This is a genomic window from Morganella sp. BCCO 40_0007 (assembly GCF_032989665.1).
Classification (GTDB): Bacteria; Pseudomonadota; Gammaproteobacteria; order Enterobacterales; family Enterobacteriaceae; genus Morganella; species Morganella sibonii.
In genome coordinates this window covers 1-57,152 of record NZ_JAVBIN010000011.1, presented here as the reverse complement: position 1 = coordinate 57,152, position 57,152 = coordinate 1, and the positions used below count along the sequence as shown (strand labels likewise).

61 protein-coding genes and 10 tRNA genes (1 of these 71 running past the window's edge) are annotated in these 57,152 nt (G+C 47.4%); 23 read left to right on the top strand and 48 right to left on the bottom strand.

Going from position 1 to position 57,152, the window contains the following annotated elements:
• Nucleotides 1–410 carry the 5' portion of a cold-shock protein gene (locus R5268_RS14160; RefSeq protein WP_182108004.1) on the bottom strand. The gene continues 67 nt to the left of window position 1, outside the view, so only the first 410 of its 477 coding nucleotides appear in the window; its start codon is at nt 408–410; its stop codon lies off the left edge, out of view.
• 188 nt (nt 411–598) lie between these two features.
• Between R5268_RS14160 and R5268_RS14155 the strand changes: the two genes are divergently transcribed.
• On the top strand, nt 599–964 hold the full coding sequence (locus R5268_RS14155) for a hypothetical protein (protein WP_218454292.1): 366 nt from the start codon (nt 599–601) through the stop codon (nt 962–964).
• Here R5268_RS14155 and R5268_RS14150 read toward each other — a convergent pair.
• Together R5268_RS14150 and R5268_RS14145 are read right to left on the bottom strand one after the other, a co-directional pair.
• Complete coding sequence (locus tag R5268_RS14150) at nt 939–1,370, bottom strand: hypothetical protein (RefSeq protein WP_107678791.1); 432 nt, start codon at nt 1,368–1,370, stop codon at nt 939–941. The two genes, R5268_RS14155 and R5268_RS14150, sit on opposite strands and share 26 nt — an antisense overlap.
• A gap of 14 nt (nt 1,371–1,384) precedes the next feature.
• Nucleotides 1,385–2,137, bottom strand: coding sequence for a TSUP family transporter (locus R5268_RS14145; RefSeq protein WP_230061010.1), 753 nt, complete (start codon nt 2,135–2,137; stop codon nt 1,385–1,387).
• Between the two features lie 125 nt (nt 2,138–2,262).
• On the opposite strand from R5268_RS14145, the gene R5268_RS14140 reads away from it, so the two are divergent.
• From R5268_RS14140 to R5268_RS14115, 6 genes are all read left to right on the top strand, one after another.
• Entirely contained in the window at nt 2,263–2,940 is a 678-nt protein-coding gene (locus tag R5268_RS14140) for a DUF1345 domain-containing protein (protein ID WP_166708189.1), read from the top strand.
• A 12-nt stretch (nt 2,941–2,952) separates the two neighbouring features.
• Nucleotides 2,953–3,504 (top strand): DedA family protein, encoded by a 552-nt coding sequence (locus R5268_RS14135; RefSeq protein WP_317419703.1) that lies wholly within the window; start codon nt 2,953–2,955, stop codon nt 3,502–3,504.
• A 475-nt stretch (nt 3,505–3,979) separates the two neighbouring features.
• Entirely contained in the window at nt 3,980–4,294 is a 315-nt protein-coding gene (locus tag R5268_RS14130; RefSeq protein ID WP_317419704.1) for a hypothetical protein, read from the top strand.
• A gap of 33 nt (nt 4,295–4,327) precedes the next feature.
• The gene (locus R5268_RS14125) at nt 4,328–5,314 is read left to right on the top strand and encodes a ribosome-inactivating family protein (RefSeq protein WP_317419705.1); all 987 of its coding nucleotides are present in this window, start codon (nt 4,328–4,330) and stop codon (nt 5,312–5,314) included.
• A 28-nt stretch (nt 5,315–5,342) separates the two neighbouring features.
• Nucleotides 5,343–5,687 (top strand): hypothetical protein, encoded by a 345-nt coding sequence (locus R5268_RS14120; RefSeq protein ID WP_218454297.1) that lies wholly within the window; start codon nt 5,343–5,345, stop codon nt 5,685–5,687.
• Nucleotides 5,688–5,712: 25 nt separating this feature from the next.
• Entirely contained in the window at nt 5,713–6,027 is a 315-nt protein-coding gene (locus R5268_RS14115; RefSeq protein ID WP_317419706.1) for a hypothetical protein, read from the top strand.
• Nucleotides 6,028–6,052: 25 nt separating this feature from the next.
• Here the strand turns inward: R5268_RS14115 and R5268_RS14110 are convergent, their stop codons facing one another.
• The 3 genes from R5268_RS14110 to R5268_RS14100 all read right to left on the bottom strand — a co-directional run bounded on the left by R5268_RS14110 (nt 6,053) and on the right by R5268_RS14100 (nt 8,222).
• Nucleotides 6,053–6,787 (bottom strand): class I SAM-dependent methyltransferase, encoded by a 735-nt coding sequence (locus R5268_RS14110; RefSeq protein ID WP_317419707.1) that lies wholly within the window; start codon nt 6,785–6,787, stop codon nt 6,053–6,055.
• A 127-nt stretch (nt 6,788–6,914) separates the two neighbouring features.
• Nucleotides 6,915–7,127, bottom strand: coding sequence for an RNA chaperone/antiterminator CspA (gene cspA / locus R5268_RS14105; protein WP_046894884.1), 213 nt, complete (start codon nt 7,125–7,127; stop codon nt 6,915–6,917).
• A 252-nt stretch (nt 7,128–7,379) separates the two neighbouring features.
• Entirely contained in the window at nt 7,380–8,222 is an 843-nt protein-coding gene (locus tag R5268_RS14100) for a nickel/cobalt efflux transporter (protein ID WP_317419708.1), read from the bottom strand.
• A gap of 142 nt (nt 8,223–8,364) precedes the next feature.
• Between R5268_RS14100 and rcnR the strand changes: the two genes are divergently transcribed.
• Complete coding sequence (gene rcnR, locus R5268_RS14095) at nt 8,365–8,637, top strand: Ni(II)/Co(II)-binding transcriptional repressor RcnR (protein WP_004238006.1); 273 nt, start codon at nt 8,365–8,367, stop codon at nt 8,635–8,637.
• A 57-nt stretch (nt 8,638–8,694) separates the two neighbouring features.
• Here the strand turns inward: rcnR and R5268_RS14090 are convergent, their stop codons facing one another.
• Entirely contained in the window at nt 8,695–9,351 is a 657-nt protein-coding gene (locus R5268_RS14090; protein WP_317419709.1) for a hypothetical protein, read from the bottom strand.
• A 407-nt stretch (nt 9,352–9,758) separates the two neighbouring features.
• Between R5268_RS14090 and ydeE the strand changes: the two genes are divergently transcribed.
• From ydeE to R5268_RS14070, 4 genes are all read left to right on the top strand, one after another.
• A complete protein-coding gene (gene ydeE / locus R5268_RS14085) occupies nt 9,759–10,940 on the top strand; it encodes an efflux MFS transporter YdeE (protein WP_218454301.1) in 1,182 nt (393 codons plus the stop codon).
• Nucleotides 10,941–11,114: 174 nt separating this feature from the next.
• Nucleotides 11,115–12,152: a methyltransferase gene (locus R5268_RS14080; protein WP_317419710.1), complete on the top strand. Its 1,038-nt coding sequence runs from the start codon at nt 11,115–11,117 to the stop codon at nt 12,150–12,152.
• Nucleotides 12,153–12,234: 82 nt separating this feature from the next.
• Nucleotides 12,235–13,581: a B12-binding domain-containing radical SAM protein gene (locus R5268_RS14075; protein WP_247719094.1), complete on the top strand. Its 1,347-nt coding sequence runs from the start codon at nt 12,235–12,237 to the stop codon at nt 13,579–13,581.
• Nucleotides 13,581–14,510 (top strand): fatty acid desaturase family protein, encoded by a 930-nt coding sequence (locus tag R5268_RS14070; protein WP_317419711.1) that lies wholly within the window; start codon nt 13,581–13,583, stop codon nt 14,508–14,510. Before R5268_RS14075 ends, R5268_RS14070 begins: the two co-directional genes overlap by 1 nt.
• A gap of 156 nt (nt 14,511–14,666) precedes the next feature.
• Here R5268_RS14070 and R5268_RS14065 read toward each other — a convergent pair whose 3' ends face one another.
• Genes R5268_RS14065 through R5268_RS14025 form a run of 9 tightly spaced genes read right to left on the bottom strand, consistent with a single transcriptional unit; the run spans nt 14,667 to nt 24,561 of the window.
• A complete protein-coding gene (locus tag R5268_RS14065; protein ID WP_317419712.1) occupies nt 14,667–15,284 on the bottom strand; it encodes a YybH family protein in 618 nt (205 codons plus the stop codon).
• 2 nt (nt 15,285–15,286) lie between these two features.
• On the bottom strand, nt 15,287–15,895 hold the full coding sequence (locus R5268_RS14060; protein WP_218454306.1) for a phosphatase PAP2 family protein: 609 nt from the start codon (nt 15,893–15,895) through the stop codon (nt 15,287–15,289).
• 9 nt (nt 15,896–15,904) lie between these two features.
• Entirely contained in the window at nt 15,905–17,248 is a 1,344-nt protein-coding gene (locus tag R5268_RS14055) for a B12-binding domain-containing radical SAM protein (protein WP_218426408.1), read from the bottom strand.
• On the bottom strand, nt 17,245–18,546 hold the full coding sequence (locus tag R5268_RS14050) for a B12-binding domain-containing radical SAM protein (protein WP_317419713.1): 1,302 nt from the start codon (nt 18,544–18,546) through the stop codon (nt 17,245–17,247). The genes R5268_RS14055 and R5268_RS14050 overlap by 4 nt, the downstream gene beginning before the upstream one ends.
• Nucleotides 18,543–19,571, bottom strand: coding sequence for an N-acetyltransferase (locus tag R5268_RS14045; RefSeq protein ID WP_107678806.1), 1,029 nt, complete (start codon nt 19,569–19,571; stop codon nt 18,543–18,545). Before R5268_RS14045 ends, R5268_RS14050 begins: the two co-directional genes overlap by 4 nt.
• Nucleotides 19,568–20,914, bottom strand: a complete 1,347-nt coding sequence (locus R5268_RS14040; RefSeq protein WP_107678807.1) for a B12-binding domain-containing radical SAM protein — start codon at nt 20,912–20,914, stop codon at nt 19,568–19,570. Before R5268_RS14040 ends, R5268_RS14045 begins: the two co-directional genes overlap by 4 nt.
• Nucleotides 20,914–22,311, bottom strand: a complete 1,398-nt coding sequence (locus R5268_RS14035) for a B12-binding domain-containing radical SAM protein (RefSeq protein ID WP_052956713.1) — start codon at nt 22,309–22,311, stop codon at nt 20,914–20,916. The genes R5268_RS14040 and R5268_RS14035 overlap by 1 nt, the downstream gene beginning before the upstream one ends.
• The gene (locus tag R5268_RS14030) at nt 22,308–23,849 is read right to left on the bottom strand and encodes a GH3 auxin-responsive promoter family protein (protein ID WP_317419714.1); all 1,542 of its coding nucleotides are present in this window, start codon (nt 23,847–23,849) and stop codon (nt 22,308–22,310) included. The genes R5268_RS14035 and R5268_RS14030 overlap by 4 nt, the downstream gene beginning before the upstream one ends.
• The gene (locus R5268_RS14025) at nt 23,842–24,561 is read right to left on the bottom strand and encodes a hypothetical protein (RefSeq protein WP_182107258.1); all 720 of its coding nucleotides are present in this window, start codon (nt 24,559–24,561) and stop codon (nt 23,842–23,844) included. The genes R5268_RS14030 and R5268_RS14025 overlap by 8 nt, the downstream gene beginning before the upstream one ends.
• Before the next feature lie 468 nt (nt 24,562–25,029).
• Between R5268_RS14025 and R5268_RS14020 the strand changes: the two genes are divergently transcribed.
• Nucleotides 25,030–26,460 carry a hypothetical protein gene (locus R5268_RS14020; protein WP_317419715.1) on the top strand — a complete coding sequence of 477 codons (1,431 nt, stop codon included), beginning with the start codon at nt 25,030–25,032 and terminating at the stop codon, nt 26,458–26,460.
• A 99-nt stretch (nt 26,461–26,559) separates the two neighbouring features.
• Here R5268_RS14020 and cas6f read toward each other — a convergent pair whose 3' ends face one another.
• The 7 genes from cas6f to R5268_RS13985 form a co-directional block, all read right to left on the bottom strand.
• Nucleotides 26,560–27,117: a type I-F CRISPR-associated endoribonuclease Cas6/Csy4 gene (cas6f, locus tag R5268_RS14015; RefSeq protein WP_218454310.1), complete on the bottom strand. Its 558-nt coding sequence runs from the start codon at nt 27,115–27,117 to the stop codon at nt 26,560–26,562.
• Nucleotides 27,118–27,121: 4 nt separating this feature from the next.
• The gene (gene csy3, locus R5268_RS14010; RefSeq protein ID WP_218454311.1) at nt 27,122–28,141 is read right to left on the bottom strand and encodes a type I-F CRISPR-associated protein Csy3; all 1,020 of its coding nucleotides are present in this window, start codon (nt 28,139–28,141) and stop codon (nt 27,122–27,124) included.
• Nucleotides 28,142–28,154: 13 nt separating this feature from the next.
• Complete coding sequence (locus R5268_RS14005; RefSeq protein ID WP_218455634.1) at nt 28,155–28,973, bottom strand: type I-F CRISPR-associated protein Csy2; 819 nt, start codon at nt 28,971–28,973, stop codon at nt 28,155–28,157.
• A complete protein-coding gene (locus R5268_RS14000) occupies nt 28,963–29,694 on the bottom strand; it encodes a type I-F CRISPR-associated protein Csy1 (RefSeq protein ID WP_218454312.1) in 732 nt (243 codons plus the stop codon). The genes R5268_RS14005 and R5268_RS14000 overlap by 11 nt, the downstream gene beginning before the upstream one ends.
• 250 nt (nt 29,695–29,944) lie before the next feature.
• The gene (locus R5268_RS13995) at nt 29,945–30,313 is read right to left on the bottom strand and encodes a DUF305 domain-containing protein (protein WP_218454313.1); all 369 of its coding nucleotides are present in this window, start codon (nt 30,311–30,313) and stop codon (nt 29,945–29,947) included.
• Between the two features lie 147 nt (nt 30,314–30,460).
• Nucleotides 30,461–30,628 (bottom strand): hypothetical protein, encoded by a 168-nt coding sequence (locus tag R5268_RS13990; protein WP_218454314.1) that lies wholly within the window; start codon nt 30,626–30,628, stop codon nt 30,461–30,463.
• A 187-nt stretch (nt 30,629–30,815) separates the two neighbouring features.
• Nucleotides 30,816–31,199 (bottom strand): hypothetical protein, encoded by a 384-nt coding sequence (locus tag R5268_RS13985; protein ID WP_247719096.1) that lies wholly within the window; start codon nt 31,197–31,199, stop codon nt 30,816–30,818.
• A gap of 470 nt (nt 31,200–31,669) precedes the next feature.
• On the opposite strand from R5268_RS13985, the gene R5268_RS19480 reads away from it, so the two are divergent.
• Entirely contained in the window at nt 31,670–32,020 is a 351-nt protein-coding gene (locus R5268_RS19480) for a DUF6693 family protein (protein ID WP_410795838.1), read from the top strand.
• A gap of 635 nt (nt 32,021–32,655) precedes the next feature.
• Nucleotides 32,656–33,732, top strand: a complete 1,077-nt coding sequence (locus tag R5268_RS13980) for a glycosyltransferase (RefSeq protein ID WP_317419716.1) — start codon at nt 32,656–32,658, stop codon at nt 33,730–33,732.
• 57 nt (nt 33,733–33,789) lie between these two features.
• On the opposite strand, the gene R5268_RS13975 is transcribed toward R5268_RS13980, so the two are convergent.
• Entirely contained in the window at nt 33,790–34,083 is a 294-nt protein-coding gene (locus tag R5268_RS13975) for a hypothetical protein (RefSeq protein WP_317419717.1), read from the bottom strand.
• A gap of 129 nt (nt 34,084–34,212) precedes the next feature.
• Here R5268_RS13975 and R5268_RS13970 point away from each other — a divergent pair, with 129 nt between their 5' ends.
• Nucleotides 34,213–36,186 (top strand): acyltransferase family protein, encoded by a 1,974-nt coding sequence (locus R5268_RS13970; RefSeq protein WP_218454317.1) that lies wholly within the window; start codon nt 34,213–34,215, stop codon nt 36,184–36,186.
• 434 nt (nt 36,187–36,620) lie between these two features.
• Here R5268_RS13970 and R5268_RS13965 read toward each other — a convergent pair whose 3' ends face one another.
• The 10 genes from R5268_RS13965 to tdcB form a co-directional block, all read right to left on the bottom strand.
• Nucleotides 36,621–36,749 (bottom strand): hypothetical protein, encoded by a 129-nt coding sequence (locus R5268_RS13965; protein ID WP_282101110.1) that lies wholly within the window; start codon nt 36,747–36,749, stop codon nt 36,621–36,623.
• A gap of 470 nt (nt 36,750–37,219) precedes the next feature.
• Nucleotides 37,220–37,306: transfer RNA gene (locus tag R5268_RS13960), tRNA-Leu, on the bottom strand.
• A gap of 6 nt (nt 37,307–37,312) precedes the next feature.
• A tRNA-Cys gene (locus tag R5268_RS13955) sits at nt 37,313–37,386 on the bottom strand.
• Nucleotide 37,387: 1 nt separating this feature from the next.
• Nucleotides 37,388–37,463: transfer RNA gene (locus tag R5268_RS13950), tRNA-Gly, on the bottom strand.
• Between the two features lie 142 nt (nt 37,464–37,605).
• Nucleotides 37,606–38,154, bottom strand: coding sequence for a CDP-diacylglycerol--glycerol-3-phosphate 3-phosphatidyltransferase (gene pgsA, locus R5268_RS13945; RefSeq protein ID WP_182107238.1), 549 nt, complete (start codon nt 38,152–38,154; stop codon nt 37,606–37,608).
• A gap of 207 nt (nt 38,155–38,361) precedes the next feature.
• Nucleotides 38,362–40,209 carry an excinuclease ABC subunit UvrC gene (gene uvrC, locus R5268_RS13940; protein WP_317419718.1) on the bottom strand — a complete coding sequence of 616 codons (1,848 nt, stop codon included), beginning with the start codon at nt 40,207–40,209 and terminating at the stop codon, nt 38,362–38,364.
• Nucleotides 40,210–40,246: 37 nt separating this feature from the next.
• On the bottom strand, nt 40,247–40,936 hold the full coding sequence (locus R5268_RS13935) for a response regulator (RefSeq protein WP_182107234.1): 690 nt from the start codon (nt 40,934–40,936) through the stop codon (nt 40,247–40,249).
• A gap of 207 nt (nt 40,937–41,143) precedes the next feature.
• Complete coding sequence (locus R5268_RS13930; protein ID WP_046894821.1) at nt 41,144–41,764, bottom strand: nitroreductase family protein; 621 nt, start codon at nt 41,762–41,764, stop codon at nt 41,144–41,146.
• 146 nt (nt 41,765–41,910) lie between these two features.
• Nucleotides 41,911–43,239: a threonine/serine transporter TdcC gene (tdcC, locus tag R5268_RS13925; protein ID WP_166708215.1), complete on the bottom strand. Its 1,329-nt coding sequence runs from the start codon at nt 43,237–43,239 to the stop codon at nt 41,911–41,913.
• Nucleotides 43,240–43,271: 32 nt separating this feature from the next.
• A complete protein-coding gene (tdcB, locus tag R5268_RS13920) occupies nt 43,272–44,258 on the bottom strand; it encodes a bifunctional threonine ammonia-lyase/L-serine ammonia-lyase TdcB (RefSeq protein WP_107678818.1) in 987 nt (328 codons plus the stop codon).
• A gap of 1,330 nt (nt 44,259–45,588) precedes the next feature.
• On the opposite strand from tdcB, the gene fabG reads away from it, so the two are divergent.
• Nucleotides 45,589–46,344 carry a 3-oxoacyl-ACP reductase FabG gene (fabG, locus tag R5268_RS13915; protein ID WP_107678819.1) on the top strand — a complete coding sequence of 252 codons (756 nt, stop codon included), beginning with the start codon at nt 45,589–45,591 and terminating at the stop codon, nt 46,342–46,344.
• Between the two features lie 51 nt (nt 46,345–46,395).
• Here fabG and efeB read toward each other — a convergent pair whose 3' ends face one another.
• The 5 genes from efeB to R5268_RS13890 all read right to left on the bottom strand — a co-directional run bounded on the left by efeB (nt 46,396) and on the right by R5268_RS13890 (nt 50,409).
• The gene (gene efeB / locus R5268_RS13910; RefSeq protein ID WP_317419719.1) at nt 46,396–47,685 is read right to left on the bottom strand and encodes an iron uptake transporter deferrochelatase/peroxidase subunit; all 1,290 of its coding nucleotides are present in this window, start codon (nt 47,683–47,685) and stop codon (nt 46,396–46,398) included.
• Entirely contained in the window at nt 47,682–48,581 is a 900-nt protein-coding gene (locus R5268_RS13905) for an EfeM/EfeO family lipoprotein (RefSeq protein WP_317419720.1), read from the bottom strand. The genes efeB and R5268_RS13905 overlap by 4 nt, the downstream gene beginning before the upstream one ends.
• Nucleotides 48,571–49,410 (bottom strand): FTR1 family protein, encoded by an 840-nt coding sequence (locus R5268_RS13900; RefSeq protein WP_317419721.1) that lies wholly within the window; start codon nt 49,408–49,410, stop codon nt 48,571–48,573. The genes R5268_RS13905 and R5268_RS13900 overlap by 11 nt, the downstream gene beginning before the upstream one ends.
• A gap of 23 nt (nt 49,411–49,433) precedes the next feature.
• A complete protein-coding gene (locus R5268_RS13895) occupies nt 49,434–49,754 on the bottom strand; it encodes a cupredoxin domain-containing protein (RefSeq protein ID WP_080948052.1) in 321 nt (106 codons plus the stop codon).
• A 100-nt stretch (nt 49,755–49,854) separates the two neighbouring features.
• Complete coding sequence (locus tag R5268_RS13890; RefSeq protein ID WP_046894814.1) at nt 49,855–50,409, bottom strand: iron transporter; 555 nt, start codon at nt 50,407–50,409, stop codon at nt 49,855–49,857.
• A gap of 240 nt (nt 50,410–50,649) precedes the next feature.
• Here R5268_RS13890 and R5268_RS13885 point away from each other — a divergent pair, with 240 nt between their 5' ends.
• Entirely contained in the window at nt 50,650–51,261 is a 612-nt protein-coding gene (locus R5268_RS13885; protein WP_317419722.1) for a DJ-1/PfpI family protein, read from the top strand.
• Between the two features lie 65 nt (nt 51,262–51,326).
• Nucleotides 51,327–51,578 carry a hypothetical protein gene (locus R5268_RS13880; RefSeq protein ID WP_052927514.1) on the top strand — a complete coding sequence of 84 codons (252 nt, stop codon included), beginning with the start codon at nt 51,327–51,329 and terminating at the stop codon, nt 51,576–51,578.
• 4 nt (nt 51,579–51,582) lie between these two features.
• Here the strand turns inward: R5268_RS13880 and R5268_RS13875 are convergent, their stop codons facing one another.
• Together R5268_RS13875 and sra are read right to left on the bottom strand one after the other, a co-directional pair.
• Complete coding sequence (locus R5268_RS13875) at nt 51,583–52,101, bottom strand: YgjV family protein (protein WP_107678823.1); 519 nt, start codon at nt 52,099–52,101, stop codon at nt 51,583–51,585.
• A 161-nt stretch (nt 52,102–52,262) separates the two neighbouring features.
• Nucleotides 52,263–52,490, bottom strand: a complete 228-nt coding sequence (gene sra, locus R5268_RS13870) for a stationary-phase-induced ribosome-associated protein (RefSeq protein WP_015422863.1) — start codon at nt 52,488–52,490, stop codon at nt 52,263–52,265.
• A 161-nt stretch (nt 52,491–52,651) separates the two neighbouring features.
• Between sra and R5268_RS13865 the strand changes: the two genes are divergently transcribed.
• Nucleotides 52,652–53,116 (top strand): HIT family protein, encoded by a 465-nt coding sequence (locus tag R5268_RS13865; RefSeq protein WP_046894811.1) that lies wholly within the window; start codon nt 52,652–52,654, stop codon nt 53,114–53,116.
• A gap of 69 nt (nt 53,117–53,185) precedes the next feature.
• On the opposite strand, the gene R5268_RS13860 is transcribed toward R5268_RS13865, so the two are convergent.
• From R5268_RS13860 to R5268_RS13830, 7 genes are all read right to left on the bottom strand, one after another.
• Nucleotides 53,186–54,292, bottom strand: a complete 1,107-nt coding sequence (locus tag R5268_RS13860; RefSeq protein ID WP_317419723.1) for a hypothetical protein — start codon at nt 54,290–54,292, stop codon at nt 53,186–53,188.
• Nucleotides 54,293–54,550: 258 nt separating this feature from the next.
• A tRNA-Lys gene (locus R5268_RS13855) sits at nt 54,551–54,626 on the bottom strand.
• 25 nt (nt 54,627–54,651) lie between these two features.
• Nucleotides 54,652–54,727 (bottom strand) — tRNA-Lys (locus tag R5268_RS13850).
• Between the two features lie 32 nt (nt 54,728–54,759).
• Nucleotides 54,760–54,835: transfer RNA gene (locus R5268_RS13845), tRNA-Val, on the bottom strand.
• Nucleotides 54,836–54,872: 37 nt separating this feature from the next.
• Nucleotides 54,873–54,948 (bottom strand) — tRNA-Val (locus tag R5268_RS13840).
• Nucleotides 54,949–55,003: 55 nt separating this feature from the next.
• Nucleotides 55,004–55,079 (bottom strand) — tRNA-Val (locus tag R5268_RS13835).
• A 40-nt stretch (nt 55,080–55,119) separates the two neighbouring features.
• The gene (locus R5268_RS13830) at nt 55,120–55,269 is read right to left on the bottom strand and encodes a hypothetical protein (protein WP_181257640.1); all 150 of its coding nucleotides are present in this window, start codon (nt 55,267–55,269) and stop codon (nt 55,120–55,122) included.
• Nucleotides 55,270–55,415: 146 nt separating this feature from the next.
• On the opposite strand from R5268_RS13830, the gene gltX reads away from it, so the two are divergent.
• From gltX to R5268_RS13815, 3 genes are all read left to right on the top strand, one after another.
• Entirely contained in the window at nt 55,416–56,831 is a 1,416-nt protein-coding gene (gene gltX, locus R5268_RS13825; protein WP_317420510.1) for a glutamate--tRNA ligase, read from the top strand.
• 129 nt (nt 56,832–56,960) lie between these two features.
• A tRNA-Ala gene (locus tag R5268_RS13820) sits at nt 56,961–57,036 on the top strand.
• Between the two features lie 40 nt (nt 57,037–57,076).
• A tRNA-Ala gene (locus tag R5268_RS13815) sits at nt 57,077–57,152 on the top strand.

Genomic DNA, 57,152 nt, shown 5'->3' with positions numbered 1-57,152 from the left:
CCGTGCTGTGTGGTGATCGCCAGTTTTTTCAGTGTGCGTGTTTCAGCCGGCACGTCGGATTTTGGTTTGATACTGTTCATCAGTATCCCTACAGACAGTACCATATTATCTTTATCAATCCCGGTATTTGCTTCTTCTTCGCTGTAGACCACGAAAGATTTAATGGCTGTCAGCTTGATACGCTCTCCGGCAATGAAAATGTATTTACTTTCCGGTACCACTTTTACCGCATAGGCTGACAGCCCTTTGTTATTGGTCGTAGGCTCAAATGTCACAGCGGCATTTTTCTTAATCAGGTCAGGATTGGCGACCTTAACCACATGAAAATAACGGTTATCACCGTTTTCATCTTTGATAAACCCAAAACCCTTATCTTCAAACCACGTTGTGATTGTTCCGTTCATCGCCATTACCACCTGCTTAATCAATTATCTGCTGAGTTATTACAGCGCGCAGTATAGAACACAATGCCTGCGCAGACCACGCCTTTGGTCTGAGCTGTCATTATGATGCTTACCGGGGTATCAATGGATAAAAAAGCCGATTGTGGCAATATATTCCGTAACTGACACTGACGTTCTACTCTGCGGAGATCATTTTGCTGCGATATACCCTGCTTTTTCTTTTGATAACAATATCTGCCGCACAGGCGAAAATTGATATTACTGCGATCGGGCAGTGCAAATACAGCGGGCAGTTAACCCCCGAAGAGATTGCCGGGAATCCCGGCAACGGAGAAATACATCTTATTTACCGGACAGATACGGCCGGAAAAGCCTATACGGTAAAAATAACCAAAAACACCTGTGATGATAAATGTACCGCACGGGATGCCATACGGGTGCTGCGGAAAATAAGATGTCCGCCTGCACCACCCCGCTATAACCGCAAAATGATTATTAAATTTTACAGTGATACAGAAAAACAACCGGATAAATTTACGCCCGGCAATCTGATGGTTTGATATTTATCTGCATAACCCGGGTTCCGTCCGAAAAATAGTTATGCTGCAGCCCGGCGGGAAATGCCAGCTGCCATAACCGCATGATCGCTGAATCCTGACAATATTTTCCTGTCAGGATGCCCTGCATTTTATTTATCGCCTGCTCTTCTCTGAACAATTCCGGCGGCAATCCGGTAACCTGATAATTCAGGATAATCACGTTATTCTCACGGGTGACTTCCGTCAGAAGGGTATAAACATCAAACCGGATCGGCAGCAGCTGACTTTCATTTTTAATGATCATCGCCTGAAGTGCATCGTATTCTCCGGCCGTTTTTTTACCTGCTGCTGTATCTGCCTGTGCAGAACTGAAAAGAAAGAGAGAAAAAAATAACATCCCTGCTTTGATAATGACATTATCCATCATTGTCCTGTTCCCTGTTAAAAATACATATCAAATAACATTTTGGTACTGATCCCGGCAGAAACCAGAATAATCATCGGTTTTATCACTTTCAGTCCGGAACTCAGCACAACCCCGGCTCCCAGCCGCGCCCCGATAGCCTGTCCGGCAAACATCAGCAGTCCCAGCGACCACATCATTTTACCCCCGGCGATAAAAAAGATAACGGATGAAGTATTGGAGGCCAGGTTCAGAAAATTAGAGTGAATCTGTGCTTTATCGATCCTGTATCCTAACAGCAGCATATAACTGATGGTATAGAATGTCCCTGCACCGGCTCCTAAAAATCCGTCATAAAACCCGACACCACCGCCGCAGATAAATGAAAACAGAAAAAAGGAAACACGCTGTTTTTCTTTGGATTTAGTGATATCAGGGGCAAAAATAAAGTACAGCGTGACCCCGATAATTAATCCCGGCAGTAATTTTTTCAGAAAAGTCGGATCAATAAACTGCACAAAAATTGTTCCCGCCGCGGCACCAAAAAAAGTGGTAATAAACACCCATTTATTATTTTTCAGATCAATCCGCCCCTGACGTAAAAAATAAATTCCGGATGTTAATGAACTGCCCAATGCCTGCATCTTATTTGTTGCCAGTGCGTTAGCAGGGGGTAATCCGGAGATCAGCAGCGCCGTAATAGAAAGAAAACCACCGCCGCCGGACACCACATTGATAAATCCGGCAGCCACGGCAACAAAAAACATGACAATAAGAAATGTTATGCTCATGGAAAGACACTTTAAATTATAGGGATAATCAGTATATAAAAAGCACACATCTGAAAAAGTGATACCGCCCCTGCTGCCGGATATTTGGTATAATAACTCGTCATCATACTAAACAGGGTACTAATATGTTGCGCTACGGTATTCGCATTACTCATATTTTTCGTCATGCTTTTCACTCGCGTCCGCGTTTTATTATCTCCCTGCTGGTTGCATTTGTAACATTTTTTGCACTGTTACCCATGCAAAGTGCACTGATGTGCCTGATCCTCAGCTGGAATGCATTTTCCTGGATATATCTGTTATTTCTCTTTGAACGGATCATCAATAAAAAAGTAAAAGATATCCGTAAGCTGACCAAAATTGAGGATGAAAGTGCCCGTATGGTGATGTTTTTCCTGCTTGCCGGGTGTTGTGTCAGTTTACTGGTGCTCTTTTTTGCTCTCGGCGGACACGGTAATCTGACCGGCAATGATAAAGCCGTTCAGTATATTTTGACGGCATCCACATTAGTTTCTTCCTGGCTGTTATTACCGGCCGGATTTACCATGCACTACGCACATCTTTATTACAATAATCCGCAGCAGGATACCCCGTGGTTATTATTTCCGGACAAACCCGCTGAACCGGGCTACTCTGATTTTATGTATTTTTCATTTACGATTGCTGTCGCTTCACAAACAGCAGATGTGGAAATCGCCTCTTCACCGATGCGCCGTGCTGTGTTAATGCAATCCATTGTCTCCTTTATTTTTAATATGGCGATATTGGGATTATGCATTAATATTTCCGCCGGTTTATTTTAAACGGAACAGCTGATGGATACATTGCTGTCGCACTGGATTTCAGAATACGGCTATTGGGCAACCTTTTTCGGTACAATGATCGAAGGGGAAACCGCCGCATTTTTATCCGGCATCGCAGCACACCATCAGTTATTATCCTACCCGAAAGTGATGCTGGCTGCCGCACTGGGCGGGATTATCAGTGACAATCTTCTGTTCATGATCGGCTATTTTGCCGGAAACCGGATATTGCCCCGTATTCATAAACACGCAGACAAAATAACCCGCCTGCAACGGATTATTCACCGCCGAGAAAATCTGGTCATTATCGGAGTCCGTTTTGCTTACGGATTAAGAACGATCGGCCCCGTAATTATCGGTGCCGCAGGTATTAACCCGCTGAAATTTTTTGTGCTGAATATTTTCGGCGGGGCAATATGGGGAAGTGTTATTGTGTCTGCCGGATATTTTATCAGCGCCGCAATCCTTGCCCTGCCGTTGCATACTTACCTGGCCTGGTTCCTTATCCTCGCGGCAGTTGCCGGTCTGTTTGTACTGATAAAAAAATATAAATTAAAATTATAAAACGCTCCCAATAAATATTGTTATTTATTTTTAAAAAATCCCGGTCATACTGATAAAATATTATCAGTATTATAAACCTCATATCTTATAAATTAACGAGAGGGATTTATGTCCATAAAAAAAATATTAATATATGCATGTTTTATTTTACTACCTGTACAGTACATTTCAGCTGAAGAGTCTGACAATACTATCTGCAATGTATTTGTAACAAAAATGATGCGTGGCAATGAGCACCGGATAACACTGGAGCAGCTTGATTCTAATACGAACAAAAGGAAACCACTCGGCCCTCACCTTTCATTTACCCTTCCGCCAACTACCACAGTATTTAATTTCATTAAATTTGCTTATTTGTATAATAAACCACTATGCGTTAAATATATCTCCAGAGTCAACGATCAAATAACAACTAACACGATACTGAGTATACACGACTATTCACAATAATTTTTAAAAATCGAAAGGGATCTATATGAGAAAACTATCTTTTATTTCAATAACAATTTTTTTATTCCTGTTTTCGCAGCTAAGTTTTGCTAAGACATTCACTGACAGATGTGGTGCATATATAAAGGAAACATATGTTGATCAAAACTCTGACTATCGATTTAAATTAGTTGATAAAGGAGGAAATAATTTTGACGGAAGTCAGGATTGGAGCTTTTCAGCTACAGACCTTATTATCATTGAAATGCTTAATAGTGCACATTTATCTCAGACACCTTTATGCATAAATTACTCAACCAGTCGCTGGTTTTGGACAATATACTCTGTCAGTATGCAATGATATATTTTAACAATACCCAACAGGAATACCACCATGAAAAAAATAATGGCTATAATTATATTTTGCTTTTATTTTCATGCTTATGCAGAGCTCAACATCACGCCAATAAATGATGACTTTGATTACAGTAACAATCTTAAATATAATGAATCAATCCGAAAGCTCAGATCCGAATTGAGTGACCACAGTTCAGGATATGGCAAAAATGTTTATATATCTGAAAAAGAAAACAAACTGTACAGAATAAAAATACATTCAGATGAAAAAAAATCCACCTTCATTAGTCTGGTATATAATGCCAGAAATGCTTACCTTCTCGGATTCATTACCAATAAAAAGAAAGAAAAGAATGGAAAAGAGGAAATAGAAGAAAAATACTATCGATTTAAAGAAGATACATTAATTGATGTTAAAGATCTTACTACATACACACTTAATTTTTCAGGAAATTATTCAGACCTAGAGAAAAATTCACCAAGCAGAGAATCAATAAAAATCAATCATAATTCGTTAAAAAATGCAATAATCACACTGAATAATCATCATGAAAATAATGGTAATAATACAAACAATGAATCCGAATTAAAAAAATCATTACTTCAGTTAATTTTATTCACTTCAGAGTCCATAAGATTTCCCGCCATCATGGAATGGAACAGTAATCATCTTAAATCTGTTAATCCGGATGTCTCAATGTTTGGCACGGAATATAAAAAACTCACTAATGATTGGGGTATGATAAGCAAGGAATTTAAAAAATTATATGCCATGCCGGGAAGTGGAATCTTTAAATATTCATACCGAGCGGGTAATATGCAGAACGAACCTCAACCCTACAGAAGTGTTAACATTCATGAGCTTTGTCTTTACGCACTTTATATTCCTGATAAAAAAACACGCAGCAGTGATCATTCAATTGACGACCATAAATTTTATAGCCTTAGTATTTTAGGTGAAAAAACGTTCTTCCCTGAAAATCAATTTATGTATATTAACTATGCTTTGACATATACCCATTAAACTATCATTTATTATTGAGAAATTCAAAATGAAAATAAAAGTTTTTTTATTTTGCATATTAACTTCAATTTTTATAAATCCAGCATATTCCAATGAACGGGCAGAGGATAAAACAAAATGCAGACTGAGTATAAAAGGACACATTCAAACTGGTAGTTATTATAAAATCACCCTATTTATATATGATGAAAAAAATGATTACGAATACTTATTCGGAAAACATGCTGGTTTTTTATTACCATTAAATAGTCATTCATACAACTACATTAAAACCGCATATATCCTGAATAAAAAACTATGTGTGCAATATTATGAAAAAAATAATGAATATATTATCACCAGAATGTTTGATGATTACTTAATAAATAATTAATACTTACATGCAGGATATACAGAAAATGAAAAAAAAATTTAACAGTATCATTTTTATCTTATTTTCAGCTGTTACGTTTACTGCAAACTCTGAGGTCTTTACAGATAAATGTGGCTATTATGTTCATAGTACGGCAATAGATAATGATGGATATTATCGGTTTCAGTTGAGAGATATACATCAAAATTTATATCCCGCAAGTAATCTGTGGAGTTTTTCAGCCCGCCTTCCTCCTATTATCGAATTACTGAATATTGCTCATATTTCACAAACACCGGTTTGTATAAGCTATCGCTCTTACAAAAATTATTGGGATATTTTTCAGGTAAGTATGCAATAGCCGGAGTAAATCTGCCCGTCTGCCGTTATTCCGGCTTGCGGGCACTAAGCAGAAAGATCATCGGCCGTTCTTTTTCTTCATCCAGTGCCGGATTGGCGGCAATTTGTTCTGCTGATGGTCCCCACTCATTTATCCCGCGGATTTCAAACCCGGCGGCAATCAGCATATTTATCCAGGTGGATAATTTCCGGTGCTGTTTTTCCACCCCGTCAGCAAACCAGTTGCTGAGCCTGACGCCTTCCTGCTGATACTGATTGACCGGCCAGGCTTTATTACCGGCACTGTCAGTACACCAGTTTTGAATAACGGGAGCTGTATAAATCGGGTGTTCTGCGGAGAAAACCAGATTACCGCCAGGGACCAGAGCCTGATACAGCGCAGCAAAGAGTGCAGGGATATCGTGCACATAATGCAGCGCCAAAGAGCTGTAAATCACATCACTTTGTGTGGCAGGTAATGATAATGTCTCAAGATCAGCCCGCAGGTAGGTAATCTCCGAATCAGAGGTCATCGACGCCGCTTTGGCCAGCATTTTCTCTGACAGATCAAAACCGGTTACCCGGGCTGCTCCCTCTGCTCTTGCCCAGCGGCAGAACCACCCATACCCGCAGCCCAAGTCGATAACCGATTTTCCGGTCAGCGACGGCAGCAATTCCTGCATAGCAGCCCATTCCGGTGCACCATCCAGCCCTTCTGCGGAACGTGGCAGCGTGGCATAACCGGCAAAAAAATCCGGATCATCATAAATATTTTGAGACATAAATTACCCCTTAAATTATGAGCAAATTATATTCATATTTTTCTTATTTCCGCCACTGTCTGTTTTCCGGACATAAAAAAACCTCACCGGAGTGAGGTTTTTAAAATCTGTGCCTGAGCAGCAGTGATTACAGTGCAACCACGTTAGCCGCAGCCGGGCCTTTCATACCATTTTCGATGGTGAAAGAAACCTGCTGGCCTTCTGCCAGAGATTTGAAGTTGTCGCTCTGGATTGCAGAGAAGTGAACAAACACGTCTTTGCTGCCGTCAGCAGGAGTGATAAAGCCAAAACCTTTATCATCGTTAAACCATTTTACGGTACCAGTAATTGTTGCAGACATATTGAATTTCCTTTAATAAATTTTTGTTGCCGTAGGGCATATAAGCGGTTTGATTACGTTTTTACTTATGGGAACTATCAGAAGGAATTCGCTATGAAGTGGTATCTTGGATAACGCTTGACGGAGAACAACTTAAAATCGGACTGACATAAATAGGTCTGTACTTCCAAACCAATGCCGATATTAAGCCATATATTTTGTTATCCGGCAAGCTCTTTTTTATTTATCTCAAAATACAGCACAGCAATGATATCACTCTGCCAGCCCCATATAGCCGTGAATCCCCATGTAAAGCCCGACCAGTGCAATCAGCGCCGCTGAGAAATACGGTGCTTTTTGGGCAATATCGCTCAGCCCCTGCCAGCGGCGGCTGACCTGGCGTAAGCCCACAGCAGTCACCACACCGACGGTAACCAGTGTCAGTGCCAGCCCGATACTGAAACTGAGCACCATAGTTGCCCCCAGAGTAAAAGCTTTCAGCTGAAGACAAATCAGCAGAACCGTAATCGCCGCCGGGCACGGAATTAACCCTCCGGTCAGCCCGAACAGTAATACCTGGCTGTTTGTGGCTTTACCGCCGGTAAAACGGGTTTTGATTTCATGCGCATGCGCTCTGGCGTGTGCATCCTGATATTCATCATCATGATGGTTGTCGTGATGATGGTCATGATCGTGATGATGGTCGTGGTCGTGATGGTCGTGGTCGTGATGATGATGCGTATGATTTTCCTGCTGCATTTCCGTCAGCCAGTTTTTTTCACCGCGATATGTCCGCATAAACATCCAGAATGCGGTTGCCAGGATAATCACCGCTGATACCATCTGCAACCATGGCTCCACCACTTCCGGTGTAAAACGGGTACTGATATACATCCCGCCGAGAGCAATCAGCCAGACAATCAGCGTATGTGATAACGTCGCTGCCAGGCCGAGCATCACTGCCTGTCTGACCGTCCCTTTTACCGCAATAATAAAAGCCGCCATCATGGTTTTTGAGTGGCCCGGCTCCAGGCCGTGCAACGCGCCCAGCGCAATCGCGCCGGGAATAAAAAGCCAGGCATTACCCTGCTGTAACAGAGCGGAAAAATCAGTCATGACGTGTATTCCCTGTTTTCATAATGAAGAAAGCATAACCGCAGTATACTCCCCCCCAGTATAATTACACTACCTCTTTGTACCAAGGAGATGCTACTATTTTGCCAGTCACTTTCTTTTCACCTTATTTCACGGGGTTGCCATGTCACATACCATCAGGGACAGACAGAAACTTCAGAACCGCGCCAGTAAAATTCAGGGGCAAGTCAACTCACTGAAAAAAATGCTTGATGAACCACACGAGTGCTCCGCCGTACTGCAACAAATTGCGGCTATCCGGGGTGCGGTAAACGGGTTAATGCGGGAAGTAATTAAAGGCCATCTGATTGAACACGTGGTCCATGAGGAAGATGAGGAAAAGCGTCAGGGTGACCTGGATATTGTCCTGAAGGTGCTGGATTCTTATATTAAGTAATACGGGAAAATAACGGTGATGTGTAACAGTCATCACCGCCGGCAAATTAACCATCATTTAATAGTTAAATTCTTTTATCACTTTTTTCCCTGCATCAAAAATAACCCTCAGATTTATATCCTGATACTGCCCGTTATGACTGTATTTTTTAATTTTCAGCAAACAGATAAGCGGGTCTTTTTCATTTTTTTCTGTGGTTAATTTAGTTTTTTCACCATCTTTAATAGTTGTTTTTATAATATAATCAGGAATATAACGTTTTTTGTCTGCCATGGCACGAGCTGCCGGAAGCGAATATTTTACCTTTTCTGAACTATCCGGATTCAGCCTGCTCTTCAGTGACGGGATCATCTGTATATTCAGTACTGAACTGCCGCTGCGGACTATCCTGGTCGTACCGTTACGTGTCAGAAAAGCGGCCTGCCCGTCCGGTTCAGTCACAACACCACTGACCAGAAGGAGATCCAGCGGGGCAAATAATGCTGATCCCTGCGGTAACACATACATCGCCTGATAATGTCCTCTGATATCATAAAGATGATAAGTTTGATTCATCCCGTACAAATAACCGATACACAGCCCGGCAGATATATCAATCACCGGTTTTACACCTTCCGGTAAATCAGCTTCCGCCGGTATTGCAAAAAATTCCCCGTCGCTGAGCGGAGAGTTAAAATCGCTGTATTGACCGGATATTTCATCAAAACCCCGCATTGATATCCCCTTGTTAAAATATTGACTCCTGACTCAATGCCGGAAACAAAACAAATTTTTTTCTGCCTTAAATAAAGACAACAACACTATCTGCCGGTACCCGGTGACACATTTTTAATGTTTTTTCCGGTATAAAAATACCGCTGTCATCCGCAGAAAATAATAGCGTATAAAAAACCCGGGTATTACTAACCAGGACTATTCTTTATAAAGCGGAGACAGAAGATAAAAAAACTGACAGAACTTCGCGGACAGTTTAACGCCGGTCAATATGGTTTCAGACGGGTTGCGAAAAAGACCGGTGCACACTGTGCTGCCACGACCTGAAGGCACTGTACAGCGCCGGATTTGCATGATATTGATTACGTGAATATTACAATTAAAATAAAAACACTGAGAATGTCACCATGCAAGCCGCCACCCGTTCCACTATTGCTCTGCTCGCTTCCTCATTTTTAATTACTATCGGACGGGGTGCCACTATCCCGTTTATGGCGATTTATCTCAGCCGTCAGTATGGCATGGCGGTAGATCAGGTGGGGGTTGCGCTGACGGTTGCCCTGACAACCGGAGTACTGTTCAGCCTTGGCTTTGGCATTATTGCCGATAAATTTGATAAAAAGCGTTATATGCTGATGGCAATTGTGGTTTATATCGCCGGTTTTATTGCCATTCCGCTGACACACAATATCGCACTGGTCGTCGTCTTCTTTTCACTGATTAACTGCGCTTATTCTGTATTTGCCACAGTGCTGAAAGCCTATTTCGCCGATACACTGCCGCCCGCACGTAAAACCAAAGTTTTTTCCCTGAACTATACCTTCGTCAATATGGGCTGGACTGTCGGCCCGCCAATCGGTACCGGACTGCTGATGTACAGCGCCGATCTGCCGTTCTGGCTGGCAGCCTGTACCGCCTCATTTCCGATATTCTTTATTCAGCGCTTTGTCCGCAGTGTGCCGCCTTCCGCCTCCGGCAGCAACAGCACTGCCTGGCAGCCTTCTGTGATGCTGCATGATAAAGCGCTGCTCTGGTTCACGCTGTCTGCCTTTATGGGCTCACTGGTGTTCGGTTCGTTTTCCGCCTGTATTTCCCAGTATGTTCTGACAGTGGCTGATTCCACGCTGGCTGAAAAGGTGATCGGTGTGGTTCTGCCGGTCAATGCTGCCGTTGTGGTTTCACTGCAATACATGGTCGGCCGCCGGATCAGCACGGAAAACCTGCAAAAACTGATGACACTCGGTACTCTCTTTTTTATGGGCGGACTCGCCGGATTTATGATGTCAGGCAGTAATCTTGTCTTCTGGGGATTAGCTGCTTTTGTCTTTACCCTCGGCGAACTGATTTATGCGCCGGGAGAATATATGCTGATCGACAACATTGCTCCCGACGGCATGAAATCCAGTTACTTTTCCGCACAATCCCTCGGCTGGCTCGGCGGTGCCTTTAACCCGCTGCTCACCGGCGGTGTACTGACACACTTTCCGCCAAACACCCTGTGGCTGCTGCTGATCGGGGTTTCGGCCTGCGCCTGGTTATGCATGATGCGGGGTCTGCGGATCAGCAGAAACAGATTCATTCACAACTGAATAGTTGATTCACTTATCATTAATTAATAATACTTCATATTCCGATACGGTAATTTCCTGCTGCTGAGCTATCCTCCCTCTATTGTTTAGTTTCACTTAACATAGAGAGTGCTGTATGCCTCAGCAGGCACTCTGACCAGTCCTGTTATTTCATGTCTGAAAGGAGTTACCGCTATGTCTTATACTGAACCGGATTTGATGAGTCCGGCGGAAGAGCAATCCGTCATCCGTATCCTGAATGTCACCCTCGGGCTGGCGCTGCCCGGTTGTCTGCGGGTTGCGGCAGAGCTGAATATTGCCGACCATCTGGCTGACGGCCCGCTCTCTGTCGCTGTACTGGCAGAACGCACCGGCTCGGACCCGGATAATCTGCGCCGTATACTGCGGATGCTGGCGCTGAGCGGTATTTTCACCGGCACAGGTAATGATGATTACCGGCTTTCTCCTGATGCGGAATTTCTCCGCAGGGATCACCCCTGTTCACAGCGGGATGCGGTACTGACACTGACAGATAATACATACTGGTCAACCATCGGTCAGCTTAATGAATCGGTCCGGGGTGAACTGAACTTTAAAAAATTGTTCGGCAAAACCTTCTATGAATATCAGGCCACCAAGCCCAACCGTGACGACAGCTATAATTTCCCGTCCGGGATGTCCGCCCTGTCGGAGATGGAAAACTATTTTGTGACCCGTGCTTATAACTTCCCGTCAGCGTGTCATATCGCCGATATCGGTGGCGGTGAAGGTTCTCTGCTGCTGCGGATTTTGCGCAGTGACCCGACACTGACCGCCACCCTGTTTGACAGCCCGCATGTGGTATCAGATAAATATCTGTCTCAGCTGGGAGATGATTCCCGCTGGTCGCTGAACGGCGGTGATTTCTTTAAATCCGTACCGCCGGCGGATATGTATCTGCTGAAAAAAGTCATTTTTAATCAGGATGATACCAATGCCCTCGCCGTACTGAAAAACTGCCGCAAAGCTATGAAGCCGGACAGTAAACTGCTGATTATCGAATCCATTGTGCATCCGGAAACCAACCCGTCAGCCCATTACGGTATGGGGATACTTTGTATGGCTATTCTGCCCGGTGGCGGTGAACGCACAATTCCGGAATTTGAAGCACTGCTGGCTGAAGCCGGACTGAAAATAAACCGTCTCATCCCGACAGAATGCTATATCTCTGTCCTTGAGGTCGTTACGGCCTGATCTTTGATCCGGCACAGTGCGTCCCGGTGCGTGCTGTGCCATTGTGAAAGGCCATATGTCATCTGCGGAGCAGGAAGCACCGGTGAAAATATTACTGATTTTGCCGTTTGACAGGACATACCGTTACCGGAAAAGTGCATTTTCCGTGGCAATCAGCTATGCCCCGCTGACACTTATCACCCTCGCCGCTCTGGTTCCCCCGCACCTGAATGCACAACTGACCCTCTGTGATGAAGGCGTTTCCCCGCCCGTCACCAGCGGACATTTTGATCTCGTGGTGGTCACCGCCACGGCCTCCTCCTCTCCCCGGGCTTATGCGCTGTGCAACTACTGGCGCGAACGCGGGGCAAGAACCGCGATGGGTGGCGCACATACCACATTGCAGCCCGATGAAGCGGCACAGTATGCGGATACCGTACTGATCGGTGCCGGTGAATATATCTGGCCGCAGTTTTTACAGGATATGGCTGACGGGCATCCGCAGCCGCGCTATCAGCACCGGCCGGAACGCGGCTTTCTGCCGGGGCCGGTACCGCGCCGTGATCTGCTGCCACCCCGCGCCTATATGAATATCGCCACCATTATTGCTGACCGGGGCTGTCCGCTCGCCTGTGAATTCTGTTCTGTGCAACATCAGTGGGGGCGAAAAGGCACGGCACGTCCGGTTGCAGAGGTCATTGATGAAATAAAGCAAAGCGGCAAACGCCGCTGGATATTTCTCGACCCAAACCTGTATGCCAACCGGCAGTACAGCCTGGAACTGTTCCGTGCACTGATTCCGCTGAAAATCCGCTGGTCAGGACTGGCGACGCTGAACGTGACGGACGATGACGAGGTATTCCGTGCGCTGCGTGACAGCGGCTGTGAGGGGCTGCTTATCGGGCTGGAAAACCTCAGTCAGCAAACCATGACGGCCACCGGAAAGAATTGTAACCAGGTCAGTGAATACCGTCGTCAGATCCGGCGGCTGCGCGATAACCGGATTGCCGCGCTCGGCTGTTTTGTGCTCGGATTTGATGAAGATACACCGGAAAGCATCCGTGACACGATACGGCAGATCCCCGGCCTCGGACTGGATCTGGTGCGTTTTTCCGTCCTCACACCACTGCCGGGTACACGTCTGTGGCAGAGGATGGCGGAAAAAAACCGGTTAATCACGCAGGATCTGAGCCTGTATGACAACGAACATGTGGTTTTTCAGCCGCAAAATATGTCACCGGAAACCCTGCAATCCCTGCTGCACGAAGCCTGGCGGGAAACATACCGCCTGACGGCCATTCTGCGCCGGGTATTCCGCCGTCCGGGCAGCCGTTTTATCCGCCTGGCGGCCAATCTGGGTTTCCGGCTGTATGCCCGCCGGTTACGCCATGAAAAAACCGGGTTATTCAACCCGGCAGTAGTGACAGATAACACAAGGAAAACAGACTGATGCGTCTTTTACTCAATAGTATTCTGCTGGTTTTTTCGATGACCGCAGCAGCGGCCTGTTTATGGGGAGTCAGTCATCTCGCCTGGTATTATGCCCTGCCCGCGCTGGTCGGTTTTATGCTGATCAACAATATACCGTTTGCCATTCTGCATGAAGCGGTACATGGCGTGGCCGCCCGCTCTGCCGCCGGTAACCGGGCTATCGGGATTATTGCCGCATGGGCATTTCCGACCTCCTTTACCCTGCAACGCCGCGCACACCTGAATCACCATAAAAATAACCGGACAGATAAAGAGCTGTATGATTATTATCTGCCGGGTCAGCCGCGCTGGCTGCGTAATATCTGGATGTACGGCGGAAATCTGCTCGGACTGTACTATTTTTGTGTGCTGCTGGGTAATCTGATCTGGTTTATTGCACCGGGCGTCTACCGCTCCCGGGTGTTTGTCACCAAAATCGCACCGGCGCTGGGATTCGGCTCACAAGTCCCGGAACTGGCAAAACTGCCGCCGCTGACCATCTGGAGTGAACTGCTCGGTGCATTTCTCTGGCAGGCATTGCTGTTTTGGGTGCTGGACTTAAGTGTGAGCGGTTATCTGCTCTGCCTGTGGGCCTTTGCGCTGCACTGGTCAGCACTGCAATATGCGGATCACGCCTGGAGTCCCCGCGATGTGATGAACGGTGCGTGGAACCTGAAGGTACTGCCGGTTTCCCGCTGGCTGGCGCTGAATTATCACTGCCATCTCGCTCACCACCAGCACCCGCAGGCACCGTGGTATGAACTGCCGTCGCTGGTGGATGACCAGCCGCGTCCGACTTTCTGGCGTGTCTATTTCACTATGTGGCGCTATGGCGTGCGGCCTGCACCACAGATGGGAGCACCGGCAGATCTGGATTTTGTATTTCCGCCGGAAGAAAAAAGACGGTGATTTCTGTCAGTCCGTGAAACGTCTGATAACGGGCAAAACGAAAAGTCGCTGTAAATACATCCCTGTACGCTCAGGCGCGTCATCCATGACGCGCATGCTTTTCGTTTATCTGCCCGTTACCCGACGACTCACATAACCTTATGATTTATTAAATCATTATTTCTTTTCGGTTTCTGCCGCCGGTTTTACCGTACTTTTACGGCGGAACAACACAATACCGGCCAGCAGACCAATCACCAGACCGCCCGCACCGTACATCATGCCCTGTAAGGCGTTACGGGTTTCATTCAGCAGCGGGTTATCCGTGAAATCGGTGCCGATATGAATAGTGCGGATTTTCCAGGCACCGTCCTCAAGCGCAACCGTCGCGGTCCAGCGGGTCGGAAAATCATAGGTCCGGCCATCGCTGAGCTGATATTTTTCCATCCCTTTACCATAGGCGACACCCCAGGTTTTATCCGGGGATAATTCAGTCACCACATCGGCGTTAAAACTGATATTCAGTTTTTTCAGAAACTTATCCGGCCCGAACCAGGATTCAAAATACGGTTTTATCGCCGCTTTGCCGGAGATAAACTCCTGGGTGATCGGGGTGGCACGCAGGTTTTCACTCATCACCGGCAGCATTTTGTCATAATCGCCGCTGTTGATCGCTGCTTCCACCGTACCAATGACCTGCCGCAGTTCATCGTGGATAGCGCCGTCTTCTTCGCCCGGCTGTGCGTAAACCGAAAAACTGAAAATCATTAATGCACTGATAATTATCCTTTTCATCACTATTTCCTCATCATATAGGTAACCGTTACCGCCAACAGCAGGCCGGTGACCACATCCGCCACATGGTGCTGGTGAACCAGCAGCACAGACAGCACAATCAGTATCAGCCATAACAGAAAAAACAGCGTCAGCCCGCGTCCGGTATGCCGGATAACGGCCAGCACCGCAGCACATGACCAGGCGACATGCAGGGACGGCACCAGATTATGCGGGTGATCCAGTGCGAACAGTGTCGTGTACATCGTCTGATACAGCGGAGATTCCGGCACCTGCCGCACAAAACCGAGCTGCGCCGGAAACAGAAAAAAGATCACGCCGCCCAGCAGAGTCATCACAATAAACGTGAGTGCAAGCTGCCGGTGCTCACGTCGCGGCAGAAACAAAACCGGCATCAGAATAATCAGGTAAAACGAGCAGTACACCCAGATAAAACCGGGCACAAACGGGATATGCAGCTCAGCCGGAAACCACAGGGAATACAGGCTTGCACGTCCGGCAGTATACGCATTCATCAGCGGATAAACCGTGAAAAACACCACACTGACAGGAATACACCACAGCAGATAGCTGATCACACGGCGGGGAAAAGAATCCGGGATGGTATTCATTCACCCTCCTTATTTCAGACCAAAACGCATCCGGTGTTTTTTATGCACCTCTTTGCGGAATAACAGGGTATAACGCCAGAATGTGGCCATGCGCGATAAGGATTGCAGGGTCAGCCGCAGGTCAGAAAAACGCCGGATAATCGATGGTACACTGTTAAAACGGCTGCGCGCCGCGTGGCACAGTTCAGTCAGGGTTTCCGGGCTCATCCGGGCCGGCTGAAATGCCGCCTGATTAAAGCGGTATTCCGGATGCAGCCACCATTTTCCGTCAAACAACAGACGGTTTTCCTGCGCCAGCTGCTGATACAGCGGTGTGCCGGGATACGGCATCAGGATGTTATAGGCAGCAAACGCAAAGCGGTTTTTCAGTGCAAACTCCACCGTATCTTCCACGGTCTCTGCTGTATCATGATCATATCCCAGGGTGAACGCCGCCCAGGTCTGCAATCCGAAGTCCCGTAATACTGAAATTTCCTCACGATACTGTGAAAATGTCCGCATATTCGGCGATTTTCGCGCATCGCGCAGACTGTCCGGGTTGATGGATTCAAACCCCATCACATTGCCCCAGCAGCCGCTCTGCTGTAACAGCGACATCAGACGGCGGTTGCGGGTCATATCCAGGCTCGCCTGGCTTATCCAGCGGACATTCAGCGGAGTCAGTGCGCTGCACAGCTCACTCAGTTCCCGGTGATCAGAGGCGATATTGTCATCGACAAAAAAGATAAATTTCGGTTTTTGCGTTTCAATCTCCCGCACCACTTCATCGATCCGGCGGATATAGTGCTGACGCCCGAAATAGCGACTGACAGCACAGAAACGACAGGCAAAACGGCAGCCGCGGGTAAACTGCATCAGGCTGATCGGTAAATACCCTTTTCCGCGGAAGATATCACGGCGCGGCAGACAGCCGCACAAATTGTGATCGACCTGACCGACCCCGGCCGGAGCATCATAACGCGGCTTCAGACGGCCTTTCTCCGCATCGCGGATCATCTCTGTCCAGCGGGTTTCCGCATCACCGGTAAAAACGCTGTCGCAGTGCTGTGCCACTTCCTCCGGCAGCAATGTGGCATGGATCCCCCCCATCACCACCCGGACATCACGGGCACGGTATTCCGCCGCAATCTCATAGGCGCGGCGGGCAGTGAAGGTTTCCACAGTGATAGCGACCAGATCCGCCGGTTCATCATACGGGATAGCTTCCATCCGGTCGTCATACAGTACCACGTCCACGTCAGGCGGGGTCAGACCGGCAAGCACACCGAGCATCAGCGGCTCCATCCGCCCTTCATCCACATAAAGGCTGTGTTCCTGACGGCCGATATTCGGTTTAATCAGTATCAGTTTCACTCTTTTCCTCCCGGGCGTTTTCCCTGCTTGCGGGCAATATCCCGGTGCGAGGCGATATTGTAAAGCCAGGCAACCAGCTGAGTACGCCAGTTGCCGGAACGACACAGCCGCCGGATAATGGACGGGTAACGGTAGAAGCGGGTACGGGCATAGAAACATCCGTCAGCCAGTTCGGCAATACTCATTCCTCCCGGACGGAAAGCCGGTTCGCCGTAACGAAAATCCGGGTCGAGCCACCAGGCGGGATAAATCAGCCGCCCCTCCGCCTCCAGCCGTGCATAAAGCGCCGTGCCGGGTGTCGGGATCAGCAGATTAAAATTGGCAATCGCCAGTTTATTGCTTTCCGCAAAGGCCAGCGTACTGCGGATAGTTTCCGGTGTGTCTTCGTCGTAGCCGAAAATAAAGGTGCCGTAGACACATATACCGCGCCGGTACAGCGCCGCCAGCACAGCGGCATAATCCTTCGCGGTATGGCTGCGGGATTTTCCCATCCGCCTGAGCGTGGTTTCATTCAGGCTTTCAAAACCGATCAGCACAAAACAGCACCCGGCAGCGGCCAGTTTATCCAGCATTTCCTCATTACGGGCAATATCAATGCTTATCTGACATCCCCAGCGGCGCTTCAGTGGTGTGAGCATCACCAGCAGTTCATTCAGTGCCCGTTTACCGGCAAAGAGGTTGTCATCCACAAATATCAGAAACCGTTTTGCAGGCAGGGATAAAATTTCATCCCGCATCTCATCAACCGGCCGGGTGCGTACCCCTTCCGGATAAAAGGCATGGATAGAGCAGAAATCACAGGCAAAGCGGCAGCCGCGCGAGAACTGCACCAGCGACACCGGGGCGTAACGTTTGCCCTTAAAAATAGTCCGGTCAATACGGCAACCGGCAAGCGGACGGTCATGCGCCCCACGGTAACGGGGCTTCAGCGCATTGCGTTCACAGTCCGCCAGCATTTGTTCCCATGCCCCTTCCGCATCGCCGAGCAGCACACTGTCCGCATGCTGCAACGCTTCATCCGGCATAAAGGTGACATGGTAACCGCCCATCACCACGGTTTTCCCCTGACGGCGGAACCGGTCAGCAAGCTGATAACTGCGCTGTGCCGTGAACGTTTCCGCCGAAATGGCAATTAAATCCGCTTCCGGCAGTTCGTCCGGGATGATATCCAGCCGGTCATCATAAAATGTCACCCGGTGCCCCGGCGACAAGGCCGCCAGGATCCCCATCGCCAGCGGTGTCATAGCATCTTTCGTGCGGTAATCCCCCATATTCGGGTAGATAAGCACGATATTCACAGCAGAGCTATCTCCGGCCACACAATCCGGCCGTCCCACTGCGGCGCAGCCGTCAGATCAACACCGTAAATCCGGGTACGGTAAACCGATGCACCGGTACGTTTAATCACATCATTGGTGCAGATGTGTCCGGACGGAAGCCCGACTGTCATAATCGGTGTGGTACAGTGCAGCAGGGCTTCCTCAATCAGATCCGGCAGTTTGGTATCATCCGTACAGGCCAGGAATGACAGAAAACTCTGCGGGATCACTTCCCCGGCCTCCGGCATCTGCGGCCGCCGGGTCATCCCGGCAAACGCATTGTAAAGCGGACGCAGCATCTTCATTCTGCCGGAGTAACCGGCCACAATAACCTGTTTGAATGATCGCTGATCCCAGAGCATACCGCAGGCCACCAGCTGTCCGTTCTGATAACTGCCGAGTACGGTGATGCCGGTCTGCTGCATGGCTTTCAGATTCAGCGCCGGTGCCAGCTGACGGGAGGAGGATTCCTCCGCAAAGAAACGGATCACATCCGTGTAATCTTCCGGCGGAACCACTTTCCATAATCCGCGGTTTTTACCCCGGCTCTTGCTGATCGCCAGCGTACTCATGCTGCTCAGAGGGCGGTAAAGCGGTAAGCCTTCCACGCCGCGTTCCAGCAGACGCCTGGCCAGCAGATTATTTTCCGCAATGCTGGTGTAACAGTGATCCGGTGTCGGCAACTGCCGCAGCCAGGAAAATCCGGCCTGTAACACTTTCAGGTGATTACGGTATTTCGGCACAACACGCAAACTGCTGAGATAGCCCATCCGAGCCTCTTCGCCGTTAACCCAGCCTCTCTGCACCGTCAGCTGACACATACCGATCAGCGTGTCACCGTCTCTTGCCAGTGCCGGATAGACTTCGCCGAAATCATCTTTCGGGGAAAAATAACCGGGCCGCCGGGTCATCACCAGCTCCCAGTCCCCCTGCATGGCATTCTCTTCGAGGAGCCCGAGTAAATCCGCGATGTGCTCCGTTGTCGCGTCGATAACCTCTATCATTTAACCTCTGCTAATTTACCCTGCCAATTTTCATCACCAAGCGGGTAGCCGTTGCGGCTGCTTATCTCACGGTGATGCAGCCAGTTAATCGGGAAATAGTTGCGAAACATAAAAAAATCGCCCCGGTTACGCCAGCTGCGCTGAAGAATCGAACGTGAACTGTAAAATGCCTTCCTTGCTGAGAGGCACCCCTGCGTTACTGCCTCCGGAGACAGCTGTGCCGGATAAAACGGCAGCTCGTTGTAACGGTAGTTATCATCGAGCCACCAGTGTTCATAGCGCAGGCGGTTTTCCTGCGCCAGCCGCGCATAAAGCGGCGTCCCCGGGAACGGCGTCATATGGTTAAATGCCGCGATATACATACTCTGTTCACGGGCGTACGCAACCGCCTCGCTGAATGAGTCCGGAGTATCATGGTCATAACCGAATACAAATGTGCCGTATACTGCTATATGATGGCGGCGCAGATTAGCCAGCGCCTGACTGTAGCCGCCTTTCATGGTGTTAAAACCTTTTTTCATCTGCCGCAGATTAGCTTCATTCAGGGATTCAAAACCGATCAGAACCCCTCTGCATCCTGCCTGCGACAGTGCACGGACAAACTCTTCATCATGTGCGGCATCAATACTCATCTGGGTCACCCAGCGTATTCCGGCTTTCGCCAGTGCCGGCAGAAATTCACGGCTCTCCCGCAGATTGCCCGCAAAATTATCATCCACAAAGAAAAACAGATTTTTTGTGCCTTTCAGTTCTGATAACTCCCGCAGCACATGATCCGGATCGCGCCGCCGGTAACGCTGCTGATAAAACGACTGTACCGCACAAAATTCACAATGAAAGCGGCAGCCGCGCCCGGTTTCCACCAGGCCAATCGGTAAATAACGTTTCCCCGCAAACAGAGAGCGGTCAACACGGATACTGCGCAGATCGGTCTGTGTTCCGTGATATTCCCGCTGCAGTGTGCCGTGGCGTAAATCATCAATCATCGATTCCCAGACTGACTCAGCCTCCCCGGTGATAATGACATCCGCAAAACGTTTTACCTCCTCCGGCATCAGCGTGGCATGGAATCCGCCCATCAGTACCGGCACACCCCGCTTTCTGTACTCACTGGCTATCTGATAAGCCCGCTTTGCAGTATAGGTTTCAACTGAAATTGAGATCAGATCTGCCGGTTCATCAAACGGGATCAGTTCAAGACGATCGTCATAAAAACGGGTTTCAATATCTGCCGGTGTCAGCCCTTTAAGTGCCGCGACAGGCAGCGGCTCCATCTGCCAGGAACGCAGATAGGTTTCATCGCGCCGGTGGCCGATTGCCGGATGGATAAACGTCAGCCGCATCAGTGACTGCCTGATTTTGCCGGACGGTGCTCAACCGGCCAGTCACAGGTGTAGTACTGATGCAGATGATGCGCATAGAAGCGGTAACCCAGATTTGCAGTCAGAGCCAGAGGCTTAAAGTTACGCGCCTGCCACAGCCGTTTCGCAATGCTGCGGTAGCGGTATACTTTTTTCCAGGCGCGTTCGTGCCCCAGCTCCAGCTCCCGCGCACTCATCAGCGCCGGACGGAATACCACATGCTGCGCGTCATACAGCGACCAGTCCGTGGTCAAAATCCGCTGTTCTTCCTCAAGGCGTTTAAACAGCGGCGTGCCCGGGAATGGCGTCAGAACCGAGAAGCGCGGTAAATCGATTCCTGCGTCGATAGCCAGATCAACTGTACGATCAAACACATCCGTGGTGTCGTGATCCAGACCAAACACAAAACAGCCCTGAATCGCAATTCCCAGCCGGTGCAGATCGCCGATCAGTTCTTTATAATCCACCGAGCCGTTGAATTTCTTCCCGGCATCTTTCAGACTGCCGTCACTGACAGTTTCCAGCCCCAGCAGTAACCCTTTGCAGCCGCTGCGGGCCATCAGCTCCATCAATTCATGATTATGAGCAATCAGCACGGTAGATAAACCGAACCACTGAATGTTCAGCGGGATCAGTGCAGTGAACAGCCGTTTGGCATAGCCGATATCTGATACCAGGTTCAGATCGACAAAAATCACTTTCCGCTTGCCGGTGCGCTCCACATAACGGCGGATATCCTCAGCAACCCATTCCACCGGATGCTGAAATTGTTTACGTCCCCAGGCGCTCGGTGCGACACAGAATTCACAGTTATGCGCACAGGAACGGGTCGCCTCAAAAACGCCCTGGGTCAGAAAATGTTTCGCATCGAACCGCTCACGCTCGGGGAATGGCAGATCCGGGATATCAAGGGTAAAATCCGCCCCCTGGCGATATTCACGCTGCATATTACCCGCCATAAAATCGCGGATAAGCTGCGGCCAGCTCTGCTCGGAATACCCGGTGCAGACCGTATCAGCATGCTGTAATGCTTCCTGCGGCAGTAATGTGACGTGCGGCCCGCCGAGTACCACCGGAATATTTTTCGCCCGCATCTGAGCTGACAGCTCATAAGCCCGCGGCGCGTTACCGGTGATCACCGTCATCGCCACCAGGTCTGCGGTGAAATCCTCAGGCAGTTCCTCAATGCTTTCGTCAATCAGACGGATATTGACCGGCAGGGATTTCGGCACCAGCGCCGACAACGTGGTCAGCGTCAGCGGCTGATAACGCAGTGATCGTTTGAAGATCCCGCCCCGTTTCCGGTACAGCGGCCCTTTCGGCGAAAGCAGCACCAGATCCAGCGGCCGCTGCGGCGTATAAACAGTCTGTGTCGTCACGAAAACTCCCTGATATCAAACATGGCACGCCAGTCAGGCAGGGTCAGCAGAGCCGGGATTTTTATCTCCCCCAGCCGTTTTCCCCGTTGCAGCTGCCGGTGAAAATAGTGCTCCGCCGGTTTATGCAGGCGGAGGTATGTCAGCGGGTTAAGCTGTCCGATGCGGCGGGCGTAGTGATACTGCGGATTGGTGCACAGGTAGCGCTCGGTTTCCTCACAATACACCTGAGCCTGTATATCACTGACAGAGGTATTACTGAGCAGCAGCACATAGCCCCGCTCATCCGCTGCCAGTGCAGCAAAATCCTGTGATGCCGGTAATCCGGCACACACGAACGGTTCGGTCAGTTTTTCCCCGACGAGGTCACTGCATATACCGTCACGCCCGCAAAAACGCAGTTGCGGAACAGCTTCCGCCGTATGACCGGTACACAACACGAGATCCTCTGTCTGATAGCGGTACAGCCCGCTGTTGGTGGTTACAATCACACTGTATGTTTCACCGGGGATCAGCTCATCCGCCAGATATATCTGCCCGCTGCTATGCCGGAATTCATAAAAATTGCTGTCTGCACTCAGTTGCGGATCACCGCAGTCAGACGGAACCGTGATCACGGCTTCAGTGGAAAGCAGCCCTTTTCCCTGGAGTGTCACGCCGGGAAAGTGAGCCATCAGCGCCTGTGCCGGTGAGGCGGATGCTGCCTGATCCCAGCAGCTGATCAGAACCAGCTGCGGCCATAACAACGCAGTTTTATGCTCCCGCAGATACTGCCGGTAACGCGCCAGAGCCTCCGGGTCCGCCTTCAGGGAATGACCGGCAAGTACTCCGCCATCACGCAGCAATGCAGAGATAGCCTCCTGCCGTGAGTCCAGGGTGGTCAGCAGCGGAAATAAAAATACGGGGCTCCAGACTGAAATCAGACGTAAACCGGGGCACTGAAGCAGATAAATCAGGGTCAGTAACTGCCAGTCGGCTGTATCCTCAACCTGTGACAGTGTCAGCGGTACTGCGGATAATTCACTGAACGCCGCCAGATTATCCGCGCCCAGATAGAGCGCATCACCGCCGCCGACCGGAATACCACAGGGTGTTTTTACCGTTCGTGTCACTGCCGGGCTGAGCGCCCAGTAAACATGGCCGGAGGTCAGTGAAAAACGGCGGATAACGTTGTGCAGCCAGCCGGTGACAGCGAGACGGAAATCGGTTAATCCGGCGGCAGTATAGGGAATGAGTTTACCGCCGCTGTGACTGCCGCCGGTCAGTTCAAATGCCGGGACCGGCGCACTGCACAACAGATTTTCTTCCCCGTCCGTCATACGGGTGATAAAAGGACTGAGCTCAGAATAGGTTGTCAGAGGAACGTTCTGCTGATAATCCGCTACGGATTTTACAGATGAGAAATGATACTGCCGCCCGTATTCGCACGCCGTATTATCAGCCAGACAGGCAGATAACCAGCGGAACTGTCTCTCACGCAGTGAACCCGGAGACAACACAGGAGGCGTACCGGCCCGGAAATGCTGCCATGCATTATCCATAGCAGAACTCAACGCCGGGCTCTTCAAACAGAGGCTGAAAACGTTTCACCACATTCTCAGGAGAAACTTCACACAGGCAGACCAGCTCATGACCGCAGACATAATGCGGATTTTTATGCAGGAAAAACGCGACATCCGGTTTGCTGCGCTGCGCGTCAGTAACCGTTGCCATTGTGCGGTTCAGATAGCCAAACGCAGACGGGCATTCCACCACGCCACGGGCAGGGTTATAGAGTGAGCCGAATTTATCTTTTGCCAGTTCTGCTGCCAGCCTTGCCAGTTCCGGTTCTTTGATATTACCGTTCCAGTGCGGATAAAAGGTCTGTGCGAGTGTGCTCATATACCGGTAAGTGCGCACGCCCTTTACCAGCAGGAACCAGAATACCCGCTCCCCTGGATGTTCGCTGCGCAGAAGCGCAATACGCCGCAGCCAGGCACCGTGCAGTGTCTGCTGTTTCCAGTGAGCTGGATGCACAATTGTATCGCCGGAATAAACAATCCGGTGTCCGCGGAACGAATAAAACTGCAGAGTACTGAACCCGGCCATTTCATCACCCGACATCAGGAACAGCACTTCCTGTTTATGATCGAGATCTGACAAAAACTGAACACCGTCACTGCCGGTGTAATACATAAAATAGAGTGAGGCCATTTCCTGACGCTGCGCTTGTGTCAGGGTTTTTACAGGCTGAAAAAATGCACGATACGACACTCCGCCGTCTCCTCCGGTAGATTTACCCGCACTGCCGCTTTTCCTTAAGTGGAATACCTATCTTAGCGACCTTCGCATCAGAAACAATCAGCGATGCCTGAATCTTTGTTTAATATCATAAAAAACGTTGCATAAGCCGTTTCAGCGCCCTTTCCTGCCGGAGCGGGCCGGGTAAATATGGCTGCTCAGGAGCCGGCAGCCAGAGTATCCGGGGTAATTCTTCTTATTTAGAAAATAATGATAATTTCGGATAATTAAGGTTGTCATTATTTTATTATGCGCCATTCTGCGTCAATCAGACTTACCCCATATTTCGGCAACCGGATTATGCCGTATCATTACCGCATAATTTCCCGGCATCCGTTGTTCAGGGAACACGTCCGGCCTGTAATCAGTGCCGGAGCAGAAGCCACCCGAAGTTCCGTTCTAAAAACCGTGACAATCAGTGCGTCACAGAGGGAAACGTTAATGGAAATAACATCCGATCAGAAGCGGACAATCTGTGCCCTGTTAGCTGAACAGGCCGGACACCAAATCCGCAGCGCAGAAATCGCGGCATTGTGTGATGATGAAACCATCCGCGCCGCCCTGCTCATTCTCAGCAGTCTGGTTGATATTAAATACCGCGAAATAACCGTCTCACTGTCCGCAGCACGGGCTGAATATGAGTGCAATAACCCGCAGATGATGATGGGCTGCCCGCTCAGTGACAGTACGCTTTCCGCCCCGGCGGAAACCCCTGACTCACCTTCGGATACTGATACAAATACTGATACCGTTCATTCCGCATTTTTTGCGGCTGAACCTGAACCACTTATTCTTTCTTCTGATCAGGAAGCACCGGTTATTACGGATGATGCCGTTACAGCACCGCAGCCTGCCTCAGAGGAAGAACAGGCCTCCGCAGAGATCGATCGTTTATCTTCCATATTTGGTCAGCATGCTTTTCTTGCCGGCGAATCCGGCGTTGCTGAACCACTGAATTATTCTGCTGACGGCAATTGCTCTGCAGACGACAATGTTTTTTCTGACAACAATGTTTTTGCTGACAACAATGTTTTTGCTGACGACATTGTTTTTGCCGGCGACAACGCAGAAAAATCCGTTGTGCCGCCTGCTGCTGATAACTCTGATGAAACAACAGCATTAGCCGGATCGGTATTCAGCGATACATCCCTCTTCCCGGAACCTGTCACCTTCAGTGATCCGCTGAAGGACGGCAACTGGCTGTTTGACGACCTGGACACTGATGAAACGGATACCCCGGTTATCGGTGAACTCCCGGAGCCGGAACAACCTCAGATTGCTGCCGCATCCGCCCCGGTCAGTGAGCCTGTACCGAATCACGACTGGTCATTCAATACAGAAAACAATCCGCTGTCAGAGACAGACCCGGAAGAGTATCTCTCATCCCCGGCCACAGAACAAAAGCCCTGGGGGCTGACAGCGCTGTTTGCGGCGGGAAAAAAAGAGAGTCCTCCATCGGCCGCACCGGATACTGAGCAGGAGTCCGCCGGAAATACACCTGTCGCGGAAAAGACACCGCCTGAAAATACAGCATCCGGGGCAACAGACTCTTCTCCCGGACAACCGGCAATCCGCGTCAGTATTGCCCGCGCCCGTTTACTCGAGCCTTTCAGTTCGCCGGTAACCGCAACACTGGATGACGGCAAAGCGGTCGCGATTCTCGGCATCTATTTCCGACGCAATATCGGCCTGAGCTTTAATGATAAAACCGGCAATCTGCACGGTACGCCAACCGAATACGGTGAATTCCCGGTACGCGTCGTCTGGGAACTGGCACCGAAAAAACGATTTTCCTCCGATATCCATTTTACTGTTGATCCCGGTTCTAACAGTATCACACCGTCACTGACCGTTTTTCCGCCGGTACAGTAAGCTGCCGCCCCTGCCTGTCTGAGTGCAGGGGCATTTCCGGCAGTACATTATTTTTTTATCATAATTATTTCTGAGCTGCCGCCGTGGCAGTAAACAGCCTCAAAAGTGAGGCACTGTTGCAATCACGCCGTTTTCCGTTTTTTTATGGCTCAGCCCGTAACAGGTAAACGTCCCCTCCGCCATAAACTCAGCCGCCAGTTTCCTGATGAAAAAAGGAAACGGACGGTGACGGCCTTTACCTGACAAGGATTCAGTCCAGATAAACGGCAGTGTTTCCGGAATAAACAACCGCCCGTTCCCCGTACTCTGAAAACGCCGTAACCCTTTCACATGCTCACGGACATAACTGACCGGCTGATTTTTTTCCGGAACAGGTAAAATCCGGCTTAACCGGATATAAGGATAAAATGAAGACAACCGGGCAGAAATTGCCGGTATTGCCAATGAGTGATAATCCCGTGCCAGCAACCGCAGGCGGTTCCCCGGCGTTTTCGGCTCACGGCAGTAATCCGGAAATGCAATGGCAATGGTGCTGTCCGTTTTACCGGTTTTATTCTCTGTCAGTACCAGATGAAGCTGTTGCCAGATTTGACGACGGAGAAATACAACGGATATCAGCGCATCCGGCAGGATAGTAATTGTCTGATAAAATCGCACCCGCTTACCCTCCGCAGCCGAAAACCCCGCCGCGGATTAACACTGCCACGACATAATTTTCTTCATGTGCCGGAAGTGTTTTCCCGCTGACCCATTTTTCAAAAAGTGTATAAAAATCCAGCCCTGATCCCGGCGGACGAAATACTGCCCCCAGATGTGTTACCGCACCAAAAGGATCAGCGGCAATAACACCTGCCCCGGCTGATAAATCTGAAAAGTCAGGGTACCAGGTATCCACGGAACGCAAAGCATTGCCTATTTTTTGTGAATGCATTCCCGCTGTTCCGTCAATATTGCAAAGTATCCGGCTTTTTCCGCCCTTTCTTTTATTCACCACAAATTCACAACTGGGATAAACCTCCTGCCCTTTTCCTGTTCTGACTCTGGCCGTGATAACCAGCGATAAAGCGCCTTCATCACTGCTCAGTGCTGCGGCAATATGCTCCCCCAGGTCTCTGACTGAATTATCTGTCTGTTCAAAATGACGAAGACTGTATTTTCCGGCATCAAATATCCATTGCTGCTTTTTTTCCGTACTGCGGTTATCCACAACCACATTAATATGTTCTGCGCCAATCAGGTTACGCCACAAAAAACGGCCGCAGGCAATGTTATGTGCATACCGCTTTGATAGCTCCCTGCACCGTTCCCTTTTCAGATAATCTCTGATGACGGCCTGATAACCCTGACGAAAACGTTCATTATTACAGGCGGCCGGAAATGATAGTCCGCCGGTTATTTTCAGTGAAAAACGGAGTATAAGCACATCCTGCTCCGGCCCGAGCATGCAACAATCCATATTTTGAATATTCGGAGCATGAATGTCCGGTGAAGATATCCTGCTTTTATCTGTCCCGCGGGATATCCGGCGGAAAGCACATGTCCCGCGTACCGTTCTTGCCTGTATATTCAGCGGAGTAACCGGAGAATCCGGTTGCTGTGATGTGCCGGAAAAAAGGCCGTCCGAGGGGATCAGCTTTTTTGAAAATGACAAAACTGACGGTATATTACTGATTCCGTTCATTTATACTTTTCCGTTAATGATTTTTCTGCTGACACAGATAAAGATTGTCATCGGGTAAATAGTGATAACACCACAACATAGCCGACGGATTTCGCAACTTATCTGTCCGCCGGAACTCACCTAATGTGATAACACTCTCCGCAAAGCGATGCGGTATATCTTCAGCCCTGACATTTTCCGCCGCTCCCGGCGGAGAAAGCCCCTGATAGCCGGTTGCCACCGGAATCAGCGCCGAACCGGGAACAGTGATATATTTCAGTAATGCCGCCATTGCATCCATTCCGCTGTTCATTGCCCTGATCATGACATCCCGCCGTTCCAGTAACGCATATCCGGGAGCTATGCGTTGCCGTAATTCACACCATCCCTGTTTATTGTCCGGAATAATACCTGTCTCCGGAATACCTGCATCCGTGATATCACCTCCTGCAATTTTCAGTATTCTTACGGCCTCTGATACAACCGGGATAAATTTCTTATTTTCCTCTTCAGGATTTTCACTACGGATAAACAATGAAACATTAAGATGGCAATATACTTCCTCAATCAATGATAAATTTCTGCCTTTTTTATCAGGCGGCTTCCGGTTATTAAGTACGGAATACACTAATTCACCTGATCCTGCATACAACCGTAAATGACAGTGGTGGCAGATAATACCGGCGCCATTAAACCTGACTGACGGAAATCCCTTTTCTCTCACTTTTCGCTCAAGTGCATGAACAAACCCCAGCCAGGCAGTGACTGCCGGAAAACCGGCAATCAGTGCACCGGATAAAGCATTCGCATTCTGAATCATTATATTTTTCAGCAGAAGATAATTAATGAACACGATAAAGATCTCCGGCACAGACCGTTCCCGGCGGGATCGACAATAACAAAAAGGCTTTTCCTTGATTGCGCATAGTAAGTGCAGAAATATTTTGTGGTTTACTGCCGCCGATATGAATAACAACAAGATAGCGGGGAAACACACCGGATATTTCAAGCCGGCGGCGCAGTTCAAATAATAATCCCGACGGTGTCAGAACGGACAACAAATGATAACCTGTTGTGTCCCCGCCATCTGGTACAGGAAAAAACACCTGCTTTATTTTCGGGCTGGTTACTGTTGTTTTTGTTGCTGATAATATCTGTAAAAAACCAGTACGTAATGTCAGATAATCTTCTTTACCCAGAATTTTTTTTGCCAGTTCACTTTCTTCATACAGATGAGTCAGTAACGTCTTTCCATCCTGCATCCTCAGCATCAGAAACGTGTATATTTCCAGTGCCGCCGCATTGCCTTCTGCATCCGGTGAAACTTCCGTATTACCTGATCGCAGGAAGCCATCATTTTTCTTTTTTACACCGGTATCTGTCAGCACTGTACTTACTTTTTTGTGACGATGTTTACGGGCACCGGGATGCGAGAACGCCAGAGGATGTGTGGTCAGTGACAGTTGTTTCGCACGTTTTGCCGCATCCGATAACCAGTGCCGGCGGGAAAACCCGGGTGATTCTTTTGAATCCGGGTATTTTGTAAAAAAAGCAATAATTTCCGGGTCAGGCATAGAATATCCTTTTCTTAAAATAATCAGGTTGATAATAATACTGAAATCTTCATCAGAGATTGCTCCGTACATTATCAATTCACAGGATATTTAATATGTCTCAGAAAGGATCTTGTCTACAAGAACAACATAGATTGGGGTGTAGTAAGTTTATTTTTGCGATCCGGATGGAGATTAGTGAATAAATTCATCACTAAAAATACAAAAACGGCATATCTGAAAAAGAGATGCCGTGATTATTATTAAATTTTTATTTTTTAGCTGGCTTATTATCCTTAAGCCAATTTTGCATCTGCTTTATTTCCGGATCCTGAGCGGCAATGATGTCCTGAGCTAATTTTCGCATTTCCGGGTCTGAACCGTACTTCAGTTCAATCTTTGCCATTTCAACTGCGCCTTTATGATGTGCAATCATACCTTCCACAAAGGCAATATCCGCATTTTGTTCGGATAATGTTTTTGCCATATCATCATGCATACGCATCATCGAATCACCCAGTTCTTTCTGTACCGGCGTGGTAACGGCATGCATGTCACCGCTTAATAATACCGGATTTGCCGCAGCACCAAAGGTAATTATGCCGGATAACAATGCAGTGAGGATAAGTGTTTTTTTCATGATTCATTCCTTATTTAATATTTGGTTGACGGAATTAATCATAAAGGTTGCCCTAAGGGAAAGGTCAATGCGATGAAAATAACTTTACCATATTTACATTTAATAAAGTTCTCTCCACAATCTCTGAACAATTCAGATAATATTTCATTAATCCTGCATCAATATTAATGCAGGTACTAAAAAGATAACAAAAATAATCAAATATCCCAATAATGCACCTGTACGGCTTTTCATTCCCACAAGAGAAGGCTTGATCAGACCCGCAACCGCAGCTACAAGTGCCAGTCCTGCAATAACCATTAAACCATCTTCCATATATCCTCCGTTTACCTTTCCTGCAGGTAATTCTGCGTATGACATTGAACCTTGCTCTCAAGGTAAAGTAAAGTTCTTAAAAATCATAACATTCTGATGTCAGAACAAGAAGATGGCAGTAAAAAGAACCGATCGGAAAACACAAAAAGAAAACCGGGCATTCTCTCCCGGTATCATTATGCTGCAGTTATTCTTCGTTCAGCTCTTCAATAACAGTTTCCGGTGAATTTTTCCATTTACTATCAGTTAATTGCTGTTCCCATCGCTCTTTTTTATCCAGCCAGTTTATGACATATCTGGCACTATGCTGGGAGACAAAACCACAGTTATCACAAATAAGACGATAATAGTAATGATTTATACTGTCAGCCGGGATACCCGGAGTATGATAATAGAAAGTGACAAATGTCTGTGGTGGCTTGCTATCCAGTTTATCCTGAGCTGTCGTATAGTGTGTTTCATCGATAATTTGTCTGCCATTATGCCCGCACATAAGACACGTGGTTTTGACTTTTTTATCATTCAGATAATGAAAAAATTCAGGACCTGTTACTGTTTTCAGGCGTTCCACGAACTCCAGGATCTGAACATTATTCGGTGATGTGTTATCCATCAGATACCTCTGACTTTGTATTGTCATTCCGTTTTTCAAAATAAATACTGTTTTTATATTATATATCACTTGCCTGTTTATAACTGACTGAAACGATGCACATTACATTTTCAATTTTATTTGTTTATCTCATTATTTTTATTTCTGCTGAGTATTTATCAGCAGATAACCGTATTTTTACCCGCAATAATAGTACGGTTCCCGGCTCAGATTATCATTTTCTGTCTATAATCGTTTAATGCGTTTATCCTCTGACAGCCTGAGGTGTGATAGTCCCTCTTCACCGCAGAATTATTTGACCTTTACGGGGCGTTATCAGGCGGTATAATTATCAGGAATTATTAATTCAGAAGACAGCGCCACCGCTGACATTAACCTGCAAAGATATTCTGCAGGCACTAATTTCAATCCAAAAAGGCAGATAAATAATGGTTTCTCACGATCTCCGAAACGCAAAATTACGGTGTACGGCCGGCACAACAGATATACTGGGCCATCTCATTATATGGCTTTTACTGTCCATTGTTACGTTTGGGCTGGCCATGATGGTGTTTCCGTATTACCTCATAAAATTTATCCTGAACAATACTGAGGTTATCGATAAACGGGATAACACCAGAATTTGCCGCCTCAAATGTGAGATAAGCCTTTCTGGTATGATCGGTTACATCATACTGTGGACAATTCTGTCAATAATCACATTCGGGATTTTATATTTTGTATTTTTATACAAAGTTTATGCACACTGCCTGGATAAAACAACATTTACTGAACTTTGATTTTTTCAGTAAAAACCGGATAGCCTTTATGGTTATCCGTTTTTTGCACACCGTTTGTTATACCCGGTTTTTTGTTTTATCTGACTCTCCTATAAAATCACTACCATTCAAATATGGGTGATACCACCCTCAGCGATAGTCCGGTTGTAAGTATATCTGATTTAACGCAGGTGCTCTGGTTCATTAACGCCACCAGACGCATAACCGGACATGGACTCTGATGCCCGGTGGAGGTATTGGCCTGGTTGCATGCTCAGAGAGTGTCTGGCAGTGTTTGTATCCATTCCTCGGGAAGAGCATTGAGAAGTTCATCAAAAAACGACTCCCTGTTATAGACGCCGTTATAGTGCCGCAGTTTAAGGATCGGTGAACCACTCCTTAGCCGCTCAGCATTACCACCATCGGTTGGTTTATAATAATAACCCAATGAAATATCAATAAGTTGCTGCTATTCTCACAAAAAAACCAAGATGAAAATATGCAATAATATCAATAAAATAGAGTAGACACAGCAACTATGTTGTGAAGAATATCTTTGTTCTCAGCCATGTGAATGCTGTGTGCTCTTATATATATAGAGGTGGAAGTATACCTATGATAAAATGTAAATAATTTAAACTACGGGAAAAAACCAAATGTCAGAAGTAATCAGAATCATAATTGCCGGTCAGAATGTTGGTGGTTTTGGTGGCATGGAAACCGTATTTCGTACATTCAGCAAATTACTGATTGAGTCTGAGAAAAATTATCAAATATCTTTCGTCTTTTTTAATGAGAAAAATAATACTGTTGATGACCAATGGCTTGGTGAGCATGACTTTGTTCGACTCAATACATCAATGAGAAACAGAAAGTTAAAAAGACTTTCCTTGATATATCAATTCTCATCTTTAATTAAAAAAACAAATCCAGATTATATTATAGCCTTTGATTCTATTGGCTGTTATATTTCAAGATTAGCTCTTCGTTTTTCATTTAAAAAAATACCTTTATTTTCATGGAGCCACTTTTCTGTTACTGATTCATATAAAGCAAAGTATTTACTTATGGCAGATAAACACCTATCGATTAGTAGTGGTATATCACAGCAATTGTCAAAGATGGGTGTTTCTTCACCTGATATTTACACCATATATAATCCCGTACCAATGCAAGAAATAACAATAGCATGTGGCGATAAGGTAAATTTTCTGTACCTTGGTCGGGTAATGAGCGGAGGACAAAAAAACATGAATGAATTGTTCCGCGCACTATCTGGTGTCAATGATGACTGGAACCTACATATCGTGGGTTCTGGTGATGAATCTGAGGTAATGAGATTAAAAAATTCAGCTCATGAACTGAACATAAGTGAAAAAATAATCTGGCACGGATGGCAAACTAATCCATGGAACTATGTAGCAAATGAAATAAAAAATATTTCTGCGCTTATTTTAACATCTACCTACGAAGGGTTGCCAATGGTACTATGCGAGGCAAACAGCTATGGTATTTATACTGTCAGCTCAGACTGTCCGACAGGCCCTGCTGATGTTATCAAACCATATAAAAATGGCGAACTGTACCCTGTAGGAAATGATAAAGAACTAACTCGTATCCTGCAGAAAATTACCACCAATGAAACAGCTATAAACCCTGATATAATAAAAGATTCGATTTCAGTATTCTATGAAAATGAATACCTCAGTCGGGTATCCGCTATTTTCAGATAAAAATTTGGTAAACCGGGATTCCGGAAGGGATCCTGTACATTTTTCAGAAACATATAATTACACCGTACGGTACCACGCCATCAGCATAATATAAGCGTTTACTACTAATACCGAAGAATCGCTACCAGTGTTTCCTGTCGTACCCGGAAACAAACTGTCCGGATTCTTGTTCTGTGCAAACCAGATCACCACACCTACCGAGTAAATAATGTCGATATTAACAGCTTTTTGTAATGCCTCAGTAATCGCTTTCTGGCTCATGGTGTTGTTATTGATGTCCCGGTTGTCTGAACCACCGCGTTTTTTGTCCGGTTTATTTTTCGGATCTGTGGCGAGAGCACATCCTTCCACGGCGCATAGTTGCCTTTATTGTGAAGAATATCGCTGTTCCCGGCCATATGGGACTGTTGATGTTTATAGAGGTGAAAGTATGTCTGTGGTATACTTTTATTAATTAATATAAATAACAACTTAACTATTATGTCAATTAAATACAGATCAGATATCGATGGATTAAGAGCAATTGCTGTTCTCTTCGTTGTGATATTCCACAGCTATGATAATTTAATTCCATCCGGGTTTATTGGTGTTGATATATTCTTTGTCATATCCGGATTTTTAATTTCATCAATAATAAAACAGCAACTTATTGATAATAGTTTTTCATTTTCTGACTTTTACAGGCGCCGTCTCTGGCGCTTACAACCTGCGCTGCTATTGGTAATGCTGTTTGTTTTGGTGATAACATCAATACTTTATTTACCAGATGATTATATTGATGCTATGAATAGTGAGAAATACACCTCATTATTCTTATCTAATCAGTATTTTTCCCGTGTAACGACAAGTTATGCCGCACAGGATTCTGTATATCTTCCGCTTTTGCATACCTGGTCACTGGCGATTGAATGGCAATGGTATCTCTTTATGCCGCCCGCGTTATTCTTATTGCATAGATTATGTCATCGTTATCATTTAAACAAAGCAGGTATTATTTTATTAATTTCTTTATTGACTGTAGCTTTATCATTATATTTATCAAGCAATTACCCAACCAAAAGCTATTACTTATTCTCAACCCGGATCTTTGAGTTTATGATTGGGGTAATTATTTCTTATATACCTCAAACGAAAAAACGAAGAAAAATAACAGACAATATACTATCTATATTTTCTTTTTTTATATTATTATTTATAGCAATCAGTGATTCTGTATTGCCGGGATATCCTAACCTTTATACTATAGGTGTATGTATCTGTGCAGCAATCATTATCTACACCGGAAAAAACAAAACTATTATCCATAAAGCACTTTCAATAAATATTATTGTTTTTATTGGTGCCATATCATACTCCCTTTATTTATGGCATTGGCCTGTTTTTGCGGCAGCACGCTATATCGGTTATTTCGAAACTGATACTGAAAAATTATCAGCCATACTGATTACACTTATTTTATCTTATATTTCATATAGTTACATTGAAAATAAGTTCAGAAAATCCAAACTGAACTTCAAGTACACCTTTTTGATTTTATTCGTTATTCCTGTGATCACTTCATTAATGCTCAGTAAAGTCACTGAAAAATATACCGGATTCAGTTTCAGACTCGGGAGTGAGTATCTGAAAATGGAAAGAGCACTGAAAGATCATCAGTATGAAAATCGTTCATTATGTCTTAGTAATGATAGTGTAGTAGCTGATAGTGTCTGCCATACAGGAAAGAAAAACGCTGATAAAAAAGCATTTTTATTTGGTGACTCACACTCCAATCATTTTTGGGGATTTATGGATGTCGTCGGAAAAGATGCCAATATGGATGTAAAAGCACAAGCAACGTCATCCTGTCTGACGCTACCGGGCGTCTACCTTTACGACTGGTGGAATTATAAAAATACTGTGTACCAGCGCTGCTATGATGATACCAAAAAATATTATGATGAAGTGAAAGCAGGGAATTATGATTATGTCATTATTGCTGAGGTCTGGGCTAACTATGCCGGCGATAATGTAATTAATCAGATAGGTGATACAAGAACTGTAAAAGAATCCAGATCACGTACAGAAAAAGCATTACGGGAAGCGCTGAATATTATCACAGAATCTGGTGCAAAACCGGTTATTTTCAAAGCCATCAACCCAATGCCACAGAATTTTATGACTTGCTTTTACCAGAATGTAAAATTGCGTCGTGATTACCGGAATAACAATTGTAATTCCGGCACATTTAACGGCGATGAACAAGAATGGTTCAGTCAGCTATTTGTGACACTTAAAAAAGAGTACCCTTCGCTGGTAGTAATTGACCCTAAAGATATTCAATGTGATAACGGAACCTGTCTGACAGATATTGACGGCATTCCTGTCTACCGTGATGTCGGACATTTAACCGACTATGCATCCGTTATTTTTGGAAAATGGTATTTAGATAAATACCAAAATCCATTTAAGTAATTCAAACCAGCAATGAAGGGTTATACTCTTCATTGCTTTATCTTATCAGCTTACCCAATCCCTTCATCAGCATAATATAAGCCTTTACTACAGACACCGAAGAGCCGCTGACGGTGCTTCCTGTCGTACCTGAAATTGTGTATGCACTCCGATTGCGACAGAATGGCTATTGTTCCCCGCCCGGTAGTCATGGTATTTGCTGGTCCACTCCGGGTTAAATTTACAGGCATCATTTCTCCTCCATCTGAAAGTGCAGGAGAAATAAAATATTGATGACTGACGGTTGTATTAGTCCATTTAGTCCCTTAATCAAAGCTTGATACAAACCCTGAAAAATTATTACTGTGAGCAGGTAAATGTACAGTTATCAGTATAATGCTGTCGCTACCGATGCTGTTTGCCAGCCGGATAGTTTTATTTTCTCCGATATACGACTACATGGTGACCGGAAACAAACTGTCCGGATTCTTGTTCTGCACAAACCAGATCACCACACCCATCGGGTAAATAGTGTCAATATTAACGGCGTTTTTCAGTACCTCCGTTATTGCTTTCTGGCTCATGGTGTTTGCCGGGTAATGCTGGTATTCAAGGCAGTATGGCCGCGCTCCATTCCCTACCGTCTGGCGGAACCACCGAAACAGGTAACGGGGGCACAAAAAATCGCTGAGACCATGAGCGATAATCTCATTCGGGCGGATTCAGGGACGACTGATCTCATTGTCTCTGACGGACAACCACGGATTTGAGGCCAACCAACTGGGTAGCGAATAAGAAAAATGAAAATTATATCTATATATCAGTGTGTTAATGAATGGATTCGCTGTTAAAACACCGTCCATTGCAAGCGGAATCACAAAGCCACTGTCTCATGAATAGGTGAAAATCATTTTATAAAACAAACGGATACAACATAGTGTCGACACTTTGCTGCCAAAATTTGCTCCTTAAGGCAAATTTCAGACACAAAAAAGCCACCGCAAGGGTGGCTTTTCTTAACTCTAACCCACTGATAAATCAATGAATTTCTATATGGTGCCCAGAGCGGGACTTGAACCCGCACAGCCTTGCGGCCGAGGGATTTTAAATCCCTTGTGTCTACCGATTTCACCATCTGGGCTGAATATGGAGGCGCGTCCCGGAGTCGAACCGAGGTACACGGATTTGCAATCCGCTGCATGGCCACTCTGCCAACGCGCCTTGGAGCGGGAAACGAGACTCGAACTCGCGACCCCGACCTTGGCAAGGTCGTGCTCTACCAACTGAGCTATTCCCGCATCTCTGAACTTACTGATTTACTTATTTGTTTTCGTAAACCGCTGTGTCGTTCGGATGCGTTGCATTCTACTGATTTCACGCTGTGAGTCAACCGCTTAATTCATGAAAAATGATCGTTCGCTGTTTTTTACAGCACATCGATCAGGCTTCGCTCAAATCCGCCCATGCAGCGCGTAAATATTGGAACATAGACCAGAAAGTCAGAATCATTGCAATGTAGAAAAGGACGAAAGCAGCGATTTCCGTCAGGTCATTCGGCCGCCAGATAAGCCCCACCAGCGCCACCATTTGTGCCGTGGTTTTTACTTTACCCATCCAGGATACCGCGACGCTGTTACGTTTACCCAGTTCAGCCATCCATTCACGCAGTGATGAAATTATAATCTCACGGGCAATCATTGTGATAGCAGGCAGTGTTATCCACCAGACTGCATAGTATTCTGTTACCAGTACCAGCGCGGTTGCAACCATGACTTTGTCCGCAACCGGATCCAGAAATGCACCAAAACGGGTGGTTTGCTTTAAACGGCGGGCCAGGAAGCCATCAAACCAGTCGGTCATCGCAGCAAGAACAAAAATAGCGGCGCTGACAACAGGCGCCCAGCTGAACGGCAAATAGAAGGCGAGGACAAAGAACGGTATCAGGATAACGCGAAACAGAGTCAGCCATGTAGGGATATTTAATCGCATAACGGAGCCATTATTTTATAAGTCAGATGAAAAAGCCGCTTGCGCATCTGCCGGCACATATTACCGCCCCGCTGATTCCGGGGCACGTTGCGTAATTTTCAGGTTCTGCGCAATCCTACCGGATACCACCATATTACCACAGTTACAGATAACTCACCGCTGTTATTGAAAAAATTCTCACATCAACCATACAGATAAGCCGAATCGTTAATGCTTAAGCGCGTGGTAAATTTTTTCCGCCAGTGCATAAGAAATCGTCGGTACTTTGGCAATCTCCTCAATACTGGCATTGCGTAACGGTTGTAATCCGCCCATGTATTTAAGCAGCATCTGCCGCCGTTTCGGCCCGATACCTTCTATCGATTCCAGTGCACTGGTATTTTTGACTTTCGCCCGACGCTGCCGGTGACCGGTGATCGCATGGTTATGGGATTCATCACGGATATGCTGGATCACATGCAGCGCCGGTGAGTCCGGCGGCAATGCCATACCTTCCCCGGAGGCGGTGAAAAAGAGCGTTTCCAGTCCCGCTTTACGGTCAGCGCCCTTCGCCACCCCAATCAGTTTCGGCTGGTTTTTGTCCCAGTCCACCTCCAGGCTGTTAAAGACGTCAATCGCTTTACCGAGCTGGCCTTTACCGCCATCGATAAAAATAATATCCGGGATTTTCTCATTACCGATATGTTTGCCGTAACGACGGTGCAGAACCTGATCCATCGCCGCATAGTCATCTCCGGGGGTGATGCCGGTGATGTTATAACGGCGGTATTCCGATTTCACCGGTCCGTTACTGTCGAATACCACACAGGAGGCCACAGTCTGATCCCCCATGGTATGACTGATATCAAAACATTCCATACGGTTGATGGTTTCAATGCCGGTCAGTTCTGACAGCGCTTTCATCCGTGTCGCAATCGTGGATTGCTGTGCCCGTTTTGTCATTAATGCGGTAACGGCATTAGTGTGTGCCAGCTTCAGATAGCGGGCACGATCGCCGCGCGGTTTCGGCTGGATAAGTATCCGCCGCCCGGCAAACTGAGACAGGGTTTCTTCCATAATCTCTTTTTCCGGTAACGGGAAATCCAGCAGGATATCATCCGGTAATGAGCGGTTTTCACTGCCCTGCAAATAAAACTGGCCGATAAAGGTTTGTACAATTTCATCCTGCTCAGTGCCGGCCGGTACTTTCGGGAAGTAACTGCGGCTTCCCTGTACCCGCCCGTTACGGATAAACAGAACATGAATACAGGCCAGTCCCTGATCAAAACAGACGCCGACAACATCCAGATCATCACCGGCACCGGTGACAAACTGTTTTTCAGTGACCGCACGGACAGCCTGGATCTGATCCCGCAGGCGTGCGGCATCCTCAAAACGCAGCGACTGGCTGGCCTGCTCCATTTTTTCCACCAGCTCTGTCAGCACCTGCTGATCTTTGCCTTCCAGAAATAAGCGGACCAGATTCACTTCTCTGTCGTAATCCTCGTCACTCACCAGTCCCTTCACACACGGCCCCAGACAGCGGCCAATCTGATATTGCAGACACGGACGCGAGCGGTTGCGGTAGACGCTGTCCTCACACTGGCGGACGGGGAACAGTTTCTGCATCAGCGCCAGTGTTTCGCGGACGGCATACGCATTCGGGAACGGCCCGAAGTATTCTCCTTTGGCGTGTTTGGCCCCGCGGTGAACAGCCAGCCGCGGGTGTTTGTCATTACTGCTCAGATAGATATAAGGATAGGATTTATCATCGCGCAACAGTACGTTGTAACGCGGTTGATATTTTTTGATATAGGTGTGCTCAAGCAGTAACGCCTCTGTTTCCGTATGCGTTACGGTGACATCTATCTGAGCAATATTTTTAACCAGCTGCTCGGTTTTTTTACCTGAAACCTGCGTGCGGAAATAGCTGGAAAGCCGTTTTTTCAGATCTTTGGCTTTCCCGACATAAATCACAGTGCCTTCAGCATCATACATCCGGTATACACCGGGCTGACTGGTCACAGTTTTTAAAAATGCTTTCGCATCGAATTCAGTAACAACCGGTTTTTCCATACGTGATGCAGACTCTCTGTTCTCGGCGTTTATTCAGTCATTGGTTATCGCGCCTGCGGCTCTCAGCAGGTACGGATGGCACCACGCTGTCAATATGGATCAGTCCGTAGCGCAGTGCCAGATGGGTGAGTTTAATATCACCATCAATATTCAGCTTATTAAATATTCTATATCTATAACTGTTCACCGTCTTGCTGCTGAGACACATTTTGTCAGCAATTTGTGTGACTTTGATGCCCTGCGCTATCATTACCATCACCTGACGCTCCTGATGGCTCAGTTTATCCAGCGGATTGCTGTCATGTGCATGCAGACGGGTGTCAAGAATAGTCTGCTGAGCGATTTCCGGCGCAACATAACGCTGACCCCGGCTGATAATCCGGATAGCATGCAGTAAATCCTCCCGGTCACTACTCTGATACAGATATCCGGCCGCACCACTGTTCATGACTTTATACGGTGAAATCAGGCTGTGCTCATCGGTGAGGATAATCACTTTAGTTTCTGAGGTGTAACGGGTAATTTTCTTTGCCGCATCGAGGCCGCTCATCATGGGAAAACCGATATCAAGCAGTGCCACATCGGCATGATTATCACGGCACCAGCGCACAGCGCTATTACTGTCTCTGACTTCCCCCGCCATCTTCATACCTGATGTCGCCGTAATAATGGCACCAATCCCTGCACGGTAAAATTCATTCACGTTTGCCACCAATACTGAAATCACACAGAACTCCTTTCTGAATTTTCAATAAGTTTGCCGTAAATTATACAAGCCCTGGTTAAACCGTTATTTAATAAAGATGACATTCTTTCAGTAAAAGACTGAAAATTATAAATATATTTCGTGACGGGAAATTGATATCAGTGATGATTCAACAGAAACGGCGGGATATAAATAAAGCTGCCACCGGGTGGTGGCAGTCAGAATATATTACGGCATATCCGGATGAAAACGGTCAATGCTGACCAGTTGGTCAAAAGGCAGTTTACCGATACGCGGATAGGGTTCGCCCGCAGATTTACCAATGGCCACCATCAGGCAAATTTCATAGTTTTCCGGCAAATCGATAACTTCAGCCACCGCATTAAAATCAAATCCGTCCATCGGGCAGCTGTCATATCCCTGTGCTTTTGCCAGCAGCATCAGCGTCTGGGCAAAAATACCGGCGCTGCGCATGATTTCATCACGCTGGGTTTCCGGTTTTCCGCGATAGTAGTTATCAACCGCACCGACCATAAAATCACGCACCAGCGGGTCGGCATCATGCCATATTTCACGGGTACGGGAACTCCAGGCCGCGACATCACCACACAAAATCACCAGCATGGAAGCATCGGTCATCTGCGGCTGATCCCACCCCACTTTACGGATATTGCGGCGTTGTGCCGGATCTTCCACCAGCAGCGGACGCCAGTGCTGCAGGTTAAAGGCACTCGGGGCATTTTCCATCGCCAGTGACAACAGCGCTTTTTTCTCATTAAGCGGGATCACAAAATCAGGATCAAACTTCTTGGTTGCCCTGCGCTGGCGCACTGCATCAATAACATTCATATCGGCTCCTGTTTATTCCATTTATTATCCGGATGATTTATTTACCTTAGCATGAATTTGATTCCGGATACCGGTGCGTGATGATTAAGCAAAAAAAACCCGCACTCCGGTGAGTGCGGGCTTTCCGTTATTAACTGTCAGTAAGACTACACGATCAGTTTGAATACGATGTTACCGATGGTCAGCAGACCGATGATAGTAACGAAGTAGTTAGATGCCTGACCTTTGTATTTGCTCAGAGCCGGTACGCGGTTAACAGCATACATTGGCAGTAAGCACAGCAGAGATGCGATGATTGGTGCACCCATTGCTTCAATCAGATCCAGGATGTTCGGGTTGATGTAAGCGATGAACCAGGTAGAACCCATGATGAAGACCATGGAGATCAGGTTCAGTTTACCAACGCTGACTTTGTTTTTGTCGCCACCGAAAGCAAATTTCAGTAACAGACCGTTCATACCTTCCAGAGTACCCAGGTAGTGACCGAAGAATGATTTGAAGATTGCAACCAGTGCGATGATTGGTGCAGCCCAGACCAGGATAGTCGCCAGAGTACCGTTAGCGCCGCCCACGTTGTTGAAGTGGTAAGCCAGGTAAGTCAGAACAGGAACGTTCATCTCTTTCGCTTCAGCCATGTTAGCCGGAGACAGCGCGAACAGGCAGCTGAATGCGAAGAACATAACCACACCCACCATCAGTAAACCGGCACGGGAGATGATTTTGTTAACTTTCTGCTCGGTGAAATCTTTACCGCACGCCGCTTCGTACTCTTCACGTTTTGATACCACGAAAGAAGAAACGATTGGTGAGAAGTTGAAAGAGAACACCATGATAGAAATACCCAGCCATACTGTTACCAGGATACCGCTGTGGCCGAACAGTTCAAAGCTTTCTGCGTTCACATTGTCAAATACGGCAGTGTTCCAGTAAGGGATCAGAGCCAGAGATAACAGCACCAGGCTGGCAATGAACGGGAATACCAGGTAGCTCATTACGCGAACCATCAGATCTTTACCGAAGTAAATGATGACAGCCATGGCTAACAGCAGAACCAGAGAAACCACACCACGGTTCAGCGGCATCAGACCCAGCTGCTGTTCCCAGAATGCCATAAAGGTATTGGTGATAGTTACGCCGTAGATCCACAGAAGCGGACAGATTGCGAAGAAGTACAGGAAAGTGATGACAACACCACCGCTTTTACCAAAGTGTTCTTCAACAGTTTCTGTGATATCGCCTGACGGATTGCTGCCTGACAGACATAAGCGGGCTAATGCACGGTGACATAAAAACGCGATCGGATATGCCAGAACCAGCATGATCAGAATCGGGATCAAACCACCGTAACCTGCACGAATCGGGAAGAATAGTACCCCTGCACCTATAGCAGTACCGAACAGACCGAGTGTCCAGGTCGTGTCCGATTTACGCCAGCTTTTGTACTCAGCCGGAATCTGGGTTTTGTCAGTACTCATGTTGCTTTTCCTTTTAAAAGACTATGCAAATATTATTTTTCGTGGGTACCAATAATTTCAGAGATACGAGTCAGGTCAATGTTCCCGCCGGAAATGATGCTGACTGTCTTCTTGTGTTCGATATATTTTTTCAGTTTTCCGCTCAGAATTGCAGCAGACGCCAGTGCACCGGCACCTTCGGTCACTACTTTGTTGCGCTGAATTAACGCAATCATGCTTTCGCGGATTTCTTCTTCTGTTACCAGAATGATGTCTGTAACCAGCTCTTTCACGATGTCATACGTGATACTGCCCGGAGTCGAAACATCACAACCATCTGCCACAGTACCGGCATCACGATGGGTCGTGATTTTACCAGCACGGTATGATGCTTCCATACCATGAACGTTTTCAGATTGGACACCGATCACATTAATAGTCGGGTTGATGGATTTCAGAGCAATAGCAACACCGGCAATCAGACCGCCGCCACCGATTGGAACGATAACGTTATCGACGTCATACAGATCTTCGAGAATTTCCAGACCGATAGTCCCCTGGCCTGCAATCACTTTTTCGTCATCGTATGGCGGGATAAAGATACGGCCTTCCTGCTCAATGATCTCTCTTGCTTTAGCAATCGTGTCGTTGAAGTTATTACCGTGCAGAACAACTTCCGCAGAGTAATCTGAGGTTGCTGCAATTTTGGATTTTGGTGCACCTGTAGGCATAACAACTTTACCGTCGATACCTAACATCGCGCAGGATAAAGAAACGCCCTGAGCATGGTTACCGGCTGAGCAGGCAACGATACCCTGCGCTCTTTCTTCTGGTGTCAGCGAACTTAACTTGTTAAATGCACCACGGAGTTTGAATGAACCTGTGCGCTGCATGTTCTCAAATTTTAAGTGGATTGTGCCGTTGCACTTCTCACTTAAATAATTGGACTTCGGCATTCCCGTTTTATAGACATGTCCTCTGATGGTTTTTTGTGCATCAATGATATCTTTAATGGTTACCGGAAGATCGTATGTAATCATGACAAACCTCGTCCTATCTTTTTATATATATTAAAATTGAGTCTAACTATACCGATAAATTTAAAAACAACTGTATTTCAAATCATATTTTTAAAATATTCCCGAAAAACTTTCTCAACGTGTGATCCAATCCAAATTTCTTCCGGTTTTCTGTCTTTTTTAATGTTTTATATTTCATTTCAAGTTAAATGAAAATGACTTAATGTTATTAATATATTAAAAATAAGCGATAACATTAACCCTGAGTTATGTAACGTGATACGTTTCCCGTTTTTTGTTAACTGAGTTACTATTTTGTGATGAAACCACTGCGTAAAAAGACGTATAAATGATCCCTCTGCGTAAAAAAGCCCCTGTATTTTGACAAAAATTAATCTTACCAAGGTCCCATCTTACAGCGAAATATCCTGATTTTTTTAACAATCCTGAAAATGCAATGTGATTCAAATCACTAAAAAATACATATCATATTGTTTATTATAGTTTTGTATATTTTTTACCCACAACAATCCGGATTTGCAGCAGGACGTAACATGTTCTTCCATTTGTACAGATCATCACCGAGTTCTTCTGCGGGTTAAATTCGGATAAAAAATCATCAAATCTTTTATTTACATGTTAATGATTACCATTTAAAGCCGGGATGTTACATTTGCATGACATAAATCGTAACGTTTTTTTGCCTGCACACCCGAAAAATTGTTCACTTTAGGAAACAGCTAAACAGCTGTTTTTTTAGCCATGATCTGTATTTTTTTCAGCCGGAACGTTAATTAAATATATATTAAATTTGTGACAATTTTATTTATCCGGCATTTTTAAACAGGAATTAAATAGTGTGAATAAATAATTTGATTTATAACCTATTTAATAATCAAAAAACGATATACTTATATTTTTTTATAATACAGTTTATGGCTTTCTATTTCTTCCCGGTCAGAAATAGCCGGTTTTCGCCTGTGGGTATAGCATCCAATATCAACATAAGACAACTACCAACTAATAAACAGAGCTTTAATCTGCAATAACCAATAAACACAGACTTTACGGCCACTGTAAAAACATCCAGCACCTGTCACAAATCCATTGCCGGATGACATTAAAACGGAAGAAAATGTTATTTTGCTAAAATCGATTCAGTCATAAGAATGGTTTTCTGCCCCGCTGACACAATTATCTGTTACAACTCACTACTCAGGCGGCAGACACTAACCTGTGTGACAGTCTTCATACTTCATCAATCATGACGGCTTTGCCATTGCATTCCGGGACAGCCATGCTGTAATGATTTACGACTTAAGTGTTAACCCCGGTAAACAGGAGAATGTATATGTTCGACTTGACAGGTAAAATCGCAGTGGTTTCCGGCGGCGCTAAAGGGATTGGCCGCGGCATCGTAACCGCGCTGAAAAAAGGCGGTGCCACCATCGTTATTGCCGATATTGATGAAAAAACCGGCCGGGCGACGGCTGCTGAGCTGGGTACAGACTTCATTGTACTGGATGTGACCTCTCAGTCTCAGTGCCGTGCTGTTGTCAGTGAGATCAGAGAAAAGTATGGCCGTCTTGATATTCTCTGCTCAAATACCGGTATTTTCCCGCAGTGCACCATCAAATCCATGACGGAGCAGGACTGGGATACCATGCAGAAAGTGAATGTGAAGGGGATGTTTTTCCTGGTTCAGGCGGCACTGAGCGTGATGGAGGAACAAAAATACGGCCGGATCGTGATTACATCTTCAATTACCGGCCCCGTCACCGGTTTTCCGGGCTGGAGCCATTACGGTGCAAGCAAAGCAGCACAACTCGGCTTTATGCGCAGCGCCGCTCTGGAGTATGCCCGTCTGGGGATCACCATTAATGCGGTACAACCGGGGAATATCCTGACAGAAGGACTGAAAGCACAGGGTGAAACGTATCTGAACCAGATGCGCGCCACTATTCCGACGCACACCCTCGGCGAACCGGAAGATATCGGTTATGCAGCGGCGTTCCTGGCCTCTGATGAAGCGAAATACATTACCGGACAGACCATCATTATTGATGGCGGCCAGATCCTGCCGGAATCCCCGGAAGCGCTGCTCTGATAAAGCTGTTCTGAAAAAACCATGCAGGTGAGGATACCGCCCGGTATCCTCTTATCCGATCTGTGCCCGCGCGGCCGTAATCAGTGTCTCACCCAGGTAACTTTTCTCAGATGTTATCCCCGGCAGCACCAGATAATACCCCCCGCCGAACGGTTTGATGTAACGTTCGAGCGGTTCGCCGTTCAGGCGTTTTTGGGTATCAATAAATCCTGTTTTCAGATCCTTCTGGAATGAGATAAACACCAGCCCCATATCCAGCTGTCCTGACGGAGTCAGCCCCAGAGAGTAGCTGTAACTGCGGCGGCGCAGTTTGGCAACATGTCTCTCAGTGGATCGGGGTTCCGCGCGGCGCATATGTGAGTCAAATAAGACCCGGTCACCGTGCGGGTCCTGTTTAAATTCCGGATCGTCATGTTCCGCCGTTTTTCCCATCGGTGCACCGCTGGCTTTATGACGGCCGAAATCATTTTCCTGATCCTCAAGCGGTGTCCGGTCCCAGAACTCCAGTTCAAAGCGGATAAGACGCACTGCCTGATAACTGCCGTTTTCCGCCCATGCGGGTTCCCGGCTGGTGATCCACACAAGATCATTCATCAGAGCATCATCACCGGCGTCAGCATTCCCGGTACCGTCTTTAAAACCAAACAAATTAACCGGCGTTGTGCGGCACTCGATATCCCTTGCGGGCAGAAAACCGTCAATTTTCCATAATGGTGCCACCCGGCCGGAAAGACGGCGCAGCACTTCGCGTAATGCGTAAATTACCGTTTCACGGCTGTTGGCACAAAACTGCAGCAGGATATCCCCGCCGCACCAGGCCGGATCAAGGCGGTCATTCGGGAATGCGGTCATGCCCGTAAATTTCTTTGGTTTCAGCGGGGATAAGCCGAAACGCGCATCAAACAGAGAATGGCCGAGAGAAACCGTGACCGTCAGCGCATCCGCTGTCAGTGCCGTACCGAGAATACCCGATTCCGCAGGCGGCATTCTGTCATCGCCCGGTGTTGCGGCCTGCCGGTTACGGGTCAGTTCCGCAATGCAGCCTGTCAGCCGCCGGAAAACATCCTCAATCTCATCCAGGGTTTTCACCGTCAGATTCAGTGCCAGGAAAACCGCTTCTTTTTGCTCCGGAGTGATAACTCCGGCCTGATGTTTACCTGTAAACGGAATTTCCCGCAGCCGGGCGCTGTTATCGCACGCTGCCGGTGCGGCAACGGCGGAAAAGGCCGGTAACCCGCCGGATAGCAGGACGCTCCCTGCCCCCAGCCATTTCAGGGTGTTTCGTTTGCTGAGGCTGACAGACTCGTCTGATTCAGCCGGATTCGGTTTACCGTGTCTCATTGTTCATTCCGGTATTTGTAATACACATCTATTTTCAGCTCCGCACGCAATTGTGCCAGAGATTCCGCCAGCAGTGTCAGATCGGCATACAGCTGCTGTTTATCTTCCGGTGTCAGTTTTTCATACACTGCATACTGCCCCCGGGTATCCCGGTAGCGTGCCATTACGGTATCCGGCCCGGCAAACTGTTTTCGGAGTGTATCATTGGTTTTGTCGGATAATAACGGTGCCAGCCCGCTGACAATACGGCGCGCCCCCTCAATATTCGCGGCAATATCTGATAAATCCGAGCGGCTGTAGCGGTTTTCATCACCGGCCAGTTTGGTACTGAGGATCAGCTCAATACTATCATCCGCTGACTGCACCAGTTTCGCTGCCGGCAGAGTTTCCACGGCGATCCGTTGTTTCAGATCGGCAATATTGCGCAGTAAATCTGCGGTGGCAGCCTGAGCAGCGGCAGGATCATTTTGTGCAAACAAAGCATATTCGATGCGGTGAAAACCCGTGAATTTCGGGTCCTGCTCGCGGCTGAGAAAATATCCGGCATGAGGGTTAATCACTCTGTCAGCATGACCGAAGACCACCACCGCAGCACGGATAACTTCGTAATCATAATGTGCCTGAATACAGGCCTGCCGTGCAGCGGCCATATCCCCGGCGGTCAGGGCTTTTTGTAACAACAGCAGCTGATGTTCAGCTGCTGCCGCCTGTTTTCCCATCATCGTCATATAATCCGCCACAACCGGACGGAATTTTTCAGGGGACGGAATATCCCCTTTAGCGATCACCACATCACTACCGGTATCCGGATTACCGGCGCGGTATTTCTCCGCATAGCCGGGCGTACTGAGCAGCAGAGATGTCAGTATCAGTACAGCAGTCCGGTTAATCAGCATGTTTTTTTCCTTTGCGGCAGAACAGCGCAATAATCACCAGCCAGTACACCACGAAGGTAATCACGCTCAGGCCGATAGGCTGCGCACGGTAGCCGAACAGACTGGCAAGGAAACTGCCGGTGGTTCCGGTGTCATCGAGCCAGTCCGTGGTATCCCACAGCGGATAGATGAGAAAATCATTCAGTTCGATATCATGCTCTGTCAGCAGATTGACAATCTCTTCCGTTCCCTTAAGTAACAGAGAACAGGCCAGAAACAGCAGCACAATACCGGTGATACGGAAAAACCATTTCCAGGCAATTTTCCGGTACGTGAACATAAACAGCCACAGAGTGAGAGCTGCCACGGCGATACCGGCCACAACCTCACCGGTAAATGACCACATGGTGTCCGCATTCAGCCCCATCACAATACCGGAGAGGAACACCACAATTTCACTGCCCTCACGGGCTATCGCAATCGCGACAATAAACAGTGCCCCCCACCAGGAGTGCTGCCGGGCGCTGTCGTTCATTTCCTGCTCAATACCAGCTTTCAGAGATACGCTGTGCTGCTGCATCCAGTACACCATCTGCACAATCAGTACCGATGCGAACAGCGACATACCGATCATAAAGTACGTCTGACCGCTGTCATCCAGCACATTAAATACGCCATAGATAAGCAGAGCGAGAAACAGTGACAACGCGACACCCAGTGCCACCCCGCCCCAGAGATAGCGGCGTCCTGCGGCTGCATCCGGGTGCTGTTTTATCCACGCATAAATGATGCCGACCACCAGCAGAGCTTCAAAGCTTTCCCGCCAGACGACAAAAAGAACCTGTCCCATAATTAATTCCTGTGAACTGACACTTATTCCGCGATGATTTCACCGGCCGGATGCGACAGATGAAAATCATCAAAAAAGGTATATTTCCCGGGTTTAAGCGGCGCAATCACCACCACGGAAGATGCCCCCGGCGCCAGCACTTTCTCTTTGCGCAGCTGGGTGCTTTCAAATTCGACCGGTTCTGTTCCGGTATTGGCTATTTTGATGCGGATCGGCGTTTTCGCAGGCACCTTAAGTACCGGCGGAGTTAGTTCGCCGTTATTCATTTCCAGTTCGACAGTGAATTTTTCCGCCGCACCGGCGGGTAGTGATATCAGTGAAAGCACAGATAAACACAGTGCCATAACAAAGGATTTCATGAGTGACCTCTGCGGGATAGTGACGTCCGGTGTCCGGACAGCAGGACGGTGTTACCCGGCCTGCTGTTTTCCTTAAATAATAAACTCAGTAACTGCCTTTGCGGCCGGTACCGGCATACTCGAAGTCCCAGGAGACATCAAACGGTTCAAACCACGGGGCAACACCGGTTTCTTTATCAATATGACGACCGAATGCCACGCTGTCATTCATGCTCGGCGGAGAGATACGGTATTCGACACGGTATTTGCCGTAGCCATCCAGCTTCAGGTTTTCACCGTAGTGCGGGCCATCGCTGGCAACCATCGCCATAAAGGTGCCGGACTGTGCTTTCTTCGGATCATCCAGTTTGGTGACTTTGTAATCCACTTTCAGATACGGAATCCAGTCCCCTTCCGCGAAACCGTTCGGGTTTTCCTCAACGGCATGGATATCCGCTTCCAGATGGATATCTGATTTGTCTGCCGCCAGGTGATGCATTTCATGTTTGCCTTCCACCGCCATGGTAATCGGCTGCAGATACACACCCTGAATTTCCATACCGTTTTTGATAACAGGCTGTCCGAGCGGATACTCCAGTGCCATGGCGGAGGTTGATACCACGCCCAGTAATGCTGCTGCCACACTCATCCCGATACGCATGCTGATTCCTCATTGTCATTATACAAATAGTGCTGACAATAATAATCATTATCATTTATGCTGTTCAAGTAAAAGTTATCGTTTACCGCCACATTTTTCAATGAAACGGTTACATTTTACCCCGGATTCAGCCACAAAATACATCCGCAAAAGCAATGTCCGGCAGGAAATATCCGCTGTTGTATAATTTCCGCTGATGCGTTACATCTTAACCAGCCTTCTGCAAATGAGATCACACTGATGCAAGCCGATATTGTATTGTTCGATATTGTATTGTTCGATATTGTATTGTTCGATGATTTTGAAACCCTGGATGTGTTCGGCCCCGCTGAGATTTTCGGTCGTTCCCCGCATTACACACTGAATTACTGTTCCCTCAGCGGTGGTGTGATCACCAGTTCACAAGGGGCACAGATAATAACAACTGTATTTGAGCCGGAGAAAACCGTACTGATGCTGGTGCCGGGAGGTCAGGGCACACGGCGGCTGGTCAGTGATGAAGGTATGCTCGCAGCGTTGCGTACCGCGGCACAGCATGCACAATGGTGCCTTTCTGTCTGTACCGGTTCAGCCCTGCTGGCGGCGGCCGGTGTGCTTGACGGCAGACGGGCGACATCCAATAAACGCGCCTGGCAATGGGTAACCTCTCTGCCTGCACAGGTAAATTGGGTGAAAAAGGCACGCTGGTGTACGGACGATCGTTTTTATACCTCTTCCGGTGTATCAGCAGGCACAGATATGGCGCTGGCATTTATTGCTGATCGCCATGGTGAAGCCGCAGCAGAAGAGATCGCACAACACATTGAATACCGGTGGCATAATGATGCCGGTGATGACCCTTTCGCCGTATAAAAACTGGACGACAGGCAACCATTTACGACATAATAGCCCCTCTGAAATAAAACCGGCGGATGTTTATGTTAGAAACTATCGGATTTGTGTTACTGGTGAGTACGTGCGGCGATGATGCCTGCGAGGCTCTGCCGGTCACAGAGGATATCTATAGCAAACATGAATGTGAACTCCGCCTGGAATATATCGCCAAACGCCGTCCCGGCCTCTATTTTATGTGTAATGAGGTGATGCGCGAAACCGGCTCCGGCAATGACGACAGCCCCGGTATTCCGGACAATCCGGAAAACACACTTCCCGCAGATGAGCAGCCGTAATTCTTCAGCTGAACGGATTAATCCCCTGTTTTATCAGGCGCCGGAAACGGTAAATCGCCCAGCCGTTGATCACCAGAAATGTCGATTCAATCAGTGTGCCGCCCACGGTTCCCAGCCAGGCGTTATACACCACCCAGCAGGCCGTTGAACACCAGAGTACATAGCGCATACGCAATCCGCCCAGCAGAAAAAATGCAAAGGTGCTCATCAGTGTGCCCGTCACCGGAAGTACTTCCTGCCAGGTACGGATATTCGGCACAGCAAGAATCAGTGTCAGTGAAACAAATAACCAGAGAATCCGGCGCTGGCGGTGGCTGATGGAAACATACGTGCGGATACTGTTGAGAGTGGCACTGATCCCCGCCGGATAAGCCCCGAGCAGAAAAAAGTGAGATGCCATAATAGCGGTGTAAATTGATAACCGGATTTTGAGCTGCCGCTCATTGCGCTGGACAAAAACGGTTGTTCCGATAATAAACGCAACAATACCGAGCCCCTGCCCCGCGTAATACAGATAGTCCATCTTCCCCTGCCGTAATCACATGCTGAATGGTTTTAATTATTGTGCTGCCAGCATAAACATAATTTGTTCAGGTTGCGAGCTATTGCACGTTTCAGACATTAAAAAAGAGGCCTCAGCCCCTTTTCTTATTGCATCATGCCGTTATCACATGTGCCGTGGTATTAACATGCCATATAGCCCGGATAATGTGTCTCGATTTTATGATAGGTCCGGGTTTTCTTATTGTCGTCCTGAATGACACAGATTCTGCTTTTTGACTTCAGCGCCTGCGGGATTTTTTCCGCGTTTTCATCCGCGGCAGCTGCAATAAAGATGTTAATTTTTGATTTTCCCTTACTGTACGTGTAAGGCATTCCTAACAAACGTCTCGCAGCTCTATTAGTTCGCATAATAAACTCCTCATTGTTATGAACGTTCACCCATTATAGCAACTTACTGAAAATAATAAAGTTTTCCCTAAGTTGCTGATTTAACGTCCGCATAATGGTATTTCCGGGTTGCATCCTGTATGTTGGATACAACCTGTTCACTGCCCGGGAGTATCTGATAAATGGCCTGTATTTTTTGTGATATCGCAGCGGGGAAATCCCCCTGTCATAAGATTTGGGAAGACGAAAACTATCTGGCGTTTTTGTCCATTTTTCCCAATACCGACGGGTTTACCGTTGTGATCCCGAAAGCGCATTATCCGAGCTATGCATTTGATCTGGAAGATGATGTCCTGACCGGACTGGTACTGGCGACCAAAAAAGTAGCAAAAATTCTGGAACAGGCATTTCCGGATGTCGCACGCTGCGGGATGTTTTTTGAGGGCTACGGTGTGGATCATATCCACAGTAAACTCAGCCCGATGCACGGTACGGCGGATATGACGGAATGGCGGCCGATTGAACATAAACAACCCGCGTTTTACACGCAGTATCCGGGATTTTTGTCATCCCACGACTGTGAGCGGGCAGATGACGGGAAGCTGGCTGAACTGGCGGCGGCTATCCGCGCAAGTCAGAAAAACTGAGTGATTCCGGTGGTGCGCTCACCACCGGAATATTGTATCAGCAGAATATTGAATCAGAAGAATATTACATCAGCGGACTTCACAGCCGACTACTGTCGCATACCCCAGGCCGTCACTGTCCATCATCAGCAGGCATTGCGGACTGAGGGTTTCCATGGCTTTTATCAGCATCATCGCCATCACAAAGACGGCTTCTCTGTCAGCACTGACCTGATTATCCGCAATATAAATATTATTTTTCAGGAAGGTACGGCGTTGTGCTTTATTGCAGAACTCATAAATAACATCCTGAGCCAGTTCACTTTCCCGCATCAGCCAGAACGATTTTTCTTCCTCTTTATCCAGCAGATTCATTTTTTCCAGCATCGGAAGATCGGACGTCAACTGCATTTCATTGATCGGCATAAAACGTGACAGACTGCCGCTGAACGGGAATGTATTGCGCTCAAAATAGTAGCAGGACGTCAGCAGAATGGCACTTGCCATTTCATGAAAGGCCGGGATTTGACCAACCTGCCAGATATTCAGTCCGGCGAGCAGCCACATGGCGCTGTTATCTTCCTCATCAAACAAATGACCGATATCATCCGGACTCTGAATGATTTCTGCCGTGCAACCCCAGATTTTTGTCACCGCACGTTCGATTTCTGAATTTTGCAGCTGATTCGGGGTAACCACATATACCGTTTTTAATTTTGACTGATAGCCTTCGTGCTGCTGATTCAGATCTTTATCCAGTGCGGTAAAAATAGCTTCAACAGAATGGTCATAACCGGTAAGCGGCTGTTTATCTTCCTCTTCTGTCCGCCGTTTTTGCTCTGATGTGTAAGCTTGTTTAACATTTTTCGGCATCAGTAATGAAACTCCGGTCACCATCAGTTTGCGCTGACACCAGTTTACCCATTCATTACGTTTAAAATTAATGGAAGCATTCCAGCTCTGACAGGCAATCCGCGCCTGCTCATGACGGTGCATGGCATAAGTAAACAGGCACATCCAGATCAGAATGTAAGGCAGGTAAATAAAGATCAGCACTTCTGTCAGCGGGAGTTTGAAAATATAAAAATCGAGGAAAAAGATCAGTGCCAGAACAGCGAACAGCAATCCCAGCCACAGCGTAATTTTAGCACCCGGCGCATCACGTTTAACCGGAAATTCAGGAACAGGCCACGACATCGGAATAGAGCTCCATGCTGAAAGAAACAGAGATATGCCGCTCCGGGCTGCCGGAACGACGTCAGTATTGGTTATAAAAAGAGAGATCACAAAAAATCGTGACTGATACAGGAAAATAACGGCAGACCGGTTAAAAACTTTAATGAAACAGCATGAGGCAGATCACAGAATCAGACGGAAAGTATCGGGAAACAGACAGAAATACAGAAAGAGGATAATAAGACGAAAAAGAGAGAGAAGAAAAAGAGAGAAGAAAGATGGTGGGTCGTACAGGATTCGAACCTGTGACCAATTGATTAAAAGTCAACTGCTCTACCAACTGAGCTAACGACCCATCTTTGGGATTTGCTTTTCAGGAATGGTGGGTCGTACAGGATTCGAACCTGTGACCAATTGATTAAAAGTCAACTGCTCTACCAACTGAGCTAACGACCCATACCTGAGTGATGCGGGAGAATCATGTGAAGTGGTGGGCGATACCGGGCTCGAACCAGTGACCCCCTCCTTGTAAGGGAGATGCTCTACCAACTGAGCTAATCGCCCACTTCAGGATGACTGCAACTTACATCATTATTATGAATGGTGGGCGATACCGGGCTCGAACCAGTGACCCCCTCCTTGTAAGGGAGATGCTCTACCAACTGAGCTAATCGCCCATTCATAACATTTACTTCTTTACTTCACTATCACAACGTTCATTCTTAATAAGAATGGTGGGCGATACCGGGCTCGAACCAGTGACCCCCTCCTTGTAAGGGAGATGCTCTACCAACTGAGCTAATCGCCCGTCGTGATGGAGGTGCATTATAGGGATCTCCGCGTTTGAGTCAACGCTTTTTCGAAAGAAAATGATCGTTCGTTGTAATTTTAGTCACCCTGTTCTGATTATCGCCATCCGCGTGCAGTATGTAAGCAGAAATCGGATAAATCGTGATCTCCGTCGGGTTAATCGCTGCAAAAACACCCTGTTTTGTCATGCTTTTTTCCTTTTAACACGAGAAAAATGACTTTTTCGGCCTTCTTTCCCCCTTTTCATTGAGGAATTATGTCTCAGTGCTAAAATATCCCGCATCGTATTTCATCATCCACTACGTCTGGCGCAGACGTTATGAAAGGCATTCCAATGAGTAAAGTAAAAACCCGTTTCGCACCCAGCCCTACCGGCTACCTGCATGTGGGCGGTGCACGTACCGCTCTGTACTCCTGGCTGTACAGCCGTCACAATCACGGTGAATTCGTCCTGCGTATAGAAGATACTGATCTTGAACGCTCAACTCAGGAAGCTATCGACGCCATTATGGACGGGATGAACTGGTTAAATCTCGGCTGGGATGAAGGCCCGTATTACCAGACCAAACGTTTTGATCGCTACAATCAGGTAATCGACACCATGATTGAAAACGGAACCGCTTACCGCTGCTACTGTTCCAAAGAGCGCCTGGAAGCCCTGCGTGAAAAACAGATGGCAAATAATGAGAAGCCGCGTTATGACGGCTGCTGCCGCGATCACGCTCATAACCATACTGCGGACGAACCGCATGTGGTGCGTTTCCGTAACCCGCAGGAAGGGTCTGTTATTTTTGATGACAAAATCCGCGGACCGATTGAATTCAGCAACCAGGAACTGGATGACTTAATCATTCGCCGTACTGATGGCTCCCCGACCTATAACTTCTGTGTGGTTGTTGATGACTGGGATATGGAAATTACCCACGTTATCCGTGGTGAAGACCATATCAACAACACGCCGCGCCAGATCAATATCCTGAAAGCGCTCGGCGCACCGGTGCCGGAATATGCCCACGTCTCCATGATCAACGGCGACGACGGTAAAAAATTATCCAAACGTCATGGTGCGGTAGGTGTAATGCAGTACCGTGATGACGGCTATCTGCCGCAGGCTCTGCTGAACTACCTGGTGCGTCTGGGCTGGTCTCACGGTGATCAGGAAATCTTCAGTATTGAAGAAATGACTGGGCTGTTCACCCTGGAAGCCGTCAGCAAATCCGCCAGTGCATTCAATACTGAGAAATTACAGTGGCTCAACCACCACTACATTAACAGTATGCCGGCGGAAGAAGTGGCCGTTTACCTGCAATGGCATATTGAAAATGCCGGGATCGATACCCGTAACGGCCCGGAACTGGCCGACCTGGTCCGCCTGCTGGGCGAACGCTGCAAAACACTGAAAGAAATGGCGGAAACCTGCCGCTACTTCTATGAAGATTTTGACAGCTTCGATGCCGATGCCGCGAAAAAACATCTGCGTCCGGTTGCCCGTCAGCCGCTGGAAGTGGTTAAAGCCAAACTGGCCGCACTGACCACCTGGACACCGGAAGCCGTACATGAAGCCATTCAGGCAACGGCTGATGAACTGGAAATCGGTATGGGTAAAGTCGGCATGCCGTTACGTGTTGCTGTGACCGGTGCCGGTCAGTCTCCGGGCCTGGATGTGACCGTACATGCGATTGGTCAGTCCCGCTCTCTGGCGCGCATCGATATGGCGCTGGCCTTTATTGCTGAGCGTGAAGCTCAGTAAGCATTATCTGCTGCTCAATACCCGGCCTGAGCCGGGTATTTTTTCATCGGTCGCACACTAATTTCATATTAAGCCGTTGACAGCACAGGGAAGCTTGCCTATTATGCTGCGCGTCCGGTCGATTTTATCGGGGCTATAGCTCAGCTGGGAGAGCGCTTGCATGGCATGCAAGAGGTCAGGGGTTCGATCCCCCTTAGCTCCACCAAATCTTTGGTGACTGATAATATCGCGGCACCCGGTTTTCCGGGGCTATAGCTCAGCTGGGAGAGCGCTTGCATGGCATGCAAGAGGTCAGGGGTTCGATCCCCCTTAGCTCCACCA

Excerpts from the sequence above, each read along its gene's own strand:
- R5268_RS13875 (WP_107678823.1), bottom strand. The coding sequence starts at position 52,101 with ATGGACTATCTGTATTACGCGGGGCAGGGGCTCGGTATTGTTGCGTTT.
- R5268_RS14070 (WP_317419711.1), top strand. The coding sequence starts at position 13,581 with ATGCGTCTTTTACTCAATAGTATTCTGCTGGTTTTTTCGATGACCGCA.
- R5268_RS14135 (WP_317419703.1), top strand. The coding sequence starts at position 2,953 with ATGGATACATTGCTGTCGCACTGGATTTCAGAATACGGCTATTGGGCA.
- R5268_RS14145 (WP_230061010.1), bottom strand. The coding sequence starts at position 2,137 with ATGAGCATAACATTTCTTATTGTCATGTTTTTTGTTGCCGTGGCTGCC.
- R5268_RS14060 (WP_218454306.1), bottom strand. The coding sequence starts at position 15,895 with ATGAATACCATCCCGGATTCTTTTCCCCGCCGTGTGATCAGCTATCTG.
- R5268_RS13990 (WP_218454314.1), bottom strand. The coding sequence starts at position 30,628 with ATGGAAGATGGTTTAATGGTTATTGCAGGACTGGCACTTGTAGCTGCG.
- R5268_RS19480 (WP_410795838.1), top strand. The coding sequence starts at position 31,670 with ATGGTTTCTCACGATCTCCGAAACGCAAAATTACGGTGTACGGCCGGC.
- R5268_RS13900 (WP_317419721.1), bottom strand. The coding sequence starts at position 49,410 with ATGGGACAGGTTCTTTTTGTCGTCTGGCGGGAAAGCTTTGAAGCTCTG.
- R5268_RS14030 (WP_317419714.1), bottom strand. The coding sequence starts at position 23,849 with ATGGATAATGCATGGCAGCATTTCCGGGCCGGTACGCCTCCTGTGTTG.
- R5268_RS13895 (WP_080948052.1), bottom strand. The coding sequence starts at position 49,754 with ATGGCACTGTGTTTATCTGTGCTTTCACTGATATCACTACCCGCCGGT.
- R5268_RS14000 (WP_218454312.1), bottom strand. The coding sequence starts at position 29,694 with ATGCCTGACCCGGAAATTATTGCTTTTTTTACAAAATACCCGGATTCA.
- R5268_RS14040 (WP_107678807.1), bottom strand. The coding sequence starts at position 20,914 with ATGCGGCTGACGTTTATCCATCCGGCAATCGGCCACCGGCGCGATGAA.
- R5268_RS14020 (WP_317419715.1), top strand. The coding sequence starts at position 25,030 with ATGGAAATAACATCCGATCAGAAGCGGACAATCTGTGCCCTGTTAGCT.
- R5268_RS13980 (WP_317419716.1), top strand. The coding sequence starts at position 32,656 with ATGTCAGAAGTAATCAGAATCATAATTGCCGGTCAGAATGTTGGTGGT.
- R5268_RS14110 (WP_317419707.1), bottom strand. The coding sequence starts at position 6,787 with ATGTCTCAAAATATTTATGATGATCCGGATTTTTTTGCCGGTTATGCC.
- R5268_RS14080 (WP_317419710.1), top strand. The coding sequence starts at position 11,115 with ATGTCTTATACTGAACCGGATTTGATGAGTCCGGCGGAAGAGCAATCC.
- ydeE (WP_218454301.1), top strand. The coding sequence starts at position 9,759 with ATGCAAGCCGCCACCCGTTCCACTATTGCTCTGCTCGCTTCCTCATTT.
- efeB (WP_317419719.1), bottom strand. The coding sequence starts at position 47,685 with ATGAGACACGGTAAACCGAATCCGGCTGAATCAGACGAGTCTGTCAGC.
- R5268_RS13865 (WP_046894811.1), top strand. The coding sequence starts at position 52,652 with ATGGCCTGTATTTTTTGTGATATCGCAGCGGGGAAATCCCCCTGTCAT.
- R5268_RS14100 (WP_317419708.1), bottom strand. The coding sequence starts at position 8,222 with ATGACTGATTTTTCCGCTCTGTTACAGCAGGGTAATGCCTGGCTTTTT.
- R5268_RS14120 (WP_218454297.1), top strand. The coding sequence starts at position 5,343 with ATGAAAATAAAAGTTTTTTTATTTTGCATATTAACTTCAATTTTTATA.
- pgsA (WP_182107238.1), bottom strand. The coding sequence starts at position 38,154 with ATGCGATTAAATATCCCTACATGGCTGACTCTGTTTCGCGTTATCCTG.
- tdcC (WP_166708215.1), bottom strand. The coding sequence starts at position 43,239 with ATGAGTACTGACAAAACCCAGATTCCGGCTGAGTACAAAAGCTGGCGT.
- rcnR (WP_004238006.1), top strand. The coding sequence starts at position 8,365 with ATGTCACATACCATCAGGGACAGACAGAAACTTCAGAACCGCGCCAGT.
- R5268_RS13905 (WP_317419720.1), bottom strand. The coding sequence starts at position 48,581 with ATGCTGATTAACCGGACTGCTGTACTGATACTGACATCTCTGCTGCTC.
- R5268_RS14115 (WP_317419706.1), top strand. The coding sequence starts at position 5,713 with ATGAAAAAAAAATTTAACAGTATCATTTTTATCTTATTTTCAGCTGTT.
- R5268_RS14065 (WP_317419712.1), bottom strand. The coding sequence starts at position 15,284 with ATGAAAAGGATAATTATCAGTGCATTAATGATTTTCAGTTTTTCGGTT.
- R5268_RS14150 (WP_107678791.1), bottom strand. The coding sequence starts at position 1,370 with ATGATGGATAATGTCATTATCAAAGCAGGGATGTTATTTTTTTCTCTC.
- R5268_RS13860 (WP_317419723.1), bottom strand. The coding sequence starts at position 54,292 with ATGTCGTGGCCTGTTCCTGAATTTCCGGTTAAACGTGATGCGCCGGGT.
- R5268_RS13965 (WP_282101110.1), bottom strand. The coding sequence starts at position 36,749 with ATGAGCCAGAAAGCAATAACGGAGGTACTGAAAAACGCCGTTAATATT.
- R5268_RS13830 (WP_181257640.1), bottom strand. The coding sequence starts at position 55,269 with ATGACAAAACAGGGTGTTTTTGCAGCGATTAACCCGACGGAGATCACG.
- R5268_RS13885 (WP_317419722.1), top strand. The coding sequence starts at position 50,650 with ATGCAAGCCGATATTGTATTGTTCGATATTGTATTGTTCGATATTGTA.
- R5268_RS14045 (WP_107678806.1), bottom strand. The coding sequence starts at position 19,571 with ATGATAGAGGTTATCGACGCGACAACGGAGCACATCGCGGATTTACTC.
- R5268_RS14125 (WP_317419705.1), top strand. The coding sequence starts at position 4,328 with ATGAAAAAAATAATGGCTATAATTATATTTTGCTTTTATTTTCATGCT.
- uvrC (WP_317419718.1), bottom strand. The coding sequence starts at position 40,209 with ATGGAAAAACCGGTTGTTACTGAATTCGATGCGAAAGCATTTTTAAAA.
- R5268_RS14130 (WP_317419704.1), top strand. The coding sequence starts at position 3,980 with ATGAGAAAACTATCTTTTATTTCAATAACAATTTTTTTATTCCTGTTT.
- gltX (WP_317420510.1), top strand. The coding sequence starts at position 55,416 with ATGAGTAAAGTAAAAACCCGTTTCGCACCCAGCCCTACCGGCTACCTG.
- R5268_RS13970 (WP_218454317.1), top strand. The coding sequence starts at position 34,213 with ATGTCAATTAAATACAGATCAGATATCGATGGATTAAGAGCAATTGCT.
- tdcB (WP_107678818.1), bottom strand. The coding sequence starts at position 44,258 with ATGATTACATACGATCTTCCGGTAACCATTAAAGATATCATTGATGCA.
- R5268_RS14090 (WP_317419709.1), bottom strand. The coding sequence starts at position 9,351 with ATGCGGGGTTTTGATGAAATATCCGGTCAATACAGCGATTTTAACTCT.
- R5268_RS14140 (WP_166708189.1), top strand. The coding sequence starts at position 2,263 with ATGTTGCGCTACGGTATTCGCATTACTCATATTTTTCGTCATGCTTTT.
- R5268_RS13930 (WP_046894821.1), bottom strand. The coding sequence starts at position 41,764 with ATGAATGTTATTGATGCAGTGCGCCAGCGCAGGGCAACCAAGAAGTTT.
- cspA (WP_046894884.1), bottom strand. The coding sequence starts at position 7,127 with ATGTCTGCAACAATTACTGGTACCGTAAAATGGTTTAACGATGATAAA.
- R5268_RS13880 (WP_052927514.1), top strand. The coding sequence starts at position 51,327 with ATGTTAGAAACTATCGGATTTGTGTTACTGGTGAGTACGTGCGGCGAT.
- csy3 (WP_218454311.1), bottom strand. The coding sequence starts at position 28,141 with ATGAACGGAATCAGTAATATACCGTCAGTTTTGTCATTTTCAAAAAAG.
- R5268_RS13890 (WP_046894814.1), bottom strand. The coding sequence starts at position 50,409 with ATGCGTATCGGGATGAGTGTGGCAGCAGCATTACTGGGCGTGGTATCA.
- R5268_RS13995 (WP_218454313.1), bottom strand. The coding sequence starts at position 30,313 with ATGAAAAAAACACTTATCCTCACTGCATTGTTATCCGGCATAATTACC.
- fabG (WP_107678819.1), top strand. The coding sequence starts at position 45,589 with ATGTTCGACTTGACAGGTAAAATCGCAGTGGTTTCCGGCGGCGCTAAA.
- sra (WP_015422863.1), bottom strand. The coding sequence starts at position 52,490 with ATGCGAACTAATAGAGCTGCGAGACGTTTGTTAGGAATGCCTTACACG.